Genomic DNA, 57,098 nt, shown 5'->3' with positions numbered 1-57,098 from the left:
AGCGACCAACACCGACACGATCATCCTGATCCGGATCCCCAACAACGGGAAGTCGGCGACGGCCATCTCGATCCCCCGCGACTCCTACGTCGCGGCCCCCGGCCTGGGCAAGACGAAGATCAACGGCGTCTACGGCCAGACCCGCGAGGCCAAGCGCACCAGCCTGGTCAAGGCCGGCGATTCGGCCGAGGACGCCGCGGCGCAGGGCACCGAGGCCGGGCGCGAGGCCCTGATCAAGACCGTCGCCGACCTCACCGGCGTCACCGTCGACCACTACGCCGAGATCGGGCTGCTCGGCTTCTCGTTGATCACCGACGCGCTCGGTGGCGTGGACGTCTGCCTCAAAGAGCCGGTTTTCGAACCGCTTTCGGGCGCCGACTTCCCGGCCGGCCCGCAACGCCTGGACGGGCCGGAGGCGCTCAGCTTCGTCCGTCAGCGCCACGAGTTGCCGCGCGGCGACCTGGACCGGGTGGTGCGTCAGCAGGTGGTGATGGCCTCACTGGCCCACCGGGTCATCTCCGGCAAGACGCTGTCGAGCCCCACCACCGTGCGACGCCTCGAGGCCGCGGTGCAACGCTCGGTGGTGATCTCTCAGGGTTGGGACGTAATGGATTTCGTCCAGCAGATGCAGAAGCTCGCGGGCGGCAACGTCGCGTTCGCCACCATCCCGGTGCTGGACGGGGCCGGCTGGAGTGACGACGGCATGCAGAGTGTGGTGCGGGTGGACCCGCATCAGGTACAGGACTGGGTCAATGGGCTACTGCACGAGCAGGAGCAGGGCAAGACCGAGGAGATCGCCTACACCCCGGCGAAGACCACCGCCAGCGTGATCAACGACACCGACATCAACGGCCTGGCATCGGCGGTCTCACAGGTGTTGACCGCCAAGGGATTTGGCGCAGGTACCGTCGGCAACAACGACGCCGGCCATGTCAAGGGCAGCCAGGTCCGGGCCGCCAAGACCGACGACCTGGGGGCCCAGGAGGTGGCCAAGGAGCTCGGCGGGCTGCCGGTGGTCGCCGATGCATCCGTCGCGGCGGGCTCGGTCAAGGTGGTGCTGGGCAACGACTACACCGGCCCCGGCTCCGGACTTTCCGGCACCGCGTCGGTGCTGCCCGCCCGGGTGTCCAACGTCGGTGCGGTGGCGGCCGACCCGAACGTCCCGCCGCCCTCGCCGATCCTGACCGCCGGTTCCGACAAGCCCGAGTGCATCAACTGAGCACGCTCGCCGGCGCCATCCTCGACCCGATGCTGCGGACCGACCCGGTCGGCCCGCGCATCACCTACTACGACGACGCGACCGGCGAGCGCATCGAGCTGTCGGCGGCGACGCTGGCCAACTGGGCGGCCAAGACCGGCAACCTGTTACGCGACGAGCTCGGCGCCGGACCGGGCAGCCGGGTCGCGATCCTGCTGCCCGCGCACTGGCAGACCGCGGCCGTGCTGTTCGGGGTGTGGTGGATCGGCGCCGAGGCCGTGCTCGCATCGGGCCCGGCCGACATCGCCATGTGCACCGCCGAGCGGCTGGACGAGGCGGACGAGACCGGGGCCGGCGAGGTGGCGGTGCTGTCGCTGGACCCGTTCGGCCGCTCGGCGCCCGACCTGCCGATCGGAGTCACCGACTACGCGACCGCCGTACGGGTGCACGGCGACCAGATCGTCGCCGAACCCCATCCCGGTCCGGCGCTGACCGGCCGATCGGTCGACGAGGTCCTGGCCGACTGCCAAAGGGCCGCCGCCGCAAAGGAATTGACGGCCGCCGACCGGGTGCTGTCCACCGCCGCGTGGTCGAAACCCGGCGAGCTGGTAACCGGCCTGCTGGCGGTCCTGGCCGTCGGCGGCTCGCTGGTGCAGGTGGCCAATCCCGACCCGTCGGCGTTGCAGCGCAGGATCGAGACCGAAAAGGTCACCCGGGTGCTCTAGACGCGGCGGATACATATTGATATCGCAATATTTCAATGTTAACGTCGAGCGAGCATCAGCTGACGCCACGACGACAGGGAGGTCCGGGCAATGGCGGGGTACGCGCTCTTGGCAAAGGCGGCATCGACGGTGGTCACCGGCCTGGTCGGCGTGACGGCCTACGAGGTGGTGCGCAAGGCCGTGGCCAAGGCGCCGCTGCACGAGACCGCGGTGTCGGCTGCCGAGCTGGGGCTGCGCGGGACGCGCAAGGCCGAGGAAGCCGCCGAGTCCGCCCGCCTGAAGATCGCCGACGTCATGGCCGAAGCCCGCGAACGCATCGGCGAGGAAGCGCCCACGCCGGCCGTCGCCGACGTCCACCAGCACGACCACTGATCCCCGCGCAGATGGCGCTCGCCACCGCCCTGGACCCGGTCCGCTCGAAAGACCCCGCGCTGCAAATCGTTTCGGATGCGGCCGGGCGCATGCGGGTTTCCGTCGACTGGCTGCGGTGCGACTCCCGGCGCGCGGTGGCGATCGAGGAGGCCGTCGCCAACGAGGATGGCGTGCGCGTGGTGCACGCCTACCCGCGCACCGGATCCGTCGTCGTCTGGTATTCGCCCCGGCGTTGTGACCGCGCCGCGGTGCTGGGCGCGATCAGCTCCGCCGCACACGTCGCCGCCGAGCTGATTCCCGCACGCGCGCCGCATTCGGAGGAGATCCGCAACACCGACGTGTTGCGGATGGTCGTCGGCGGTGCCGCGCTGGCCCTGCTCGGCGTGCGCCGCTACGTGTTCGCCCGGCCGCCGCTGCTCGGCCCGAACGGCCGGGTTCTGGCCACCGGCGTCACCATCCTCACCGGCTACCCGTTCCTGCGCGGCGCGCTGCGCTCGTTGCGCTCCGGCCGGGCCGGCACCGACGCCCTGGTGTCGGCGGCGACGGTGGCGAGCCTGGTGCTGCGCGAGAACGTGGTGGCGCTGACGGTGCTGTGGCTGCTCAACATCGGCGAGTACCTGCAAGACCTCACCCTGCGCCGGACCCGCCGGGCGATTTCCGAACTGCTGCGCGGCAGCCAGGACACGGCGTGGATCCGGCTGACCGATGGGGCCGAAGTCCAGGTCCCCATCGACGGCGTCCAGATCGGCGACGAGGTGATCATCCACGACCACGTCGCGATACCGGTGGACGGTGAGGTGGCCGACGGCGAGGCGATCGTCAACCAGTCCGCGATCACCGGCGAGAACCTGCCCGTCTCGGTCCTGGTCGGCGCGCACGTGCACGCCGGGTCGGTCGTGGTGCGCGGGCGCCTGGTGGTGCGCGCGCAGGCCGTCGGCAACCAGACGGCGATCGGGCGCATCATTACCCGGGTCGAGGAGGCCCAACACGACCGCGCGCCCATCCAGACCGTGGGCGAAAACTTCTCCCGCCGTTTCGTTCCCACCTCGTTCATCGTGTCGGCCCTCACCCTGGCGGTCACCGGTGATGTGCGCCGCGCGATGACCATGCTGTTGATCGCGTGCCCCTGCGCGGTGGGCCTGTCCACCCCGACCGCGATCAGTGCCGCGATCGGCAACGGCGCCCGCCGCGGCATCCTGATCAAGGGCGGCTCCCACCTCGAGCAGGCCGGCCGGGTCGACGCGATCGTGTTCGACAAGACCGGGACGCTCACCGTCGGCCGCCCCGTCGTCACCAATATCATTGCCCTGCACAAGGATTGGGAACCCGAGCAGGTATTGGCCTACGCGGCCAGCTCGGAGATCCACTCCCGCCATCCGCTGGCCGAGGCGGTGATCCGCTCCACCGAGGAACGCCACATCACCATCCCGCCGCACGAGGAGTGCGAGGTCCTGGTGGGTTTGGGCATGCGCACCTGGGCCGACGGCCGCACCCTGCTGCTGGGCAGCCCCGGGCTGCTGCGCGCCGAAAAGGTGCGGGTCTCGAAGAAGGCGTCGGAGTGGGTGGACCGGCTGCGCCGCCAGGCCGAGACCCCGCTGCTGCTCGCGGTCGACGGCAAGCTGGTGGGACTGATCAGCCTGCGCGACGAGGTGCGCACCGAGGCGGTCGAGGTGCTGAAGCAGCTGCGGGACAACGGTATCCGCCGCATCGTCATGCTCACCGGCGACCATCCCGACATCGCCCGGGTGGTCGCCGAGGAGCTGGGCCTCGACGAGTGGCGCGCCGAGGTGATGCCGGAGGACAAGCTCGAGGTGGTGCGCGGGCTGCAGAACGACGGCTACGTGGTTGGCATGGTCGGCGACGGCATCAACGACGCCCCGGCGCTGGCGGCCGCCGACATCGGGATCGCCATGGGCCTGGCCGGAACCGACGTCGCCGTCGAGACCGCCGACGTGGCACTGGCCAACGACGACCTGCACCGGCTGCTCGACGTGCGCGACCTGGGCGCCCGGGCCGTCGACGTCATCCGGGAGAACTACGGCATGTCCATCGCCGTGAACGCCGCCGGGCTGATCATCGGCGCGGGCGGTGCGCTATCCCCCGTGCTGGCCGCGATCCTGCACAACGCGTCGTCAGTCGCGGTGGTGGCCAACAGCTCCCGGCTGATCCGCTACCGGCTGGACTAGCACCCGCTTGAGCACCTTGCCGCCCGCGTTGCGCGGCAGCTCGTCGACGAACAGCACGTCACGCGGGATCTTGAAGCGCGCCAGCCGGTTTCGCACATATTCCCGGACCTCGTGCTCGGTCAGCATCGCGCCCGGCCGGAGCACGAGGTAGGCGCGCAACCGCTGCCCGAACTCCTCGTCGTCGACGCCGACGACGGCGGCGTCGAGGATGCCGGGATGCTGCGTGAGCGCCTCTTCGACCTCGCCGGGGTAGACGTTCTCACCGCCAGAGACGATCATCTCGTCGTCGCGCCCGTCGATGAATAGCCTGCCGTCGGAATCGAAATGGCCCATGTCGCCGGTGGACATCAGGCCCTGAACCGACTCCTTGGTGCCGCCATCGGTATATCCCTCGAAGGTCAGCACGTTGCCGACGAAGATCCGCCCCGGCGTCCCCGGCGGCACCTCGCGGCCGTCGTCGCCGAAGATCTTGACGACCGAGCCCGGGACCACCGCACCCACGCAGCCGGGCGCGGCGGTCAGGTCGGCCGGCGTGGCGATGGTGGCGTAGGCGACCTCGGTGGATCCATACATGTTGTAGACCACGGGGCCGAGCGCCTCGAGCGCCCGGGTGGCCAGCGCGCCACCGAGCTGGGAACCGCCGATGAACACGATGCGCAGCGACGACAGGTCGTGCTCGGCTAGGGCGGCCGGCCCCAGATCAAGGATGCGCCGCAACATGATCGGCACGACGATCATGGCGCTGGCCCGATGCGCGGCCACGCTGGCCAGCGTCTCTCGGGCATCGAAGTGGCGGCGCAGCACCAGGGTCGAGCCCAGCACCATCGCATACATCGCGTGGCTGAAACCCATCGAATGAAGAAGCGGCACACAGCATTCCGTGACTTCCCGGCCGCGGAACGGCACCTTGCCGAGCAGACCGCCCACCGGTATCAGCGAGTGGGGCTCGGAGCGCGCGGCGCCCTTCGGCGTTCCCGTCGTCCCACTGGTCGAGATGACAATCTTGGGCCGCCCACCCGACGAGGGCGGCGGGCGGGGATCCCCGCGTTCGATCAGCGCGTCCAGGGAGTCGGGAGCGGGCGTATCCGTCCAGGCCCGGATCCGGCCCAGCCTCGGGCGGACGTCCCCGACGACGGCGCTGTACTCCTCGTCGTAGACCAGCAGGTCCGCGCCTTCGCGGGCCAGCGTTTCGGCGAACTGCGTGCGCCCGAAGCCGGTGTTGAGCAGCAGGACGAATGCGCCGCACTTGCCGGCGGCGAAGACGGCCTCCAGGAACCCCCGGTGGTTGCCGGCCAGGATGGCCACACCGGCGCCCGGGCCGAGCCCGCGCCGCCGCCACTCGTTGGCCAACGCGTTGGTCCGCTCGTCCAGCTCACCGAACGTCAGGGGCCCGCGCTCGTCGATCAGCGCCACCCCGTCACGGTCTCGCCCGGCGGCGATCGCCGGCGCCGCCCCCAGCAGGCCGTAGCGTTTGAGGGCGCGCAGCGCCGGCACGATCCGCCCGGGCGGTAGCCACCCCAATCCCCCGGACCGAACATAGAGAAAGAGCGACCGGGCTTCCAAGCCCGCGCGCCGAAGAGGTTCCACACGTCGATGCTGCCGCCGGGCCCCGCCCGGGAATAAGGGCGCAACGCCACTGCGACAGGGGTCTTTCGTCACCATCGTTACTCTGGTTAACGACTAGACGGAAAGGGCATTGCCGATGACGCGCACCGACAACGACAGCTGGGACCTGGCCACGAGCGTGGGGGCCACCGCCACCATGGTGGCAGCCGGACGGGCCCGGGCCACCCGCGACGGCCTGATCGACGACTCGTTCGCCGAGCCCCTGGTGCGCGCCGTCGGCGTCGATTTCATGACGCGGTGGGCCGCCGGCGAATTGAGCTCGGCCGACGTCGACGAGCCCGGCGCCCCGTGGGGCATGCAACGCATGACCGACATGCTGGCCGCCCGCACGCGCTACATCGACGCGTTCTTCGCCGAGGCGGGTGCGACGGGCATCCGCCAGGTCGTCATCCTGGCCTCGGGCCTGGACGCGCGCGCCTACCGGCTGCCGTGGGCGGCGGGCACCACGGTGTTCGAGATCGACCAACCGCAAGTCATCGAATTCAAGACGGCGACCATCGCCGAGCTGGGCGCCCGGCCCACCGCCGAGGTTCGGGCCGTGCCCATCGACCTGCGCCACGATTGGCCGTCGGCGCTGCGCGAGGCCGGCTTCGACACCGGGCGGCCGGCCGCCTGGGCCGCCGAGGGCCTGCTCGGCTTCCTGCCGCCCGAGGCACAGGACCGGTTGCTCGACGACATCACCGCGCTCAGCGCCGACGGGAGCCGGCTGGTGGCCGAGATCTTCAGCAACTCCGGCGACAACGGGGACGCCCTGAACGCCGCCAGCGAGAAGTGGCGGGAGAACGGCCTGGACATTGCGCTCGGCGACCTGGGGTTCCCCGGCGAGCGCAACGACGCGGCGACGTATCTGGAGCGGCGGGGCTGGCGCCCGGTTCGCACACCCCTGAATCAGTTGTTGGCCGACAACGGGTTACCTTTGCAGCGCACCGAAGCCGGTGCGCCGTTCGCCGAGAACTACTACTGCATCGCGGAGTTGCACACGGCCCGTTGACGGAAGGCCACCCATGGCAGACAGCACGCCCGCCAAGCCGCTTGACGGGTTCCGGGTACTCGATTTCACCCAGAACATCGCCGGGCCGCTGGCCGGCCAGGTGCTGGCCGACCTGGGCGCCGAGGTGATCAAGGTCGAGGCGCCCCTGGGTGAGGCGGCCCGGCAGATCACCGCGGTCCTGCCCGGGCGTCCGCCGCTGCCCACGCTGTTTCTGCCGCACAACCGGGGCAAGAAGTCGGTGGCCGTCGACCTCACGAACGACGAAGCCAAGCAACAGATCCTGCGGCTGGTCGATGACGCCGACGTCGTGCTGGAAGGGTTCCGCCCCGGCGTGATGGAACGGATGGGCCTGGGCCCCGACGAGTTGCGCGCCCGCAACCCCCGGCTGGTCTACGCGCGGCTGTCGGCCTATGGCGGCAACGGCCCGCACGGCAGCAGGCCGGGCGTCGATCTGATGGTCGCAGCCGAGTCGGGCATGACCACCGGGATGCCGACACCGACCGGCAAACCGCAGATCATCCCCTTCCAGCTCGTCGACGCCGCCAGCGGTCACGTGCTGGCCCAGGCGGTGCTGGCCGCGCTGCTCAACCGGGAGCGCCACGGCGTGGCCGACGTGGTGAGCGTCGCCATGTACGACGTGGCGGTCAACTTGCAGGCCAGTCAGCTCACGATTCATCTGAACAAACCCAGCGAGGCTGCCAAGCCCGACGCCACACCGAAGCCGAAGAAGCGCAAGGGAGTTGGCTTCGCGACCCAACCCTCCGACGCGTTCAAGGCCGCCGACGGGTACCTGGTGATCAGCGCGTATGTGCCAAAGCATTGGGCGAAGCTGTGCCAGATCATCGGGCGGCCGGACCTGCTGACCGACGAGCGGTTCATCGATCAGCGTTCGCGGGCAATGAATTACCACGAGTTGACCGAAGAACTCGAGTCGGCGCTGGCCGCCAAGACGGCGGCCGAATGGGTTGAGCTGCTTCAGGAAGGTGGCCTGATGGCCTGCCTGGCCTACACCTGGAAGCAGGTGGTGGACACCCCGCTGTTCGGGGAGAACGAGCTCGCCTTGCGGGTGGGCACCGGCGGCGACGCGGTCACGGTGGTCCGCATGCCGGCGCGCTACGCGGGCTTCGACGCGGTGGTCACCGATCCCCCGCCCGCGCCCGGGCAGCACAATGACGAGTTCCTCACGGCGCCATAGCCTTACAGGCTGGGCAGGCGCACCACCTGGACGAAGAACTCGTCGATCTGCCGGACCGCCTTCATGAACTGGTCCAGGTCGACCGGCTTGGTGACGTAGGCGTTGGCGTGCAGCTTGTAGCTGCGCAGGACGTCCTCCTCGGCCGAGGAGGTGGTGAGCACGACGACCGGGATGCGGGCCAGGTCCGGGTCGGACTTGACCTTCTCCAGCAGCTGGCGGCCGTCGTACTTGGGCAGGTTCAGGTCCAGCAGGATGAGGTCGGGCCGCGGCGCATCCTCGAACTTGCCGCGGCGGTAGAGGTAGTCGAGGCCTTCCTCTCCGTCGTGCGCCACGTGGAGCCGGTTCTTGAGTTTGTTGTGCTCGAAGGCTTCTCGCGTGATGAGCTCGTCCCCCGGGTCGTCCTCGACGAGCAGAATGTCGATCGCTCTGCCTTCTGATGTCATTGATGCGCTCCTTCCAAAGCGTCTGAGTCTGCTTCACCGGCGGGCTGGGGCATGGGCAGCGTGAACTCGAACCGCGTCCCGTCGGTGCGGGTCGGGTCGATCCGGATGGTGCCGCCATGATGCTCGACGATCTTCTTGACCAACGCGAGGCCGACGCCGGTCCCGGCGTACACGTCGCGGCCGTGCAGGCGTTGGAAAATGACGAAGACCTTGTCGGCGAACTCGACCGGGATACCGATGCCGTTGTCCGACACGGTGATCACCCATTCGCCGTCGTGGACGCCGGTGCCCGGCGCGCACTCGATGACGACGCGGGGCCGGCGGTCTTTGTGCCGGAACTTCACCGCGTTGCCGATCAGGTTCTGCCATAGCATCGTCAGCAGCATGGGGTCGCCCTTGATCCGCGGGAGCGCGTCGGGGCGCACGATTTCGGCGTCCGACTCTTCGACCGCGGTGGACAGGTTGGCCAGGCCGGAGTCCAGCGCCGTGTCGAGGTCGACGTCGGTCTCGGTGGCGCCCAGCCGGCCGACGCGCGAGAAGGTGAGCAGGTCGTTGATCAGGGCCTGCATCCGTTTGGCGCCGTCGACCGCGAATCCGATGTATTCGATCCCGCGCTCGTCGAGCTTGTCGCCGTATCGCCGCTCCAGTAGCTGGCAGAACGAGGCGACCTTGCGCAGCGGCTCCTGCAGGTCGTGCGATGCGACGTAGGCGAACTGCTCGAGTTCGGTGTTGGACCGGCGCAATTCGGCGGCCTGCTCGTCCAGCTGCGCCTGGGCCGCACGCGTTGTCTCGAGCTCGTCGACCATGCGCTTGCGCATGTTCTCCATGTTGATCGCCATGTCGCGGATGTCTTTGGGCCGCTTCGGCGGTGAGATGCTTTCCTCGAAGTTGCCCTCGGTGATCCGCCGGCACGCGGTGGCCAGCGCGGCGAGCGGGCGCGCGACCGTATCTCGGATCAGGAACCCCAGCAGCCCGGCCGTGACGAAGAACAGCAACACCATGGCACCGAACGCCCTGTCGCGCCAGGCATCGACGCGTTTGAGTTCGTCCGCGGCGGCCGTCCGCGCGGCGGACAGGTTCGCGTTCTGGCTATCGAAAAGCGTTCGCAAATGGTCGAATTCGGCTTTGCCGCGCTCCGCCGACGGTTTGCTCGTGACGTTCTTGCCGTTCGGCATGACGGTGCCGATGACCGGTTCGGCATAGCTCGCCCGCCACTTGGCCGCGGCGTTCTCGATCGCGTCCAGGTCGCCGATGAGGTCCGGGCGCTCGCTCAGGCGGCGCCGGATCTCTTCCACCGCAGCGTGTTCGGCGTGCTGCCCGTCGTAGTACGGCGTGAGGAATTGCCGGTCCCCGGCGATCAGGTAGCCCCGCATGCCCGTCTCCTGGTCGCGCAGCGCGGCCTGCAGCTGGAAGGCCGCCACGCGCGCCGGCTGGATGTTGTCGAGGAGGTCGCGCGTCATCTGATCGGTGCGGTCCAGCAACAGCGCGCCGACGAGTGCGCCGGCGAGCACCATCACGCCCATGCTGACCAGGACGAGGGCCTGCCAGCCACGCACGGTGAGCTGCGACAGGGGCAGGCGGCGCGACCTCGGGGTCACGGGGTGGTCCGTTCGACCCGCAGCACGGCGATGTCGTCGGTGAGCCCGCCGTGCGACTGGGCGAGTTCCTGGGCGCCGTCGATGAGCGCATCGACGAACTCCGGGCCCGGCCGGTTCGCGTGCGACCGGGCCAGCTCGAGCAGACCGTCCTCGCCGAGGCGCTGGGTGCCTTGTCCCGAATATCCCTCGAACAGACCGTCGGTCAGCAGCAGCAGGCCGTGGCCCGCGGGAAACTCCATCTCATAGCGGGGCCAGTCGTCGTCGGCGCGCAGGCCCAGTGCCGGACCTCCCGGCGGCTCCACCCACTCGACCGTTCCGCCGCGCTGCAACAGCATCCCGGGGTGACCGGCGCGGATGACGGTGATGCGCGAGCTATCGGCCGGGATCTCCAGGCTGAGCACGGTCGCGAAAACGCCTGTGCCCGTTCGCTCGGAGTGCAGCACCCGCTCGAGCTGCCGCATCAGCTCGACTCCGTGCACGCCGGCGAACGTGAGCGCGCGGAAGGCGATGCGCAGCGCCGCGCCCAGGGCGGCCTCGTGCGGCCCGTGCCCCGCGACGTCGCCGATCAGGACGTGAACGACCCGGTCGGGCGTCTGGACCACGTCGTAGAAGTCGCCGCACAGCAGCGCGTCCTCGCGGCTCGGCCGGTACCGCGCGACGATGTCGACGCCCGGGTTGTCCAGCAGCAGCGGGGAGGGCAGCAGGCCGCGCTCCAGCAGGGCGTTCTCCCGGGCCCGCAGCTGGGTCGCGTGCAGGTCGGCGGCGATCAGCTCGGCGCGCTTGCGCTCGATCGCGTACAGCAGCGCGCGCCGCAGCATCTCGGGCTCGACCCGGCCCTTCACCAGGTAGTCCTGGGCACCGGCGGCGACCGCCGAGGCGCCGAAGTACTCGTCGTTCAGCCCGGTCAGCACGACGATGGGAACGGTGGCGTCGTGCTTGGCGATGCGGTCCAGCGCGTCCATGCCGTTGGCGTCGGGCAGGTGTAGGTCCAGCAGCACGCAGTCGGGCCGGGCGGAGGCGAGTTCGCGCTCGGCGTGGGCCATCGACTGCGCCCACACCACCCGGATATCGGCGACCGCATCGGCGATCAGGTCTTCCACCAGCACCGCATCGGCGCGGTCGTCCTCGACCAATAGCAACGAGAACGACTGCCAGTTCGCCGGCGGGGTCACTGGAGCGCGCACGGGCATCATTTCCCGGTCATCCGGGCGCGCGCAGACGGCGCCAGGCCGTTCACTGAGACCCCCACGGTCAGACCCATTCGCACGACTCTACGTGTGGCCCCACCACCCCGAATGGCTGCCCTGAGTGATGCTAGTGTCGCGTTCAGCGCAGCAGCGCCCGCGACATGACAACGCGCTGAATCTGATTCGTGCCCTCGTAGATCTGGGTGATCTTGGCGTCGCGCATCATCCGCTCGACCGGGAAGTCGACGGTGTAGCCGGCGCCGCCGAAGAGTTGCACCGCGTCGGTGGTCACCTCCATCGCGACGTCCGACGCCCAGCACTTGGACGCCGCGGAGATGAAGCCCAGGTTGGATTCACCGCGTTCTGCGCGGGCGGCCGCGTGGTAGACCATCAGCCGGGCCGACTCCAGCTTCATGGCCATGTCGGCGAGCATGAACTGCACACCCTGGTTGTCGCTGACCGGGTTGCCGAACTGCTTGCGGTCCTTGGTGTAAGCGATGGCGGCGTCCAGCGCGCCCTGCGCGATGCCGACCGCCTGGGCGCCGATGGTGGGGCGGGTGTGGTCCAGCGTCGCCAGCGCGGTCTTGAAGCCGGTGCCCGGCTCACCGATGATCCGGTCGCCGGGGATGCGGCAGTTCTCGAAGTACAGCTCGGTGGTCGGGGAGCCCTTGATGCCGAGCTTCTTCTCTTTGGGCCCGACGGTGAACCCCTCGTCGTCGGCGTGCACCATGAACGAGGAGATGCCATTGGCGCCCTTGTTCGGGTCGGTGACCGCCATGACGGTGTACCAGCTCGACTTGCCGCCGTTGGTGATCCAGCACTTGGCGCCGTTGAGAATCCAGTCGTCGCCGTCGGCCTTGGCCCGCGTGCGCATCGAGGCCGCATCGCTGCCGGCTTCCCGCTCGGAAAGTGCGTAGGACGCCATCGCGGTGCCGTCGGCGATGGACGGCAGCACCTGCTTCTTCAGCTCGTCGGAGCCCCGCAGGATCAGCCCCATGGTGCCCAGCTTGTTCACCGCGGGGATCAGCGAGGCCGAGGCGTCGACGCGGGCGACCTCCTCGATCACGATGCACGCCGCGACGGAATCCGCACCCTGGCCGCCGTACTCCTCGGGGACGTGGACCGCGTTGAAGCCGGACGCGTTGAGCGCCTGAAGCGCCTCGTCCGGGAAGCGCGAATTCTCGTCCACGTCGGCGGCGTGCGGCGCGATCTCCTTCTCCGCCAGCGCGCGGATCGCCGCCCTCAGCTCCTGGTGCTCCTCGGGCAACTGGAACAAATCGAACGACGGGTCTCCGGCCCAACCAGCCATCTCAAGCCTCCTTGCTACTCGCCGGTAACTTTACCGTGCAGCTGCTGCAGCGCCTCATCCTTGGCGCGCACGCTGTCGGCCAGCTGGCCTTGGAACTCGACGAGGCGGGCCCGCAGCGCCGGGTCGGACGAGCCGAGGATGCGCACCGCGAGCAGGCCCGCGTTGCGCGCGCCGCCGATCGAGACCGTGGCCACCGGGACGCCGGCAGGCATCTGCACGATCGACAGCAACGAGTCGAGGCCGTCCAGGCGCGCCAGCGGAACCGGCACCCCGATCACCGGCAGCGGCGTCGCGGACGCGACCATCCCGGGCAGGTGGGCGGCGCCGCCGGCGCCCGCGATGATCACCTCGATGCCGCGGTCGGCCGCGCCGCGCGCGTAGTCGAACATCGCCTGGGGCGTGCGATGCGCCGAGACCACCCGAACCTCGGCCGGCACGTCGAACTCGGCCAGCGCCGCCGCGGCGTCGGACATCACCGACCAGTCGCTGTCGCTGCCCATGATCACGCCAACGCGAGGCTCACTCATGCGGATCCCATCCGTCCGTCCACTGCCCGTGCGACAACCAGTGTGCCGCCAACTCGGCGCGCGTCCGCAGCGCGGCCACCTCCGCCATGTCGGTACCCAGAAAATTGACGTGGCCGACCTTGCGACCGGGCCGTTCCTCCTTGCCGTAGAGGTGCACCCGGGCGTCGGGCATCCGCGCGAACAGGTGGTGCAACCGCTCGTCGATCGTCATCGCGGGCCGCTCCGCGGCGCCGAGCACGTTGGCCATCACCGTCACCGGCGCGATGGCGTCGGTGTCGCCCAGCGGATAGTCCAGCACCGCGCGGACGTGCTGTTCGAATTGACTGGTGCGCGCCCCGTCCATGGTCCAGTGCCCGGAGTTGTGCGGTCGCATCGCCAGCTCGTTGACGAGCAGCTCCCCGTCGGTGGTCTCGAACAGCTCGACCGCGAACACCCCGACCACACCCAGCTCGGCGGCCAGGCGCAACGCCAGCTGCTGGGCGGCGGCCGCGACGCTATCGGGCAGCCCGGGGGCGGGCGCGATCACCTGCACGCAGATCCCGTCCTGTTGCACCGTCTCGACGACCGGCCACGCCGCGCCCTGGCCGAACGGTGAGCGCGCCACCAGCGCCGAAAGCTCGCGGCGCAGACTCACCTGCTCCTCGGCCATCACCGGCACCTCAGCCGCCAGGAAGTCGGCCGCGATCTCTCGGGCGTGCAGCGGGTCGCGTGCCATCCGCACCCCGCGCCCGTCGTAGCCACCGCGCACCGCTTTCACGACCACGGGGCCGGCGATGCGCCGCGCGAAGGCATCGAGTTCGTCGACGCTCCGGATTTCGGCGTAGCTGGGCACGGGAACGCCCAGCGACTCCAGCTTCCGGCGCATGACCAGCTTGTCCTGGGCGTGCACCAGCGCCTGCGGCGGCGGGGCGACGTTGACGCCCTCGGCGACCAGCTTGTCCAGCAGCTCGCCCGGCACATGCTCGTGATCGAACGTCAGGACGTGGGCCCCGGCGGCGACCCGGCGCAGGTCTTCCAGCTCGGTGTGCGAACCGATCACGACGTCGGGGGTGACCTGCGCGGCCGGCTCGTCGGCGGCGGTCGCCAGCACCCGCAGCGTCTGCCCCAGGGCGATCGCGGCCTGATGGGTCATCCGGGCAAGCTGGCCGCCGCCGACCATGGCGACCAACGGCGCTACTGCGGGGGCGACCCTGGGCGGGCGTGTACTCGGCACGGCCATCATGGTGTCACGGCGCGGGCGGCGTGTTGACCGGCGGTGACACCGAATCGTTATGTACGATTTTGCGTCGATTTTGTGTCCGTCCGTACACTGACCACTTGTGCCCTTCGCCGACGCCGCAATCGAGCGCATGCCCGGGTTTATTCAGCCCTATTTGCTGCGCCACCACGAGCTGATCAAATTCGCCATCGTCGGCGGCACCACGTTCGTGATCGACTCGGCGATTTTCTACACCCTGAAGCTGACAATTCTGGACTCCAAGCCGGTCACCGCGAAGGTCATCGCCGGCATCGTCGCGGTGATCGCCTCCTACGTGTTGAACCGCGAGTGGAGCTTCCGCGATCGCGGCGGCCGGGAACGGCACCACGAGGCGCTGCTGTTCTTCGCCTTCAGCGGCGTGGGGGTGCTGCTGTCCATGGCGCCGCTGTGGTTCTCCAGCTACGTCCTGCAGCTGCGGGAGCCGATGGTCTCGCTGACCGTGGAAAACATCGCCGACTTCATCTCGGCCTACATCATCGGCAACCTGCTGCAGATGGCCTTCCGCTTCTGGGCGTTCCGGCGCTGGGTGTTTCCCGACGAGTTCGCGCGCAATCCCGACAAGGCACTGGAATCCGCCCTCACCGCCGGCGGCATCGCCGAGATGCTCGAGGACGAGATCGAGGGCGGGAACGTCACTCCGCTGCGCACCTGGCGCAACCGGGCCGGCCGGTGGGGTCAGCTGGGCGATTCCTCCGAACCCAAAGTGTCGAAGACTTCGTGATACAGCAGCGCGTGCACCTCGCGCAGGCGCGGAATGTCATAGAACTCCAACGGATCCTGTGACGCCGATTCGATAATCAGCGTCCCGGTGCGAAACATTCGCTCGGTGATCCGATCGCGGAATTCCACGCTGTTGATCCGTGCCAGGGGGATATCGATTCCGGTGCGGGTGAGCACCCCGTGCCGAAACATCACCCGCCGGTTCGTCACGACGAAATGAGTGGTCAGCCAGCTCAGGAACGGCCACAGCGTCAGCCAGCCGACGATCACCAGCCAGATGCCCCAGATGACGCCATAGATGATGTTCTTGGCCAGCTGACCCCAATGCGTCGAGTTCAGGTATCCCGATCCGAACGCCGCCAGGGCGGTCGCCAACAGCAGGGCCACGACGGGCCAGATCAACCGCTTCCAGTGCGGGTGGCGGTGGACGATAACCTGCTCGCCCGCGGCCAGGACGTTATCCGGGTAGCTCATGCCCGCCGACATTAGCCGCGCGGGGCCGGACAACTAGCGCAAATGCACCACGTCGCCCGCCGAGACGACGACGGTCTCTCCCCCGGTGTCGATGCACAGCCTGCCCTGGTCGTCGACGGCGGTCGCGTCCCCGACCACTTCCTTGCCGCCGGGCAGGTGGGCCCGCACCCGGTGGCCGATGGTCAGGCTGCGCGCCCGGTAGTCGGCCGCCAGCGCCCAGTCCGCCCCGCGCGCGGCGCGCCACGCCACGATCCGCCGGCCGAGCTCGGACAACAGCCCGCACACCAGCAGGGTGCGGTCGGGAGCCTGCACACCGAGGTCGAGCATCGAGGTGGCCCCCTCGATGCCGTCGGGCGCCTGAAACACGTTGAGTCCCAGACCGATCACCACCACCGGACGGGCCACCTCGGCGAGGATGCCGGCGAGCTTGCCCGGGGATTCGGGGGCGCCCGCCAGCACGTCGTTGGGCCACTTGAGCCCCACCGGAACCCCGCCGAGCAGCGGGGCCACCGTGTCGACCACCGCCACCCCGGTGGCCAGGGGCAACCAGCCCCAGCCGGCGGTCGGCACGTCGACGATGCTGACGCCGACCGACATCGTGATCTGGGTCCGCGGGGTGGCCGACCAGCTGCGGCCGTGTCGCCCGCGGCCCGCCGTCTGGTGCTCGGCGATCAGCACCGCCCCGGCCACGTCGGTCCCTGACGCCGCTCGCTCGAGCAGGTCGGCGTTCGTGGAGCCGGTCTGTTCGACGACGTCGAGTCGCCGCCAGCCCAGTCCGGTGCCGATCAGTTCGGCGCGCAGCGCGGCCTGGTCCAGCGGTGCCCTGAGCTGGTCTCGGTCTGTCACCGGACCCAGCGTAGAACTCAGCGGCGCCGGTGGCTCATGTCCAGGACAGCCAGGTGGCTGAACAGCATGCTGGTTCCGATCGGGTTGCCGCCGCCGGGATAGGCGGTGCCGCTGGGCGCGGCCATCGTGTTGCCGGCGGCGTACAAGCCGGGGATGGGCTTGCCGGAAGTGTCGAGCACGCGGGCGGCGGTGTCGGTGCGCAGGCCGCCCTTGGTGCCCAGATCCGAAATGCCGAAAGCCGCGGCGTGATATGGCGGGCGATCGATGGGCACCAGGGGCGAGGCGCCCCCCGAGAACGCACGGTCGAAAGCCTCGTCGCCCCTGCCGAAGTCCTCGTCGACGCCGGACGCGGCAAAACCGTTGAACCGGGCCACAGTTGCCGCCAGCTGCCGGCCCGGAACACCGATCTTGTCGGCCAGTTCCTCCAGGGTGTCCGCGGAGTGCCACAGGCCGGCGGCGACGTAGCGCTCCGTCTCGACGATGGAGACGTTGGCCGCCTTCACCGGCGGCACCTCGCCGTCGGCGTCGTCGTAGATCATCCAGTACGGCAACGTGATTGACCCGTCCTGCAGCTGCGCGATGATCTCGCGGCCGGCCCGGTCGTATGCGCGGGACTCGTTGACGAACCGGTTGCCGTCCTGGTTCACGAAGATGCCACCGGTGAACCACAGCGCGAAGGCGGACCGGCCGTCCGGGTGGGTCATGCCCGGCGACCACCACGCCTGATCCAGCAGGTCGGTGTCAGCGCCCGCGGCGATGCCGGCCTGCAGCGCCAGCCCCCGGCTCCCCGGGCCGCCCATGGTGTCTCGGGCCGCGCCCGGTACCCCGTATCTGCGCCGCAGCTCCTCGCTGTTCTCGAAGCCGCCGGCGGCCAGCAGCACCCCCAGCCGGCTCCGGATCGCGCGGCGCTCACCGTCGCTCTCGACGATCGCGCCCGTCACCGCCCCTCCGGACATCACCAACTCGACCAGTGCGGTGTCACGCCGCAGCGAGGCCGTCGGATACTGCTCGATCGCCTTGAGGAACCGCGCGATCAGCGCGCGACCCCCGAGGTAGTAGTCGGCGGGCGGTTCCGCCCCGAGCCGGTCGGTGTCCAGCGGCCCGCGGATGACCTCCCGCAGTTCGGGGGCGGCGGCCACCTTCCAGGGCTTCGCGGCGATGTGGCGCTGGCCGTCCAGCCGCGCCTTCGGCGCTTTGCCGTAGTAGTCCGGCCAGGGCAACGGCACGAACTTCAGCAGGGGGTCGGCTTCCAGGTACTCGATCAGCCGGGCGCCGCCGCGGACATAGGTTTCCTGCAGTTCACGGGGGGTGCGGTCACCGACGACGGCGTGGTAGTAGGTGAGCGCGTCCTCGATGGTGTCGTCAACTCCGGCTCGCACCAGCACCGGGTTGCACGGGAACCAGACGCCGCCCCCACCGGAGTAGGCGGTGGTCCCGCCGAATTTCGACGTCGCCTCCACCAGCAACACGTCCAGGCCTTCGCGCGCCGCGGTGTAGGCACCGGTGACCCCGCCACCGCCCGATCCCGCGACCAGCAGATCGCATTCGGTCGCCCAGTCCATCAGCGGAGACTAGCCCGCCGCTAAGCTCGGATCCCATGACAAGCGTTACCGACCACACCGCGGAGCCGGCCGCTGAGCACACCATCGACATCCACACCACCGCAGGCAAGCTGGCCGAACTGCATAAGCGCCGGGAAGAGTCGCTGCACCCGGTGGGCGAAGAGGCCGTCGAGAAGGTGCACGCCAAGGGCAAGCTGACCGCCCGCGAGCGCATCCTCGCCCTGCTTGACGAGGACTCGTTCGTCGAACTCGACGCGCTGGCGCGCCACCGCAGCAAGAACTTCGGCCTGGACAACAACCGCCCGCTCGGCGACGGCGTGATCACCGGCTACGGCACCATCGACGGTCGCGAAGTGTGCATCTTCAGCCAGGACGCCACGGTGTTCGGCGGCAGCCTCGGCGAGGTGTACGGCGAGAAGATCGTCAAGGTCCAGGAACTGGCGATCAAGACCGGCCGCCCGCTGATCGGCATCAACGACGGCGCCGGCGCGCGCATCCAGGAGGGCGTCGTCTCCCTCGGCCTGTACAGCAAGATCTTCCGGAACAACATCCTGGCCTCCGGCGTGATCCCGCAGATCTCGCTGATCATGGGCGCCGCCGCCGGTGGGCACGTGTACTCCCCCGCCCTGACCGACTTCGTGGTGATGGTCGACCAGACCAGCCAGATGTTCATCACCGGGCCGGACGTCATCAAGACAGTCACGGGCGAGGACGTCACGATGGAGGAGCTCGGCGGCGCCCACACCCACATGGCCAAGTCGGGCACCCTGCACTACGTCGCCTCGGGCGAGCAGGACGCCTTCGACTGGGTGCGCGACCTGCTGAGCTACCTGCCGCCCAACAACGCCACCGACGCGCCGCGCTACGCCGAGCCCGTCCCCGAGGGCGCCATCGAGGACAACCTCACCGAGGAGGACCTCGAGCTGGACACGCTGATCCCGGACTCGGCCAACCAGCCGTACGACATGCACGAGGTGATCACCCGCATCCTCGACGACGACGAGTTCCTGGAAATCCAGAACGGCTACGCCACCAACATCGTCGTCGGCTTCGGCCGCATCGAGGGCCGGCCGGTCGGGATCGTGGCCAACCAGCCCACCCAGTTCGCCGGCTGCCTGGACATCAACGCCTCGGAGAAGGCGGCCCGGTTCGTCCGGACCTGCGACTGCTTCAACATCCCGATCATCATGCTGGTGGACGTCCCGGGCTTCCTGCCGGGCACCGGCCAGGAATACAACGGCATCATCCGGCGTGGCGCCAAGCTGCTGTTCGCCTACGGTGAGGCCACCGTCCCGAAGATCACCGTCATCACCCGCAAGGCCTACGGCGGCGCGTACTGCGTCATGGGCTCCAAGGACATGGGCTGCGACGTCAACATTGCCTGGCCGACCGCGCAGATCGCGGTGATGGGCGCCTCCGGGGCGGTCGGCTTCGTCTACCGCAAGCAGCTGGCCGAGGCGGCCAAGGAGGGCAAGGACGTCGACGCCCTGCGGCTGGAGCTGCAGCAGGAGTACGAGGACACGTTGGTCAACCCGTACGTCGCCGCCGAGCGGGGCTACGTCGACGCGGTGATCCCGCCGTCGCACACCCGCGGCTACATCGGCACGGCGCTGCGGCTGCTGGAACGCAAGATCGCGCACCTGCCCCCCAAGAAGCACGGGAACATTCCGCTGTGAGCCGGACGAACGGTGCGAACGCAGTGAGCGACGGGAGTGGGGCGAACGATTCGGCCATGAGCGACGAAAACGGTTCCGAGACAACCGAAGCCGCGCACCAGCCGCACGAGCCGCACATCCACGTCCTCAAGGGTCGCCCCACCGACGAGGAGGTGGCCGCGCTGGTCACCGCGCTCGGTGTCGTCGGTGGCGGCGTCCCCGAGCCCACCGAACCCGAGCCCACCCGCTGGGGCCTGCCGGTGGACCGGCTGCGATTCGCGATGTCCAACTACCAGCGGCTCACCATGCAGCAAATGACGCACATGAAGCATTGACCCGGCTGGTCCTCGGGTCGGCCTCGTCGGGCCGCCTGCAGGTGCTGCGCCAGGCCGGCATCGATCCGCTGGTCGTGGTCTCCGGCGTGGACGAAGACGCCGTCGTCGCGGAGCTGGGGCCCGAAGCCGCGCCCGCTGAGGTGGTGTGCGCGCTGGCGGAGGCCAAGGCCGAGCGCGTCGCGGGCGAGCTGGCCGGCACCGTCACCGCCGATTGCGTTGTCGTCGGCTGTGATTCGATGCTCTACCTCGACGGCGAACTGTGCGGCAAGCCGGGGTCGGCCGACGAAGCGATGACCCAGTGGCGCCGCATGGCTGGCCGGTCGGGCCGGCTGCACACCGGGCACTGCCTGCTGCGGCTGGAGGGCGGCGCGATCATCCATCGCGAAGTCGAATCCGCTTGCACCACGGTGCGTTTCGCCGCACCCACGGAGGCGGACCTGCGGGCCTACGTCGCCAGCGGCGAGCCACTGCACGTGGCCGGCGGGTTCACCCTCGACGGGCTGGGCGGCTGGTTCGTCGACGGGATCGACGGGGACCCGTCGAACGTGATCGGTGTGAGCCTGCCGCTGCTGCGGTCCATGTTGCAGCGGGCCGGGTTGTCGATAGCCGAGCTGTGGGCGGCAACGCCGAGCAACCCAAGGGTCAAGCCATGACCACGTGGACCGAGTTCACCGCCCAAGCGCCGCGCATCGCCGGCATCTTCACCCGTCGACATAGCGCCAACGGCAACCTGTGCATGTTGGCCACCCTGCGCTCCGACGGGTTCCCCCGGATCAGCCCGATGGAGCCGCGGATCTTCGAGGAAGAGTTATGGCTGCCCGGGATGCCGGCCACCACCAAGTTCCTCGATCTGGCGCGCGACCCGAGGTTCTGTCTGCACACCGCGACGGTCGACACCGAGGTGATCGACGGCGACGCGAAGCTGTGGGGCCTGGCCCGCGTCGTTCCCTACGGCGCGGTGCACCGGCGCTTGGCCGAGACGCTGTTCTCCGAGACCGGATTGGACCTGCGCGAGCAGCGATTCGACCTGCTCGGCGCCGAGATCACCGGGGCATCGGCGGTCGAGGTCCGCGACGGCCACCTTGACGTCACCATCTGGAACCCCGGCGTGCCCGAGCGGGTGGTCCGCAAGCACTGACCCGATGGCCAATTGAGCCCTGACGGTAGGCTCGAAGGCGTGGCATTACCCCCGGATCCAAGCCCGACTCTGACGGCCTACGCCCACCCCGAACGGCTGGTCACCGCCGACTGGCTATCCGCCCACCAGGGCACCCCCGGCCTGGTGATCGTCGAATCCGACGAGGACGTCTTGCTCTACGACGTCGGCCATATCCCCGGCGCGGTCAAGATCGACTGGCACACCGACCTCAACGACCCGAGGGTCCGCGACTACATCAACGGCGAGCAGTTCGCCGAATTGATGGACCGCAAAGGCATCTCGCGCGACGACACCGTGGTGATCTACGGCGACAAGAGCAACTGGTGGGCCGCCTACGCGCTGTGGGTCTTCACCTTGTTCGGCCACCCCGATGTGCGCCTGCTCAACGGCGGGCGCGACCTGTGGCTGGCCGAGCGCCGGGAGACCACCCTGGACGTCCCCACCAAGACCTCCACCGGCTATCCCGACGTCGCGCGCAACGACGAACCCATCCGGGCCTTCAAGGACGACGTCCTGGCCATCCTGGGCAGCCAGCCGCTGATCGACGTGCGCTCGCCCGACGAGTACACCGGCAAGCGCACGCACATGCCCGACTACCCGGAGGAGGGCGTGCTGCGCGGCGGCCACATCCCCACGGCCCGGTCCATCCCGTGGGCCCAGGCGGTCGATGAGAGCGGGCGATTCCGCAGCCGCGAGGAGCTCGAGGAGCTCTACGCCTTCATCGATCCCGAGGACAAGACCGTCGTGTACTGCCGCATCGGCGAGCGGTCCAGCCACACCTGGTTCGTGCTCACGTACCTGCTGGGCAAGCCCGGGGTGCGCAACTACGACGGATCCTGGACGGAGTGGGGCAACACCGTGCGCACGCCGATCGTCGCCGGCGAAGAGCCGGGGGCCGTTCCGGTCCGATGACGCTGCCCGCCCCGTTAGCCGAGGTGGTCTCCGACTTCGCCGAAGTCCAGGGCCAGGACAAGCTGACGCTGCTGCTGGAATTCGCCAACGACCTCCCGGCACTGCCCCCCGAGCTGGAAGAGCAGGCCATGGAGCCGGTGCCCGAATGCCAGACCCCGCTCTTCCTCCACGTCGATGCCAGCGACCCGAACCGGGTGCGGTTGCACTTCAGCGCGCCCGCCGAGGCGCCGACCACCCGGGGGTTCGCGTCGATCCTGGCCGCCGGTCTTGACGAGCAGCCCGCGGCCGACATTCTGGCGGTGCCCGAGGATTTTTACACCGACCTGGGCTTGGCCGCGCTGATCAGCCCGCTGCGGCTGCGCGGCATGTCGGCGATGCTCGCTCGCATCAAGCGGCGGGTGCGCGAGTCGGCTCCGAATTCCGGCACCGCCTGATCGGCCTCACGGCGCGGCGCTTAGACTTCCCGGGAGTTGTAAGAAACTCTCTTAAAGAAGCCCACGGCGGAAACACGTCCGCTTCAGATCTGCCAAACAGGAGGCGCAGTGGCTAGTCACGCCAGCTCGAGGATCTCCAAAGTGCTTGTCGCCAACCGCGGCGAGATCGCTGTCCGGGTGATCCGCGCGGCCCGCGATGCGGGGCTGCCCAGCGTGGCGGTGTACGCCGAGCCCGACGCCGACGCCCCGCACGTGCGCCTCGCCGACGAGGCGTTCGCCTTGGGTGGCCAGACCTCCGCGGAGTCCTACCTGGACTTCGGCAAGCTCCTCGACGCGGCGGCCAAGTCGGGCGCCAACGCCGTCCACCCCGGCTACGGCTTCCTCTCGGAGAACGCCGATTTCGCGCAGGCCGTCCTCGACGCCGGCCTGATCTGGATCGGCCCGAGCCCCCAGTCGATCCGCGACCTCGGTGACAAGGTCACCGCCCGCCACATCGCCGCACGCGCCCAGGCCCCCCTGGTGCCCGGCACGCCCGACCCCGTCAAGGACGCCGACGAGGTGGTGGCCTTCGCCGAGGAGTACGGCGTCCCGATCGCCATCAAGGCGGCCTTCGGTGGCGGCGGCCGCGGCATGAAGGTCGCGCGCACCATCGAAGAGATCCCGCACCTGTACGAGTCGGCGGTACGCGAAGCCGTCGCCGCCTTCGGCCGCGGCGAGTGCTTCGTCGAGCGCTACCTGGACAAGCCCCGCCACGTCGAGGCGCAGGTGATCGCCGACCAGCACGGCAACGTCATCGTCGCGGGCACCCGCGACTGCTCCCTGCAGCGCCGCTTCCAGAAGCTGGTGGAGGAGGCGCCCGCGCCGTTCCTGACCGACGCGCAGCGCAAGGAGATCCACGAGTCGGCGAAGCGCATCTGCAAGGAGGCGCACTACTACGGCGCCGGCACCGTGGAATACCTGGTCGGCCAGGACGGCCTGATCTCGTTCCTGGAGGTCAACACCCGGCTGCAGGTCGAGCACCCGGTCACCGAGGAGACCGCGGGCATCGACCTGGTGCTGCAGCAGTTCAAGATCGCCAACGGCGAAAAGCTGGATCTCACCGAGGATCCGACGCCACGCGGCCACGCCATCGAATTCCGGATCAACGGCGAGGACGCCGGACGTGGGTTCCTGCCGGCGCCCGGCCCGGTCACCCGCTACGACACTCCCAGCGGGCCCGGCGTTCGCCTGGACTCCGGCGTCGAGGCCGGTTCGGTGATCGGCGGCCAGTTCGACTCGATGCTGGCCAAGCTGATCGTGTACGGCGCGACCCGGGAAGAAGCCCTCGCCCGCTCCCGCCGTGCTCTTTCTGAATTCCACGTGGAGGGGCTGGCCACCGTCATCCCGTTCCACCGCGCCGTGGTGTCCGATCCCGCCTTCATCGGTGACGGCGACAGCTTCTCGGTGCACACCCGCTGGATCGAGACCGAGTGGAACAACACCATCGAGCCCTTCACCGCCGGCGAGCCCCTCGACGAGGAGGACGCCCGGCCCCGCCAGACGGTGGTCGTTGAGGTCGGTGGCCGGCGGCTCGAGGTGTCGCTGCCCGGCGATCTGGCGCTTTCCAACGGTGCCGCGGACCCGGCCGGCGTCATCCGCAAGAAGCCCAAGCCGCGCAAGCGCGGGGCGCACGCCGGGGGCGCCGCCTCTGGCGACGCGGTGACCGCGCCCATGCAGGGCACCGTAGTCAAGGTCGCGGTCGAGGAGGGACAGGAGGTTGCCACCGGCGACCTGGTCGTGGTCCTCGAGGCGATGAAGATGGAGAACCCGGTCACCGCGCACAAGGACGGTGTCATCACCGGACTTGCGGTCGAGGCCGGCGCCGCCATCACCCAGGGCACGGTGCTCGCCGAGATCAAATAGCCCGTCGGACGATAATCCTGGGAAACAGTTGTCGACTAGGTCTGACGCGGGTAGCGTTCGGGTCAGGTTGAGTTCACAGCCGTCCGGATTACGTCAAAGGGCGTGGGGAAGACGAACTCCCTGTTTTTTCGCTTCAATTCACGCTTGACGTTTTCCGCAGCACAACTGCTCTACGGATGGAGTCAGTAATGTCTGTGGCCCAATCTTGGCAGCACAGCCGGGCGGCGCAGTTCACCGCGCGCTGGGACCCAGCGGGAACCCTGGTCACCGTGGACGGTGAGCTCGACGCCGCCAACGCCGATCAGCTCGCCGCCTACGTCCGACACGTCGTCGCTCGTTCCCGGCGTGTGATCCTGGACCTGCGCGGCCTGAAATTCATTGGCACAGCAGGCTTTTCAGCGCTACACCGCATCAACGTCGTCTGCTCGGGCGCCCAGTTGGATTGGGCGATGGCGCCGAGCCCGGCGGTGGCGAGGTTGCTGCGCATCTGCGACCCCGACGGCACCCTCCCGGTGACGACGCACGCGGCCGAGCCGCTGCTGGAACCGCTGCGAGCCGAGGGCGAAGAGCCGCCGTTCCTATTGCAATTGGTCGCGCAGCCGCGTTAGCGACTTCGCCAGCAACCGGGACACGTGCATCTGAGAGATGCCGACCCGCTCGGCGATCTGGGTCTGCGTCATCGACTCGAAGAATCTGAGCACCAACACCGTCCGCTCCCGCTCGGGCAGGGCCTCCAGCAGTGGGCGAAGCGACTCCTGATCCTCGATCCGGTCCAGGCCGGTATCCACGTCGCCCAGGGTGTCGGCGATCGCGCGGGCTTCGTCCTCCTCGCTGCCGCCGCCGCTGTCGATGGACAAAGTGTTGTACGAGCTGCCCGCCACCAGGCCCTCGACGACCTCCTCGCGGTCCATGTCGAGTTCGGCGGCCAGTTCGGTCGCGGTGGGCGCCCGGCCGAGTCGTTGCGAGAGATCCGCGGTGGCGGTGCCGAGGCGCAGGTGCAGCTCCTTCAGGCGCCGCGGCACCTTGACCGACCAGCTGTTGTCGCGAAAGTGCCTGCGGACCTCGCCCATGATCGTGGGCACCGCGAAGGACACGAAGTCGGAGCCGGTCTCGACGTCGAACCGCACCACCGCGTTGACCAGCCCCACGCGCGCCACCTGGACGAGATCGTCGCGGGGCTCGCCGCGGCCCTCGAACCGGCGGGCGATGTGATCGGCCAGGGGCAGGCAGCGCTCGACGATCTTGTCCCGTTGACGCTGGAATTCCATCGAGTCGCCGTCCACAGTGGCCAACTCTCGGAACATCTCCGGGACATCGGCGTACTCGTTCGGGCGCGAGACCGAACCGCCGGCAGCTGGTGGTGTCACCTGCTGGAGGCCGCCCGTCGCGCCGTCAGCGTGATACCGAAAACGCTGCCGGTTTGGTTGGGCTCGCGACCATCGTGGAATGTCTGGACGTCATCGGCCAAGGACGTCAGCACGTGCCAGCTGAAGCTGCCGGGAGCGACCACGTCGTGGGTGTCACACGCCGCCGACGCCTCGACCACCAACTGGTCGTCCTGCGGGTCCACCACCACGACGAGGGTTGCGTCGGGCGTCGCGCAGCGGATCAGCCGGGTGCACACTTCGTCGACCGCAAGCCGCAGATCCGCTACGGCGTCGAAGTCCAGGTCCTCGAAGGTGCCGATCGCACCAACCAGCGTCCGCAGCATCGCCAAGTTCTCCAGACGTGCCGCGACGTGCAATTCGACGGCACGATGGCCACGCTGACGTTTGTTAGTGCGCAATCCCGCATCGTTCATCTGGTCTCCCGGCAATGTTTGACTGACACTACTACCGCCCCGCAGCCCGCCGTGGACCGTGCGTTCGAGCCGGTTAGTCATGGTTTCCGCCGGGTGTGCGGCCCGATATGGACGGGCCGGAAACCACCGAAACGGCTCGGACACGGCGGCTCAAGCGCATGGCGACGATCGCCGGGATCGCGCTGGTCGTATTGGTATTTCTCGCTGTAGGCATCTATGTCGGTGTCTTCGTGTTCCTGCCCCCCATGGGGTGACCACGCTGACGCAACCCTTCCGGCACTCATCATGGTGCACACCTGATACCCACTCGACGAGGCGGGTAACCACCCGCGTTTACTTCCCGGCAAAAATGGGTTCGGCGCTCAGCGGCGCCGCGGCGCAAGCGCTCCTAGCTGGCCGGCCACTGCCTGTGGACCTCGGGGTGCTCGGCGTACCAGCGATCCGCGATCCGCCGGATCCGCCGGTGCTCGAGCGTCACCCACACCAACCCGAGAACCGTGGCGATGATCGCCACCACCCCGGCGGTCATGCCCTCGTGCTGATGTCCGGAGCCGAACGCCGACAGGCTTCCGGATCCGCCGATCACACCCGCCACCACCAACAGGTAGCCGGGCCAGTGCAGTACGTCGATCAGCGACTCCCCGGCGAGTGGCCGCGTTGTCCTGAGATGGTCGACGGGGTCGTGAAATGTGTCTCCCATGGCTGCTCCTAGGGGAGGTTGGTAAAACCATTCGCAGCTCAATACGGGTTGCACCATCAACGGTAGATCGCCCGGGAGGCCTTTGGCGAGACCCCAGTCAGAGGACCAGCGCCGGGCCTGCGATGGGGGCCACGCCCATGGCGACCATCAACACCATCAGCGTGAACAGGAACCAGCCCGCGCCGTGCCATCCCCACCAGGTGCCCTGCGCCTTCCATATCTGATAGGTCCGCAGGAATGCCCAGAGGCCGGCCGCCAGCAGGATCAGCGGTCCGCCCAGCGCCAGCAATGTCCGCTGTGGCGCGCCGCACGCCGCGGTGTCCACACCGGTACCAGGACAAGTGCTCACCCAGAGCGCGGCCATCACCAGGAAGCCGACCGCCACGGCCGCGGCCAATGCTGCGAACCGGATGGCGGCACGCACCTCGCCGTCTTCCTGTCCCAAGCGATCACCACCCGATCGCTCATCCGCCTTGTGCATCCGTGCCCCTCATATCCCGGGTAATCAATGTTTTGTTCATCGTTTGCTGCGCCGCAATGGTTACCGCGCGATGACAAGCGGAAATCGCATGGGGACAAATACCCGTCGGCAAACCCCGTAAAACGGCTCAGTCCCGGGTATTGCCGGCCAAATTCCCGCCGGCGCGCGAATAGCCCGCACCGTCAATTATTCGGAGGGATTACCGCTGGCCCGGGGCGTGGAGCCGGGAAAGACGCAATGTGGTCGGCGACTCAGGACCGGTGAGTACTATCTCTCACATGCCGACAGGCCGAAGGCGGTTATCCCCCGAGGATCGACGCGCTGAGCTGCTCGCTTTGGGGGCCGATGTCTTCGGAAAGCGACCCTACGACGAGGTGCGGATCGACGAGATCGCCGAACGCGCCGGCGTGTCCCGGGCGCTGATGTATCACTACTTCCCCGACAAGCGCGCCTTCTTCGCCGCCGTGGTCAAGGACGAGGCCGACCGGCTGTACGAGACCACCAATATGGACGACGCCACCGGCCTCACCATGTACGAAGAGGTGCGGATGGGGGTCATGGCGTACATGGCCTACCACGAGCAGAATCCGGAGGCCGCCTGGGCCGCCTACGTCGGGCTGGGCCGGTCCGACCCGGTTCTGCTGGGCGTTGACGACGAAGCCAAGAACCGCCAGCTCGAACACATCATGAGTCGCATCCACGACCTGGTGGCCAACATCTCCGGGGCGAAGCTGGAAGGCGACGTCGAGCGCGACCTGCGGGTGATCTGTCACGGCTGGCTGGCGTTCACGTTCGAGCTGTGTCGCCAGCGCATCATCGATCCCACGATCAACGCCGACCGCCTCGCCGACGCCTGCGCGCACTCACTGTTCGACGCCATCGCCCGGGTGCCCGAGATACCCGAGGAGTTGTCCCACGCGATGGCGACGGCCCGAATCCAGCCGCGCTAGCCCGCGCTCTTGTCGGTACGCCTTGGCACCATGGTGAGGTGACCACCCGTGACCCGTTAGGCCGGTTCAGCGCGACCACGCGCGAATGGTTCACCAGCACATTCGCCGGTCCCACCACCGCGCAGGCCGAAGCCTGGGACGCCATCGCCGACGGCGACAACACGCTGGTGATCGCGCCGACCGGATCCGGCAAGACGCTCGCGGCGTTCCTGTGGGCCTTAGACTCCCTCGCCACGCGCGGCGGTCTTGACGGCTCGGCCGCGAGGCCGGCCGGCACCCGCGTGCTCTACGTGTCCCCGCTCAAGGCGCTGGCGGTCGACATCGAGCGCAACCTGCGCACCCCGCTGGCGGGCCTCACCCGCATCGCCGAGCGCCACGGACTCCCCCCGCCCGACATCAGCGTCGGCGTCCGCTCCGGGGACACCCCGCCCGCCGAACGCCGGCAGCTCATCGCCCGTCCCCCCGACGTGCTGATCACCACGCCGGAGTCGCTGTTCCTGATGCTCACCTCGGCCGCGCGCGAAACGCTGGCCGGCGTGCAGACGGTGATCGTCGACGAAATCCACGCGATCGCCGCCGGCAAGCGCGGCGCGCACCTGGCGCTGTCGCTGGAGCGGCTCCAGGACTTGTCACAAGAGCTGCGGGAGGGGCTGCCCGCACAGCGCATCGGGTTGTCCGCGACGGTGCGCCCACCCGAAGAGCTCGCCCGGTTCCTGTCCGGTCAGCAACCGACCACCATCGTCGCGCCCCGGGCGGCCAAGACCGTCGAGCTGGCGGTGCAGGTGCCGGTGCCAGACATGGCCAACCTGGCCAACAACAGCATCTGGCCCGACGTCGAGGAGCGGCTGGTCGACCTGATCGAGGCGCACAACTCGACCATCGTGTTCGCCAACTCGCGGCGCCTGGCCGAGCGGCTCACCGCCCGGCTCAACGAGATCCACGCCGAACGCTGTGGTGTGGGGCTGTCGGGCGAGACCAACCCGAAGGTGGCGGGCGGGGCGCCCGCGCACATCATGGGCAGCGGCCAGACCTACGGCGCCGAGCCGCTGTTGGCCCGCGCCCACCACGGCTCGGTCAGCAAGGAGCAGCGCGCCCTGGTCGAGGAGGACCTCAAGCGCGGGATCCTCAAGGCGGTGGTGGCGACGTCGAGCCTGGAGCTGGGCATCGACATGGGCGCGGTCGACCTGGTGATCCAGGTGGAGGCGCCGCCGTCGGTGGCCAGCGGCCTGCAACGCATCGGGCGGGCCGGCCACCAGGTCGGCGAGGTATCCCAGGGCGTGCTGTTCCCGAAGCACCGCACCGACCTGATCGGCTGCGCGGTGACCGTGCAGCGGATGCTCGCCGGCGAAATCGAGACGATGCGGGTGCCCGCCAACCCGCTGGACATCCTGGCGCAGCAGACCGTGGCGGCCGCCGCGCTGGAGCCGCTGGACGCCGACCGGTGGTTCGACACGGTGCGCCGCAGCGCCCCCTTCGCGACGCTGCCGCGCAGCGTGTACGAGGCCACCCTCGACCTGTTGTCGGGCAAGTACCCCTCCACCGAGTTCGCCGAGCTGCGTCCCCGCTTGGTCTACGACCGCGACACCGGCACGCTGACGGCGCGGCCCGGCGCGCAGCGGCTGGCCGTCACCTCCGGCGGCGCCATCCCGGACCGCGGCATGTTCACCGTCTACCTCGCCAGCGAGTCGGAAAAGCCGTCGCGCGTGGGCGAACTGGACGAGGAGATGGTGTACGAGTCCCGGCCCGGTGACGTCATCTCGCTGGGCGCCACCAGCTGGCGAATCACCGAGATCACCCACGACCGCGTTTTGGTGATCCCCGCGCCCGGCCAGCCGGCCCGGCTGCCATTCTGGCGCGGCGACGACGCGGGCCGGCCCGCCGAGCTTGGCGCCGCGCTGGGCGCGTTCACCGGCGAGCTGGCCGGACTCGACCGCGCCGCCTTCGACGCCCGGTGCGCGGGCCTGGGTTTCGACGCCTACGCCACCGACAACCTGTGGGCGCTGCTGGACGAGCAGCGGACCGCCGCCGGCGTGGTCCCCACCGACACCACCCTGCTGGTCGAGCGGTTCCGCGATGAACTGGGCGACTGGCGGGTGATCCTGCACTCGCCTTACGGGCTGCGGGTGAACGGGCCGCTGGCGCTGGCGGTGGGCCGGCGGCTGCGCGAACGCTACGGCCTCGACGAAAAACCGACCGCCTCTGATGACGGCATCGTGGTGCGCTTGCCGGACATGCTGTCCGACAACGGCGAGACCCCGCCCGGCGCCGAGTTGTTCGTCTTCGACGCCGACGAGATCGATCCGATCGTCACCGACGAGGTGGGCGGTTCGGCGCTGTTCGCGTCGCGGTTCCGGGAGTGCGCCGCCCGCGCGCTGCTGCTGCCCCGCCGGCACCCGGGTAAGCGATCGCCGCTGTGGCACCAGCGCCAGCGGGCCGCCCAGCTGCTGGACGTGGCCCGCAAATACCCCGACTTCCCGGTGGTGCTGGAAACCATCCGCGAATGCCTGCAGGACGTGTACGACGTGCCCGCCCTGGTCGCCCTGATGGCCGGCATCGCCCAGCGCAAGGTGCGGGTGCTCGAAACGGAGACGGCGCGGCCGTCGCCCTTCGCGGCGTCCCTGCTGTTCGGCTACGTCGGCGCCTTCATGTACGAGGGCGACACCCCGCTGGCCGAGCGCCGGGCCGCGGCACTGTCGCTGGACAGCACGCTGCTGGCCGAGCTGCTCGGCCGGGTCGAGCTGCGCGAGCTGCTCGACCCGGACGTCATCGCCGCGACCGCCCGCCAGCTGCAGCACCTGTCGGCGGACCGGGCCGCGCGCGACGCCGACGGCGTCGCGGACCTGCTGCGGCTGCTGGGGCCGATGACCGAGGACGAGGTCGCCGCCCGGGCCGGCGGCGCCGAGGTGGGCGGCTGGCTCGAAGGCCTGCTCGCGGCGCGGCGGGTGCTGCCCGTGTCGTTCGCCGGCCGCAGCTGGTGGGTGGCCATCGAGGACATCGGCCGGCTGCGCGACGGCGTCGGGGCGCCGGTTCCGCTGGGCGTGCCGGCGGCCTTCACCGAGGCGGTGGCCGACCCGCTGGGCGAGCTGCTGGGCCGCTACGCGCGCACCCACACCCCGTTCACCACCGCCGCGGCCGCGGGCCGGTTCGGGCTGGGGCTGCGGGTGACGGCCGACGTGCTGGGCCGGCTGGCCGCCGACGGCCGGCTGGTGCGCGGCGACTTCGTCGCCGCCACGGAAACCTCCGCGGCGCCCGGCGGCGAACAGTGGTGCGACGCCGAGGTGTTGCGAGTGTTGCGGCGGCGTTCGCTGGCCGCGCTGCGCGCGCAGGTCGAACCGGTGAGCACCGCCGCGTACGGAAGGTTCCTGCCGGCCTGGCACCGGGTGGCCTCCCCCGGTTCGTCGGGCCACTCGGGGCTGGACGGGCTGATGTCCGTGGTCGACCAGCTGGCCGGGGTCCGGATGCCGGCCTCGGCGATCGAGCCCCTGGTGCTGGGCCCGCGGGTCCGGGGCTACTCCCCCGCCATGCTCGACGAGCTGCTCGCCACCGGGGAGGTGACCTGGTCGGGCGCAGGGTCGATCTCGGCCAGCGACGGCTGGGTCGCCTTGCACGTGGGCGACTCCGCGCCCTTGACGCTGGCCGGGCCCGCCGAAATCGACTTCACCGAGGCCCACCGGGCGATCCTGGACACGCTGGCCGGCGGCGGCGCGTACTTCTTCCGTCATCTGACCCAGAGCGGCATCACCGACGCCGAGCTCAAAGCCGCGCTGTGGGAGCTGATCTGGGCCGGGTGGGTCACGGGTGACACCTTCGCGCCGGTGCGCGCGATGCTCGGCGGCGTGGGCAACCGCAAACGCTCGGCCCCGGCGCACCGCTCACATCGGCCACCGCGGCTGAGCCGGTACAGCGTGGCGCACGCGCAGTCCCGCCCCGCCGACCCGACGGTGGCGGGCCGGTGGTCGGCCCTGCCGCCGCCCGAGCCCGATTCCACGGTGCGCGCCCACTACCAGGCGGAGTTGCTGCTGGGCCGCCACGGCGTGCTGACCCGGGGCGCGGTCGCGGCCGAGGGCGTCACCGGCGGGTTCGCGACGCTCTACAAGGTGCTGAGCACCTTCGAGGAAGCCGGCCGGTGCCAGCGCGGCTATTTCGTCGAGTCGCTGGGCGGTGCCCAGTTCGCCGTCGCCTCGACCGTCGACCGGCTGCGCAGCTACAGCGATGGGATCGACCCCGAGCGGCCGGAATACCGCGCTGTCGTGCTGGCCGCCGCCGACCCGGCCAATCCCTACGGCGCCGCGCTGCCGTGGCCGGCGTCCGGCGCGGAGAGCGCGCGGCCGGGCCGCAAGGCCGGCGCGCTCGTCGTGCTGGTCGACGGCCACCTGGCCTGGTTCCTGGAGCGCGGCGGGCGCTCACTGCTCACCTTCACCGACGACCCGGCGGCCCACCATGCGGCGGCCACGGCGCTGGCCGAGCTGGTCGCCTCCCGGCGCGTCGCGTCGATCCTGGTCGAACGCATCGACGGCGCACCGGCGCTGCAGCCCCAAAACGGGCCCAGCCGCGTGGCGGACGGCTTGCAGGAGGCGGGGTTCGCCCGCACACCGCGCGGACTTCGGCTCCGGTAAGGCCCCGATAGCGATGCCCGAAGGAGACACCGTCTGGCACACCGCGGCCGTCCTGCGCGAGCACCTGGTCGGGCGCACCCTCACGCGCTGCGACGTCCGCGTCCCCCGGTACGCGACGGTCGACCTCACCGGGCAGACGGTCGACGAGGTGCTCAGCCGGGGCAAGCACCTGTTCATCCGGGTGGGCCGGGCGAGCATCCACTCGCACCTGAAGATGGACGGCAGCTGGCGGGTCGCCGACCGGCCGGTGCGGGTCGACCACCGGGCGCGGATCGTCCTGGAAGCCGGCGCCGTCCGCGCCGTCGGCGTGGACCTCGGCGTCCTGGAGATCCTGGAGCGCGACCGCGATGGGGACGCCGTCGCGCACCTGGGGCCAGATCTGCTGGGCGAGGACTGGGACGCCACCACCGCCGCCGCCAACCTGGCGGCCCAACCGGACCGGCCGCTCGCCCAGGCGCTGCTCGACCAGCGGGTGCTGGCGGGCATCGGCAACGTCTACTGCAACGAGCTGTGTTTCGTCAGCGGACACCTGCCCACCGCACCGGTGAGCGCGGTCGCCGACCCGCGCCGGCTGGTCCTCCGTGCCCGGGACATGTTGTGGCTGAACCGGTCCCGCTGGAACCGCTGCACCACCGGCGATACCAGGGCCGGGCGGCAGCTGTGGGTCTACGGGCGCGCGGGGCAGGGTTGCCGTCGCTGCGGCACCCCCATCAACTACGACGACTCCGGGGAGCGGGTCACGTACTGGTGCCCGTCCTGCCAGCGCTGACGCTCCTAGCCCTCCGCGCTCGCGATCGCCACTAGTCCTGCGGTGGCGACCCGCAGCGCCCGGCTACGCCGCGCTTGCGATCGCCACTGGTCCTGCGGTGGCAACCCGCAGCGCCCGGCTACGCCGCGCTTGCGATCGCCACTAGTCCTGCGGTGGCGACCCGCAGCGCCCGGCTACGCCGCGCTTGCGATCGCCACTAGTCCCGGGCGTGCGCCAGGAAGAACTCCGCGATGGCCTCCGACCCGTCGAGCGCGCGGGTGGTGGGCCCGATGATCGCCTTGGGCAGGTATTGCCTGCCGCCCGGCCAGGTGTGCCCGCCGCTGTCGATCTGGTAGAAGGTCACCTCGGTGGATGCCGCACACCCGGCGGAGTCGAAGCGATGCACGACGGTGCCGTCCCCGACGCTGGGCAGCGCCTGCACCGAGGGGTCGCCCTGGCATCCGTCGGCCGAACGCCACTTGTTCACCATGGTGGTGGCGGAGATGGAGTGGCTCAGCCCGCCTCGGCCGCGCACGGCCCCACCGTTGAACGGCACCAGCGGGTCGGCGGTGCCGTGGGCCTCCCAGACCGACACCGGCCGCGACGGATTGCACGCCACGCCGACGCCCAAAGTGCCCGCCACGGGCGCGACCGCGGCGAACACATCGGCGCGGTCACAGGCCAGCCGGTTGGACATGAAGGCCCCGTTCGACATCCCGGTGACGAAAACGTGCCCGGGGGCGATGCCGTAGTCGTTTTGCACCTTGTTCACCAGGCCCACCAGGAAGCCGACGTCGTCGATATGCCGGCGATCCGCCGGCGACGCCCCGCGCCCGTCGGCCCAGCTCTTGTCGTAACCGTCGGGATAGACCACGAGCAGGTTATGGGCGTCGGCAACGGCATCGAAGCCGGTCAGCCCCCGCTGACCGTTCCCGGTGCCACCGCCGCCGTGCAGGCTCAACACCAGACCGACCGGGCTACCCGGCGGCACGTGCAGCAGGTAAGTTCGATCCATGCCGCCGGAACGGAACGTCCCGGAAGCATCCCGAGCGGTGGCCGCCGAGACATTCCGCACACCACATCCCACCAAGCACACGGCTACGACGGCCACTGACAACCAACGCACGTACGGCATACCGTCAATACACCGACGGAGCCGATGCCGGAGCAAACCTGGGTGTGGCGATGATCGCAATATCAGTGATCCTGCACCGTGCGACGCAACAACGTGCGAATAATATTCGGGCAGCCCCCGCGGTCAACGAGCAACGGCACTTCGATGTCACGGGAGTATCAGAAATGACGAGGACCCAGATTCGCAACCCCAGCCTGCTGCTGTTGCTGTTGGCTGCTGGGGTTGTCCCGGCGACCGGACTGCTGGGCGCCCTGGGAGCGGCCCCGGCTGCCCACGCCAGCGCGGCCGACGACGCTTTCCTCGCGGCGCTGACGGCCAAGGGCATCAACTACGAGTCGCCCGAAACCGCCATCCGGTCCGGCCATTTGGTGTGCCAGGAACTCGAATCCGGCGAATCGGCGCAACAGGTGGCCAACGACGTCATGACCAACAGCCACCTCGATGGCTACCACGCCGGCTACTTCGTGGGCGTGAGCATCCGGGCGTATTGCCCCAAGTATCAGGCCTGAAATTAACAGGCAGTTGACAGGCTCGTGACAAGCGCGCCGGTAAAATTGGCGCTGAACCTATCTCGAGAACTCGAAGGCCAAATGATTCCTAAACTTTTGGTCGGCGTTGCACTCATCCTCGGCGCTGCAGGTTGGACGGCAGCATCGGCAAACGCCGACCCAAGCCCGTTTAGCACGCTGAGCTGCAGTTGCCAGGAGACTGCTCCGGCGGGCAGCACCACCCTCACGGACAAGGTCGATCGCGGAATCCAGCAAGGCCTTTCGGATCTGCCGGCCATCGCCGTCGAGCACTGACGATCACTTCCGCCTCCGCCGCTCGATGTAGTGATAGCGCGCGGCCCGTCGCCGGATGCGATACGCGCTTCCGCGGGTGCGGTGCGGCTGCCCGACGATGTGCATCGGCTCGCTGTAGAAGAGCAGCTTGCCCAGCTCCACCAACACCAGGTAACAGACGACAAAGGTGCCCAGCGCGGCGAAGAACTGCCACGGCAGCGGCGTAAAGCCCAGGGTGCGGGCCAGCGGTGAAATCGTCAGGCCGGCACCGACGGCGACCACGGTGAGGCTGGTGACGGTCAGCAGCGCGCTGGGTCGGCTGCGAAAGAACGGCACCATGCGGGTGCGAATGACGAAGATGATCAGCGTCTGCGTCGCGAGGGATTCCACGAACCAGCCCGTCCGGAACTCGATGGCACCGGCGTGCAGCACGCCCAGCATCAACCCGAACGTCAGGAAGTCGAACAGCGAACTGATCGGGCCGAAGATCAGCATGAAGCGCCGGATGAACGCGACGTTCCAGTGCGACGGCGCGTGCAGCTGCGCCGCGTCGACCCGGTCGGTCGGGATCGCCAGCTGCGAGGTGTCGTAAAGCAGGTTGTTGAGCAGGATTTGGCTGGGCAGCATCGGCAGGAACGGCAACAGAGCCGACGCGGCCGCGGCGCTGAACATGTTCCCGAAATTGCTCGACGTGCCCATCAGCACGTACTTGATGGTGTTGGCGAAGATGCGCCGGCCCTCGGCCACCCCGGTGGCCAGCACACTGAGGTCCTTTTCCAGCAGCACGACGTCGGCCGCATCCTTGGCCACGTCGGTGGCGCTGTCGACCGAGATCCCCACATCGGCGGCGTGCAAGGCCAGCGCGTCGTTGACACCGTCGCCCAGGAAGCCCACCGATCGCCCCTCGCTCCGCAGCGCGACGATCAACTTCGCCTTCTGCTCGGGGGAGATGCGCGCGAAGATCGTGTTCTTCTGCGCGATGCGTATGAACGCGTGGTCGTCCAAACCGTCGAGCTCCCCGCCGGTGACGGTGCCCTTCGACGCCAAACCCAGTTCGGCGCATACCTTTTCGGCGACCCGTGGGTTGTCCCCGGTGGCGATCTTCAGCTCGATGCCCAGCTCGGCCAGCTCGGAGAGCGATTGCCGCGCAGCGGATTTGGGCTCGTCGGCAAACACCAGGAACCCAGCGAGCGTCAGATCGCTTTCGTCCGCCCGGGTGAGCGTCGTCATCGCGGGCGCCGGTTTGGTGGCCACGGCCACCACCCGTCGCCCGGCGGCGAACAACTCCGCGAGAGTCTCCTCCGCCGCCGGCGGGACGGCTCGGCACTGGGCCAGCACCTGCTCGGGCGCCCCCTTGACCACCAGCACGCGGGCTCCGTCGTCGTCGACCAGCGCCGACGTTGCCCGGCGTTGGTGGTCGAACGGCAGCATCGCGACCCGGTGCGCCGCACCGGCCACCAACTGGTGCGCCTGCGGGGACTCCCAGAGCGCGGCATCGAGCGAATTGGCACTCGCACCACCGGTTTCCGGGTCCACATCGGTGGATAGCAGCCCCAGCCGGCAGACCGCGTCGCTGTGCGCACCGGCGTGATCGACCGAGCCCACCAGACGGATCCGCCCTTCCGTCAGGGTGCCGGTCTTGTCGGTGATCAGGATGTCGATGTCGCCGAGGTCTTCGATGCACACCAACCGCTTGACGAGCACCTTCGCTTTGGCCAGCTGCCGTGATCCGGTCGCCAGGCCGGTGCTGACGACAGCGGGCAGCAGCTGCGGCGTGATCCCGACCGCGATCGCGAGCGAGAACAGCACCGAGTCGATGATGGGCTTCTGCAGCAGCAGGTTGCTGATCAAAATGACCACCATCAGCGCGACGGCGACCTGTAGCAACAGGTAGGAGAACCGGCGCAGCCCGACCTGGAAGGCGGTCTCGGGCTGGCGATCGTCCAAACCCGATGCGATTTGCCCGAATTCGGCGTCTCGACCGGTGGCGTACACCACCCCGGTCCCCTCCCCGGCACTGACGATGGTGCCCATGAAGGCCAGGTCGGTCGCGTCAGCCAGACCGGTTCCGGCAGGCACCGGTTCCGTCGATTTCTCCGATCCCGTCGATTCCCCGGTCAGGATGCTTTCGTTGCATTCCAGGCCGCTGACCTCGATCAGCCGAACATCGGCCGGTATCGCCTCCCCCAGCGACAGCCGAATCACGTCGCCCGGGACGAGCGCGGTCACGGCGAGCGAGACGAACTTCCCGTCACGGCGCACCACGGCGTTGTGGCGCACGCTGTCATGCAGGTCGGCGGCGGCCCGCTCGGCGCGGTATTCGTTGATGAAGCCCAGCCCGATGCTGGCCGCCAGGATGATGCCGATGATGACGGCCTGCATGCTGTCGCCCAGGAAATACGAGGCGACTGCGGTGCCGGCCAGCAGGATGAGCACCGCGTTGCGCAGCTGACGGCCCAGCACCGCAAGGACATTCACGCGATGGGTGCGCACCGCGTTGGGCCCGTAGCGCGTGAGCCGGGCGGCGGCCTCCGCGCCGGACAACCCGGCCGGCGAGCTGTCCAACCGGCGCAGCACCTCGTCGACCGTGGCGGCCGCGACCAGCGTCGTGGTCGAGCCGGCGGTCTCCTGTCGGGGGTCGGCGATCATAGCCAGTCGCGACGTTTGAACATCACGTAGATGACCACCATCAGGACGAAGATCAGGCCGGTGCTGGCCAGAAAGCCGGCGAGGTGGCCGAAGCCCGGGTAGGGCACGTTCTGACCGTAAAAGCCGGTGATCGCGGTGGGAACGGCGATGATGGCCGCCCACCCGGTCAGCTTCTTCATGATGGTGTTCAGCCGGGCGTCTTGCAGCGACAGGTTGGTTTCGAAAATCGTTGTGACCATGTCGCGCAACGACTCCGTCCATTCCGACACGCGAAGCACGTGGTCGTACAGGTCGGCGTACAGCGGGTCCAGTTCCGGGGCAGTGCCCAGCTCGTGGCGGTGGTGCTGAATCGAGTTGACGACCTCCCGCATCGGGAGCGCCACCCGCCGCAGGGCGACCAGGTCGCGTCTCATCTGAAACGTTCTGCGCTGAAAGCTCGCCTGGCGCGGCTTGCCGTCGAACAGCTCGTCTTCGATGTCTTCGATGCAGTCGTCCAGGGCCTCGACCGCCGCGAAGTGACTGTCCACCACGACGTCGAGCAACCCGTGCACCAGCGCGCCCACCCCGTACTGCTGGGCGCCGATCTCCTCCCAGCGCCGGGTGACCGCGGCGATGTCGAAGTCGGGCGTCAAGCGCACGGTGATCAAACCGCGGGGAAGCACGAACGCCGAGATCCGCTGCGTGGACAGCATCCGCCGCGGCTCGTCGGTGCCTTCGCCCGCGACGTGGACGGCATAGACGGTGAAGAACGTGTGGGTTTCGTACGCGGTGGCCTTGACACGCTCGGCCGCCGCCACAGCGTCCTCGACGGCCCACGTGTTGAGGCCGAGTTCGGCAGCCAGGTCGCACAGCGCATCGTGGTCCGGCTCGCACAAATCCACCCAGACCAGGGCGTCGGGTTCGCGAAGGTACTCGGAGATGTCATCGAATGCGAACTCGTCCTGCGGCTTACCGTGGCGCCACAGGCGTCCGTGGATGTTGGGCGCGACCTGCACGAGGCCATCCTCTCAGCCCAGCCCCTCCAGCGCCTGTCAGTAGGTGGAGATTTCGTCCGGCGCGGGCAGGTCGCCGCTGACCATGAAGACGACCCGGCGGCCGACTTCCACGGCATGGTCGGCGAAGCGCTCGTAGAAACGGCCGAGCAACGCCGCGTCCACGGCGACGGGAATGTTGTCGGTCCAGTCGTCATCCAACAGCACGCTGAACAACTGCCGGTAGAGCTCGTCCATCGCGTCGTCCTGTTCGCGAAGCCGGGCGGCCTGCTGCGGATCGTGGGAAATCAGCACCTGTGTTGCGCTGTCCCCCAACGCGATTGCCACCTTGGCCATCTCGGCGAAACACGCGCGGACATTTTCTGGAAGTACCTGATTCGGGTGCTCCCGCCGGGCGATCTTGGCGACGTGCACGGCCAGTGCGCCCATGCGTTCGATGTCGGCGATGAGCTGTATGGCGCTGAAAACCGCCCGTAACTCCCCGGCAACCGGTTGTTGCAGCGCCAGCAACGCGAAGGCTTCCCGCTCCGCGCCCGCCCGCATCACCACCATTCGGTCGTGCTCCCGGATGACCTGTTCCGCGGCGTCGAGGTCGGCCTCCAGCAGGGCCTCGGTCGCTCGCCGCATGGCGTCGTTGGCCAGGCCGCACATCTGGCTGAGTTCAACGGTCAACTCGGCCAGCTGGTGGTGATACGCGGTTCGCATAGCGCAACGGTGGCGCAAGGCGAGCCGATTTCACAAGGGACGAAAGCCACCCGAAAAGGTCCTGAACGACTCCTCCCCCGCGCGCCACCGCCCGTTAATCTGCCGCTATTACCATGCCGAGAACACTCGAACGATCGACGTGAGCCGGGAGAGCACGGTGACCACACGACGCGGCCTGCCCGGCTTGGGCATGCTGTTGGCGCCGCTGCGCGTCGCGGCCGTGGGAACCGAAATCGCCGCCGGCACCGCCCTGTTGGGCGGCAATGTCGCGATGAGCGTGGGCAGGTCCCTGGTGCGCGCCACGCCGGACGTTCCGGCGCTGACCCGCGCGGCGGCGGGCGCGGTGCTCGAGGCGGCGGGCGGACCACCGGCGCGGCGCACCAGCAGCAACGGCGCGCGGCACTGGGTCGAGGTGCGGGGGCTCGAAAGCCAGCACGCCGCGGCGATCACGACCGATGTTTTGGCGGCCGTCCGCGCGACCCCCGGCGTGCGGCAGGCCTACGTCAACCGCACCCTCGCGCGGGTGGTGGTAACCGTGGCCGACGGCGGACCGTCGGCCTCAGCGCTGAGCCGCGCCGTCGCCGGCGCCGAACGACGGCGCGCGGGCAGGCAGCTGCCGGCCAGCCTGCCGGGCGACGACGCGCTGCTGATGGGCCGGATGGTCGCGGCCACGGCCGCCTCTGTGGGCCTTGGCCTCTCACTGACCGGCAGTCTGCTGCGGCTGCCCCGGTTGCCGGACTTGGTGGCCGTACCGCCGACGATCGCCGACCACCTGCCGCGGCTGCGCAGGGAGCTGGAGCGGCGTCTCGGGCCCGACGGCACCGACGTGTTGTTCGGCATCGTGAACGCCACCACCGCCGCCCTGACGGTGTCGCCGACGGCGGCGGCCGCCGAGGCCGCCACCCGCACCATGCTGGCGGCCGAGGCGTGGAACGGCAGGCTGGCGTGGTCCCGGCATGAGCCCGGGTTGGCCGGCCGGCCGGTGGCCGACGACGCCGGCGCGGCGCCGATCGCCAACCCAGCGCCCCCCGACGGGCCCGCGGAACGCTACGCCAACCGCATCGGCATGGCGGGCCTCGGAGCCGCCGCCGCGGTCGGCTTGCTCACTCGCAACCCCGACGCGGCCGGCGCCGCCGCGCTGGCAGCCATGCCCAAGCCGTTGCGCACCGTGCGGGAGGCGTTCGGTTGCACGATGAACCGCGGCCTTTCCACCCGCCACGACGCGCTGGTGCTGCGCCCCCGGGTGTTGCGGACACTCGACCGGATCGACGCGATCATGGTCGACCCGCGCGCGCTGTACACCGACGAATTGACGGTCAGTCGGGTACTCGGAGTGGACAATTCGGCCCGCGCCCACGCTTGGGAGGCGGTTCGGGCCGCGCTCGACAACGACGGCCTGAAACCGGGATGGCACCCGCTGACCGACATACCCGGGGCCGGCAGCGTCGGCGAGGCACTCATCAGCCCCGTCCGCAATCCGTTCGCCGCCGCGGTGCTGACCGAGGCGCGGCGGTCACAGCCACGCGTCTATTCCCTCGACGACGACGGATTACGTTCCCTGGCACAAGGTTTCGACCAGCTCTACCCCGCGGACGGGTCGATCGACCACGCGGTGGCGGCGGCCGTCGCGGAACTGAAGGCCGCCGGGAACACCGTGGCGCTGTTGACCACGTCGGACATGCATGCCGCGCACCGCTCCGACGTGACGATCGGCCTGCTGCGGCCCGGGCATTCCCCGCCCTGGGGCGCCGACGTGATCGCGCAAGATCTGACCGGCGCCTGGCGGCTGTTGCACGCGCTGCCCGCCGCGCGCGCCGCCACCGACAACGCCGTCCGGTTGTCCGCGTCGGCTTCGGCGATCGGCGCGTTGATGCTGATTCCCGGTGTGCCCGGGCGAAGTTCGGCATCGGTCAACGTCGGCATGTTCGCCAGCCTGTGGTTCGGCTACCGGGCGGCCGTGAAGACGCTGCGCGATCCGCTGCCGGAGCCCGAAACCAGCCACGACTGGCACGCGTTGCCGGTTGCCGAGGTGCAGCGGCTGCTGCCCCGCCCGACGGAGGAGGACCGCGAGGAGACGGCCGCCTGGTGGCAGCAGGTGCCACCGGTTCGCGCGCTGCACGACGCCAGCGTGGCGTCGTGGGGAGTCGTCCGCGATTTTGCCGAGGAGATGCGCGGTGACCTGGCGGACCCCATCACCCCGCTGCTGGCCACCGGCGCAGCGGCCAGCGCGCTGCTCGGCTCGCCGCTGGATGCGGTGCTGGTGGGCAGCGTGCTGTTGGTCAACGCCGCCTTGTCGGCCGAGCAGCAGCTGCACGCGGAGAGCACCCTGAATCGCCTGCTGGCGGTGCAGGATCCGCCGGCGAGGCGGCGGGTGGGTCCGCTGGACGCGCAACGCCGCGAGAAGGTGCCGACGAAGCGGCTGCGGCTGGGCGACATCATCGAGGTCCATGCCGACGAGGTGGTGCCCGCGGACGCGCGGCTGCTGCACGCCTCGAACGTGGAAGTCGACGAGTCGACGCTGACCGGCGAATCGCTGCCGGTGGCCAAGCACACCGATCCCACGCCGGGGGCCCCGCTGGCCGAACGGACCTGCATGCTCTACGCCGGCACCACGGTGGTTGCGGGCACCGCGGTCGCCGTGGTCACCGCCGTCGGGTCGCGGTCGGAGATGCGCAGGGCGCTGGCGATGGCTCCGAGGAAGATGCAGGAGATCGGGCTGCAGCGGCAGTTGCGGCACATCACCCGCCGGGCGCTGCCGTTCAGCGTGGCCAGCGGCGGCCTGGTCGGGCTGCTCAGCGTGGCGCGGGGCACCGGGTTGCGCGAGGCGGTGTCCAGCGCGGTCACGCTGATCGTCGCCGCCATACCGGAGGGTCTGCCGCTGGTGGCGACGCTGGCCCAGCTGGCCGCCGCACGCCGGCTCACCGGTGAATCGGTGCTGATCCGCAACCCGCACTCGGTGGAGGCCTTGGCCCGGCTGGACGTGGTGTGCTTCGACAAGACCGGGACGCTGAGCGAGAACCGGCTGAAGGTCAAGGCGGTGCGGCCGATGGCGGGCTACACCCCCGGTGCGCTGCTGGATGCGGCTTTGAGCACCAGCTACGCCAGACACACCCACCGCGTCGACCACGCCACCGACGATGCGATCCACCGCGCCGCCGACGATCCCGGCCTACGCGGCGACGGCTCCGGGCCGCAGCGGCTGACCCGGGACGCCTTCCTGCCCTTCCAGTCCGGCCGCCCGTTCGCGGCCGCGCTCGTCGGCACCCGGTTGACCATCAAGGGCTCGCCCGAGGTGCTCGCGTCGGCGTTGCTGCACGACGGCCACCCGTTGACCCGACAGGTCGACGAGATGGCCGCCAACGGATTGCGGGTCCTCGCGGTGGCCGAGCGTCAACTCAGCGCGAGTGAAGCCGCCTCCGCGGCAAAGGATCCGGACCACCTCGAGGCCCTGTGCGGCTCCGGGCTCACCCCGATCGGGTTGCTCGGCCTGGCCGACACCCCGCGGCCCGCGGCCCCCGGGCTGCTGAAGGAACTCGCCGCGCGCGGCATCGGCGTCCGGCTGATCACCGGCGATCACCCGGCGACCGCGGCCGTGATCGCCCAGGAGATGGGCCTCGACGTCACGGCCGACCAGGTGATGACCGGCAGCGACTGGGAGGCGCTTTCCGCCGACCAACGCGCCGCCGCGGCGGCGTCGCGGGTGGTCTTCGCGCGGATGACGCCGGAAAACAAGATCGACGTGGTGCAGACCCTCGAGCGGTCCGGGCTGGTGACGGCGATGGTCGGCGACGGCGTCAACGACGCCGCCGCGATCCGGGCGGCCAGCGTGGGCATCGGCGTGGCGGCGCGCGGCAGCGATGCGGCCCGCACCGCGGCGGACGTGGTGCTGCTCGATGAACGGATCGAGGCGCTGCTCGACGCGCTGGACGAGGGCGAGCAGCTGTGGCGGCGGGTGCAGTCGGCGGTGTCGATGCTGTTGGGCGGCAACCTCGGTGAGGTGTGCTTCGCCCTGCTCACCACCGTCCTGACCGGGCGTTCGGTGCTCAACGCCCGCCAGATGCTCCTGGTCAACATGCTGACCGACGCGCTGCCCGCCGCCGCCCTGGCCGTCAGCCCCCAGACGGGCACCGCCGACGTCGACCGCGACGAGGCGGCGATGTGGCGGGCGATCGGAATCCGCGGTGCGGCCACCACGATCGGAGCCACGGCGGGCTGGGCGATGGCCAGCGTGACCGGTCCGCCGCGCCGCGCGGCGACGGTCGCCCTGATCGCGTTGGTCGGTGCGCAACTCACCCAGACGCTGGTCGATTCTCGCGCCCCGCTGGTGGTGTTGACGTCGGTCGGCTCGCTGGGCGCGCTCGCGGTGGTGGTCAGCACCCCGGGGCTCAGCCAGGTATTCGGCTGCACGCCCGTGGACCCGCTCGCCTGGGGTCAGGGATTGCTGGCCGCGGCTGCCGCCAGTGGCCTGTCGGCGGTCGCCCCCGACTTGCTATGGCGGGCGTCACAGGGCGCGCGGCGGCGGTGGCTCGGCGCCGAGCCGGCGAGCGATCCCGAAAGGGCACAAAGTCCCACCCCTTCGGTGCGGCCGACCCTGCCGGGTCCCGGGCGCGCCGACCACGATTGAGGCGTGCATATGCAAAATCGATTACAGCTCAAGCCCTATCGGTCCGTATCGGAGCACATCGACGGTGCCTGGTGGCCGCGAACGTCAAACCTGGTCGACGAGTTGCCGGGCCTGCTGACCGCGGTGTCCGGGCGGCTGGGCGCGGTCGTGATGGTGGGCTACCGCCGCAACGGCTGGCAGGACACCCCCGCGCTGGTGCAGATCGGCGGCCACACGGTCGAACTGCTGGCCTTCACCAGCGACGAGCCGTCCAGCGTCATCCTGATCGGGGAGAACGGCCACCACCTCACACTGCACGTCATCCGCCCGGACGCCGGCGAAGAGGTGGCCCGTCAGGCGCTGGAGCAGGCCCGGGTGCCCGCCGACGACGGGGCGCCGTCGCGCAGCCGGTCAACCGTGGCGCGATCGGTGGCCGACGTCGCCGACAAGCTGGCCCGCCATGAGGGGCTGGGCGACGAGCAACGGACCGCGCAGATCAAACGCTGGTCCGAGGAGGCCGCCGAGCAGTTCGTCGACGCACCCGTCCAGACCTTCGTGCCGATCCTCGTCGAACACATCGTTCGCAACCGCATGGTGGAGTCCCGCAGAGAAGCCCCGTCGGTGCTGCCGGCGAGCCACCCCTGAGCGGCTGAGCGCGTTCGGTGGACGCCGCGCTGATCGACCCCGACCCCGCGCTCCTCGATGCCGCCGCCGTCGTCGAAAAGCTGCGCACCGACGCCGAACTCGGCCTGACCGCCGAGGAGGCCGCCCGCCGGCTCGCCGTCGTCGGCGCGAACGATATCGCGAGCGTTCCGCCGCCGCCGGCCTACCGGAAGCTGCTGGCGCAGTTTCGCAGCCCCCTGATCTACCTGCTGTTCGCCGCGCTGGTCGCCTCGCTCGCCGTCTGGGTTGTCGAGGGGGCCGGCGGCTGGCCGGTCGACGCGGTGGTGATCGCGGTGATCGTCATCCTGAACGCGCTCCTCGGTTACGCGCAGGAAACCCGCGCGGAGCGCGCGGTCAGCGCGTTGGCGCGGATGGCCGCTACCTCGGCGACCGTCCTCCGCGGCGGCGCGCGGCGCACCGTTCCCGCGAGCGAGGTGGTGCCCGGCGACGTGCTGCTGCTCGCCGAGGGCGATGCCGTGGCCGCCGACGCGCGGCTGCTCTCGACCGCGGGGCTGGAGGTGTCGGAGGCCGCGTTGACCGGCTTGAGTGAGCCGGTGCTCAAGGACGCCCGGACGCTGGCGGAGCCTTCGGCGCTCGGGGACAGAGCGGACATGGTGTTCAAGGGCACCGCGGTCAGCACGGGCGTCGGGCGGGCGGTGGTGACCGCCACGGGCATGGCGACCCAGACCGGTCAGATCGCCGGCCTGGTACGCCTCGCCGACCATGAGCCGACACCGTTGCAACGTGAGGTCGCCCGGGCCAGCCGGCTGCTGGGGATCGCGGTGCTGGTGATCGCCGTCGTGGTGATCGCGACCATTCTCCTGGTCTTCGGCATTCACAGCGCCCACGACGTGGTGACGGCGGCGCTCCTGGGCGTATCGCTGGCCGTGGCGGCCGTGCCGGAAGGCTTGCCCGCCATCATGTCGGTCGTACTCGCGCTGGGCATGCGGCGAATGGCGGGCCAGAACGCCGTCGTCAAGGAGCTGGCGTCCGCCGAAACCCTGGGGTCGGCGTCGGTGGTGTGCTCGGGCAAGACGGGCACGCTCACCACCGGGGAGATGACGATCGTGCGGGTCGTCACCCCACTCGGCGAGGTGAAAGTCACCGGCGCCGGGTACCTGCCCGAGGGTCGCCTCGAGCGGGGCGGGTCGGCGCTGCCCGAGGGCGACGACCTGCGGCGCCAGGCCGCCCTGGTGCTCGACGGGGGCGCCGCCGCCGCCTGTAATGCCACCCTCGACGCGCACGACGGTCGGTGGACGATCCGCGGCGATCCCCTCGCCGCGGCCTTCCTGGTGGCCCGACGGAAGCTCGGCGACGGACCCCGCCCGACTCCGGCCGACGTGACGACGGGCGAGCCCGACGAGGTGCTCGGCCACTGCACGCACCTAAAGGCCGGCGATCGGCTGGCTCGGCTCGACGACGCGACAAGGGCCGCGATCCGAAGCGATGCCGAGCGGCTGGCGCTCGACGCCCTGCACACCGTCGCGGTCGCCTGCCGGTCCGGAGGGCACCTGGTGTACCTGGGCATGGTGGGGATCACGGATCCACCCCGACCGGAGGCGGCGGCGGCGATCGCCGAGGCGCGCCGCGCCGGGGTGAGGGTCGTGATGATCACCGGCGACCATCCCCGGGTGGCGGCGCGCATCGCCCGGAAGCTGGGTATCGAAGACGGCGAGTCGGCTGTGTCCGGCGCTGAACTCGCCACGCTGGATGACGAGCAGCTGCGGGAAACGGTGCGCCTGCACTCGCAGTACACCCAGGTCGATCCGGCGGACAAACAGCGCATCATCGACGCGCTGCAGGCCGACCACGAGATCGTCGCCGTGACCGGGGAGGGTATCAACGACGCGCCCGCGCTGAAGGCGGCCGACATCGGTATCGCCATGGGCCGCACCGGTACCGAGGTTGCCAGAGAAGCAGCGAACATGATCCTCGCCGACGACAACTTCGCGACCATCGTCCAGGCCATTCGCGAGGGCCGGGGCATCTTCTCGAACATCAAGAAGACCCTGCGCTACCTGCTGTCCTCCAACATGGGTGAAATCTTCACGGTCTTCTTCGGCGTCGTGCTGGCCGGGGCGATCGGCCTGTCGCAGGGCCACACCGTCGCGCTGCCGCTACTGGCCACGCAGATCCTGTGGATCAACCTGCTGACCGACGGCGCGCCTGCCCTGGCGCTGGGCGTGGACCCGCACACCGAAGACGTCATGAGCCGGCCGCCGCGCACGGCCTCGGATCGGGTCATCGACGCCCGGATGTGGAACAACATCGTCGTGATCGGCGCGGCGGTGGCGGCCGCGACGCTCGTCACGATCCACCTCTACGCGCCCGGCGGACCCCTGCCGTCGTCCCTGGACACCGCCCGCACCGCGGGCTTCACCGTGCTGGTGATCGCCCAGCTGATCAACACCATCAACGCCCGTTCCGAGACCCGGACCGCCTTCCACCGGTTTTTCGCCAACGGCTGGTTGTGGGCGGCGATCGGGTTATCGGCGCTGCTGCAGGTGGCCGTTGTTCAGCTGCCGGTTCTCAACACCGCCTTCACCACCACGCCGCTGTCCCCGAGCCAGTGGCTGGTGTGCGGGGCCATGGCCAGCACGGTCCTGTGGGTCAGCGAGATCCGCAAGCTCATCTTGCGCCACCGGGCATCACGGCCGTGATCGCCTCGATGTCCGCCCGGCTCGGCAGTCCCCAGTCGGGCTGGTAGCCCAACAATTCGTTGACCCGCACCGTCTTCATGTCGATGTCGAGAAGTTCGATGGCTTCCAGCGGCACCAGCGCCGGGTGGACGTAGCCGCAGGTGCGGGCCAGCTGCAGCAACTCGAAGCGCAGGGTGGCGAGGTAGTTGGCGCAGCGCACCGACTTCAGGTCCGGGTCGAGGCCGTGCTGCAGCCACGGCGACTGCGTGGCCACGCCCGACGGGCAGCGGCCGGTGTGGCAGCGCTGGGCCTGAATGCAGCCGATGGAGAACATGGCCGTTCGGCCGACGTTGATCATGTCGCAGCCGGTGGCCAGCGCCAGCAGCGCGTTCTCCGGGATGCCCAGCTTGCCCGACCCGACGAACACCACATCGTGGTGCAGCCCGTGCTCGGCGAAGGCCCGGTAGACCCGGGGCTGCGCCCATTTGAAGGGCAGGGCGACGTGGTCGCTGAAGACCAGCGGGGCGGCGCCGGTGCCGCCCTCCCCGCCGTCGACGGTCACGAAGTCGACGCCCGTCCCGGTGCGGGCCATGCGCGCGGCCAGGTCACACCAGAACCGTTCCTCCCCGACCGCCGATTTGATGCCGACCGGCAGGCCCGTCTCGGCGGCGATGGTCTCCACCAGCTCCAACAGCCCGTCGACGTCACGGAACGCGGAATGGCCGGCCGGGCTCCTGCAGTCCACCCCGACCGGAACGCCGCGGATGGCGGCGATCTCGGGGGTGACCTTGGCGCCCGGCAACACGCCGCCCAGGCCCGGCTTGGCGCCTTGGCTGAGCTTGATCTCGATGGCGCGGATCGCCGGCGTGGCCGCCACCCGATCGATCAGCCGGGGCAGGCTGAAGCGGCCGTCGTCGTCGCGGCAACCGAAGTAGCCGGTGCCGATCTGCCAGACCAGGTCGCCGCCACCCAGGTGATACGGCGACACCCCGCCCTCGCCGGTGGTGTGCAGGGCGCCGGCGAGGGCCGCGCCCTTGTTCAGGGCGGTGATGGCCGCGCCGCCGAGCGCGCCGAAGCTCATCCCGGAGATGTTGACCACCGACGACGGGCGGAAGGCTTTGGCGCGCCCCCGCGCGCCGCCGAGCACCTTTGCCGCCGGCAACGGCACCGCCGGGTCGGGGTGCTCGGGTTCGCCCGCCGGCGCCGCGACGGGGAACGCCGCGTGCTTGATGATCGGATAGTTGTGCACCCGTTCCAGATCGTTGTCGGTGCCGAAGCCGAAGTACCGGTTGGCCAGCTTCGAGGACGTGTACACCCAGCGGCGCTGGTCGCGGCTGAACGGCCGCTCCGCGTCGTTGTCCGTCACGATGTACTGGCGCAGTTCCGGGCCGACGGCTTCCAGCAGGAACCGCAGGTGCCCGATGATCGGGAAGTTGCGCAGGATGGTGTGCCGGCGCTGCAGCAGATCCCACCCCGTCAGTCCGGCCAGGCTCCCGCCGACCAACGCGGCCACCGCCCGGTATTTCAAGAATCGAAATCCGTGTAGACGCCCAGCAGGTCGCGCGCCGACACGATGCCGACCAGCGCACCGTCGCGCTCCACCAGCACGTGGCGGATGTAGCGGTCCATCATCCGGGCGGCGACCTGGTCGACCGACACTTCGGCGTCACACCACACCAGTTTGGTGCTGGCCACGTCGGAGACCGGTGCGGTGGCGAGGTTTCGCCCGGCGGCTACGGCCCGCACGATGTCGCGCTCGCTCACCAGCGCGACCGGCCGTGCCTCGTCGCCGATCACGACGGCTCCCACGTCGCAGGTCACCATGGCCCTGGCGGCGTCGGCGATCGTGGCGTCGGCGGGGACGCGGGCCACGGGGTCACCGGTGATGGTGGAGATCGGGATGGATCCCGGCGTTGATATCTCAGTCACGCCTCCATGCTCGCCAGCGGGCGGCCGGCCTTCTAGTGACCTGAGTCCTCAATCCGCGTCCATCCGGCCCTAGCCCATTCGGGAATGCGGGACCACGCTGGCAGGCATGGGCGCTATGGGACGCCGGGGCTGGTTGCGGCCCGCTCAGTGGGTCGAGCCGATCCTTGCCGTGGTCACCGTCGTCGCGTTGGCGGCCGGGGGGATCGCCTGGCTTGCCGGGGCGCCGCGGGTGGCCGACGGCTGCTGGATCGCGGGCACGGTGGTGGCGTTGCTCCCCGCGGTGGTGTGGGTGCTGGCCGCACTGCGCCGGGGTCGATTCGGGGTCGATCTGATCGCCGTTTTGTCGCTGGTAGGCACGCTGCTGGTGGGTGAGTATCTCGCGGGCGCGCTGATCGCGGTCATGCTGTCCGGTGGGCGGGCGCTGGAGGCGGCGGCCGAGCGCCGCGCGTCCCACGATCTGCGGGCGCTGCTGGAACACGCGCCGCGATTCGCGCGCCGTCGCGTCGGGTCGGCGGTGGACGTGATCGCGCTGGACGAGGTGGCGGTCGACGATCTGCTCGTGGTGGGCCCGGGTGAAGTGGTGCCCGTCGACGGGCACATTTCCGGCCCTGTCGCGGTGCTGGACGAATCGGTCCTGACCGGCGAACCCCTGCAGGTGGAGCGCGGCGTGGGCGAGCCGGTGCGCAGCGGGGTTGTCAACGCGGGCAGCGCCTTTGAGATTCACGCCACCGCCACCGCCGCCGCCAGCACCTACGCGCAGATCGTCCGCCTGGCCGCGGAGGCCGGGGCGGAGAACGCGCCGGTGGTACGGCTGGCCGACCGGTACGCGGCGTGGTTCTTGCCGTTGACGCTGTTGGTGGCCGGGGCGGCCTGGTTCGCCAGCGGGTCACCGGTGCGGGCGGTGGCGGTGCTGGTGGTGGCGACGCCATGCCCGCTGTTGCTCGCGGCGCCGGTCGCGATCGTGTCCGGGCTGTCGCGGGCGTCGCGGCGCGGCGTGGTCATCCGCAGCGGTGGCGCTCTGGAAAACCTGGGCCACGCAACGACTTTGGTGATGGACAAAACCGGCACCCTGACCATGGGGCAGCCCGTCGTCATCGACGTCGCGGCCGCGCCCGGCCGCGATGCGCTCGAGATCCTGCGCCTGGCCGCCTCGGTCGATCAGATGTCTCCGCACGTGCTGGCCGAGGCGATCGTCACCGCGGCGCGGGCCCGCGGTCTGCGGCTGTCGCTGCCCACCGAGGTGGTCGAGGAACCGGGCCGGGGTGTCACCGCAACCCTGGACGGCCGGCGGGTCCACGTCGGCAAACTCTCGCACGACACCGCGACCGCGGAATGGGCCCGCGCGGTGGTCAATCGCGCCCTGCTCGACGGCGCCGCGATCGCCTGGGTCTGCGCCGACGGGCGGCCCACGGGCGCGGTGTTGCTGCGCGACCCGCTGCGTCGCCATGCGCCGCGAACGCTGCGCCGGTTACGCGAAGCCGGGCTGAACCGATTGGTCATGCTGACCGGAGACCGCGCCGAACCCGCCCGCGAGGTCGCCGCCGTCCTGGGTTTGGACGAGGTGTACGCGGAACAAAGCCCGGCCGACAAGGTGGCGGCCGTGCGCGCGGAACGGGACCGTGCGGTGACCGTGATGGTCGGCGACGGGGTCAACGACGCACCGGCGTTGGCTGCGGCCACGGTCGGCGTCGCGATGGGCGCCCGCGGTGCCACCGCGTCCTCGGAGGCCGCCGGCATCGTGTTGACCACCGATCGGCTGGAGCGGCTCGCCGACGCGATGGACATCGCCCGCTGGTCGCGACGCATCGCCGTGCAGAGCGCGGTCACCGGCATGGTCCTGTCGCTGGCGGCGATGGCCGTCGCCGCCATCGGTTGGCTCCCACCGGCCGTCGGCGCGCTGGTGCAGGAGGGCATCGACGTCGCCGTGATTCTCAACGCGCTGCGCGCCCTGCGCGGCGACCCGGACATCGAGGTCGATCTCCCCGCGTCGACCGAGCAGCTGTTGCGGCGCTTCGACGCCGAGCATGACGAGCTGCGCGACGCCGTGGATCTGTTGCGCGACGCCGCCGACCGGTTGGCCGCCGCGCCCGACCAGTCGGCGCTGGAGGCGATCGGCCGCGCGCACGCCGTGCTCACCGAGCGCATCATCCCGCACGAGCAAGCCGAGGAGACGCAGCTTTATCCCGCGCTGGCCCACCCGCTGGGCACCAGCGAAGCGACCGCCCCGATGAGCCGCACCCACGCGGAGATCCAGCGGCTCTCCGACCGGATCGGCGCCCATCTGGCCTTGGCCCAGAGCAGGGGGGCGATCGGCCCCGACCAGCTCGACGACCTGCTCGCCTGCCTCTACGGGTTGCATGCCCTGCTACGCCTGCATTTCCTTCAGGAGGAGGAAAGCTATTTCACCCTCGCCGAGGACGAACCCGGCCCGCGAAAACCGGATGGCCGGGATGCCTTGGCGGACAAGCTATCCCGCTGACGGCGGTCGTTTCATAACGGTGCCGGGCAGCTCCGCGCCGATTTCGATGTCCTCGTAGTCGCGCCCGTCGCCCCGGCCACCCTTGCCGCCCACCGGCGGCCGCATCGGCGCCACCGGCATGGCGGGGGTCTGCCCCGCCCCCGGCGGAAGCGCGGACACCGCCGAGGCGAGCTGCACCGGCGGCTGCGCGCCGGGCAGCATCCCCACCGTCGCCGGCGGCATGCTCAGCTTGCCCACCAGCACGGAAACGCCCAGCGCGCCCCGGGGCGCCAGCGCCCCCGAACCCAGGGCGTTCACCAGGCTTGCATCCGCCGACGCCAGGGCGGCCCCGCCCTCCGCCAGGCCCTGTCCGATGTCGGCGCTGACACCTGAAAGCGCTTGGGCCGCATTGAGCTGCGCCAGGTAGCTGAGCAGGTTGACGGGGAATCCGCCGGCGATGAACTGCCAACCCCAGATGCTGGTGTACCCGAACCAGCCCTTGTTGGGGTCGAAGGGGGTGACGCCGAGCGCGTCGATGATCGACCCCGTGGACGTCTGAGAGCTTGCCAGCGCGTTGGCGGCCGGCACCAGCGAGGCCTGGGTGGAGACGCCCGAGGGGTTGGCGACGGGCGGCGGGGACGAGAGTGGGGAGAGCTTGACGGCGTTCAGCGAGGTTGCGCCGTAGCGATACATCGCCGCCGAGTTGTTGACCCACATGGCGTTGTACTCGGCTTCGGTCTCGGCGATGGCCGGAGCGTTGATGCCGAAGAAGTTGGTGGCCAGCAACAACGCCAGCCGCGCCCGGTTGGCTGCGACGACGGAGGGATGCACCACCGTCCAATGCGTCAATTCGAATGCGGCCGTGACGGTCTCCACCGATGCGGCGATTTCCTGGCATTGCGCCGCGGTGGTCCGCAACCAGGCCAGGTAGGGCTCGAAGGCCTGGGCCATCGCCACCGAGGACGGGCCCTGCCACGTCCCCGCCAGCGACGCCAGCTCTTCGGTATAGCTGCTTGCGGCCGCCTCCAGTTCGGCGCTGAGCTCCTGCCAGGCGCCGGCCGCTTCGATCATTGACCAGGCGCCGGGTCCGGAGTGGATCAGCGCCGAAGTGATCTCGGGCGGCAGCAGCCCGAAATCAATCATGTCTCGTCCAACGCAATAGGGTGCGCGGGACTACTTTGCTTGCGCAACAGGGATTTTGGGCCGCGATTAACCTATCCGGCGGCGAGAATCGACTTCCGGAGTGGGGAGGCGTCATTGGCTCTCATCCCCCGCTTGGCGGTCGGTGAATCACCTTCTTCGGGAGTTCCGCCCCGTATTCAAGGTCCTCAAACTTCTGTTGCTTGCGCTTGCGCCAACCACTGCCCGCGGAGTTGGTTGCCGGCGCCATCATGGGCATGAGCGGCATGCCGGTGAGCCCGGCGTCGGCCGACAGTGGCGACACCGACGATGCGAGTTGCACCGGCGTCTGCGTCGCCGGTAGCAGGCCCACCACCGCGGGCGGCGCGGTCAGCTTGCCCAGCGAAACACCGACCCCCATCGCACCCGCGGCCGCGCCCCCGGGTGCGGCTTGCAACGCACTGGCCAGCCTGGTCACCGACGACGCCAGCGCCCCCTCGCCCTCCGAGAGCCCCAGGCCGATGTCGCTGCCCACACCCTGCAGCGCCTGGGCCGAGGTGTTCTGCGCCAGGTAGCTGAGCAGGTTGATCGGGAACCCGGACGAGATGAACTGGTTGCCCCAGGTGCTGAAGTAGCTGAACCAACCGGCGTTGGGGTCGAAGGGGGTGACGCCGAGCGAGTCGATGATGTTCCCCGTGCTGGAGGCCGAGCTGAGCAAGGAAGCATTAGACACCGCGGCGTTTTGGTTGAGCGTGCCCGTCGGGTTCGTGATGGCGAGCGGCGAATTGAATTGCGACAACGACGTGGTCGCTTGCGACGACGCCGCCTGGTATCGGGTCATCGCCGCGGAATTGTTCGCCCACATGGTCTGGTATTCGTCCTGGGTCGCGGCGATCGCGGCGGTGTTCTGCCCGAACCGGTTGGTGGCCAGCAACTGCGCCAGCCGGGTCCGGTTGGCGGCGACGACCGAGGGGTGCACCACCGCCGAGCGCACGGTGGTGAATGCCACCGCGGCGGACTCTGCCGAGGTGGCCATTTGCTGGGCTTGTTGCGCGGTGGTGCGCAGCCAGATGAGATAGGGCTGTACGGCCTGCAGCATCGCCATCGAGGACGGGCCGTCCCACGAATCGATCAACGACGACAATGCGGACGCGTACACGGCAACCGAGTTTTCCAACTCGACGCCCAAATTCTGCCACGCGCCAGCGGCCTCGATCAGCGAACCCGCCCCGGGACCGGAATGGATTAGCGTCGAGGTGACCTCGGGTGGCGCGAATAAGTCCATCACATCTCACATTGTCTATGCCGGGTACGCGGCCGGAAAATTTCGATTACCAAGTTGCAAAGAGACCGGAAACATTAGGCATTCACCCCCCCAAGGTGCTGCGCGCATCCTTCCCGTCGAGTTCCGGACCGTGAGAACGATATACCGGCGACCTTAGGGTAGCCAAAGTATTAGTCGGCTTCGGCACCTCGAAAACCGGCGCCGACGGACCCTCTAGACGGTCACCGACGCGCCGCGGGGCACCTCGATGATCCGATCGGCCATGTCGCGGCGCTGCATCTCCCGCGTGAATTCGGCCAGCGGCGAAGCGAAGACGCCGTAGTCGTCGAAATGCACCGGAATGGCCTTCGGCAGGTCCAGCATCGACACCAATCCCGCGCCCTGGCGGCCGTCCATGGTTACGGTCAGCCCGAAGGGAAGCCGCGGGCCGGCCGGCAGCCGGGTGCCGCCGAGGTGCAACACGCCGACCTCGATGGAGTCGAACCGCGCCGGGATCTCTTTGAGGTCCTCGATGAGCAGGGTGTCGCCGGAGATGTAGAGCCGGCGCCGGAGTGATCCGTCGGCGGCGGCGAATTCCAGCATGGTGCCCATCACCGGCGGCAACAGCCGCTGGCTCCACCCCGGGGCGTGTCGGCCCGGCAGCGACGTCATGGTGACGGTGGTGGCGCCCTTGGTGATCTTGTGCTGTTCCCACGTCGACAGCCCACTCGCGTTCGCGAAGCCCCGGTGCTGCAGCCGTTTGGCGGCGTGCGGGGTGGTGACCACCGGGAGGTCGTGGTCGAGGCCTTTCTGCGACACGCGGTCCCAGTGATCGCCGTGCATGTGGGAGAGCACGACGGCGTCGATCGGCGGTAGTTCGTCGATACGCAACGCCGGTTCCCTGAGTCGCTTGGATACCAGCCCGTGACCGAGGTAGGCGAGTTGCCCCCGGTGCAGGAAGTTGGGATCGGTCAGCAGCGTCAGCCCGCCCGCCGCGATCAAGGTGGTCGCGTTGCCCACGAACGTCACGGTGATGTCCATAGCCGCGGGCTACCCGATCGCGGGCTGCTCACGCGGCCCGGAAGTTTCCGCTACAGGCCGGGCAAGCAGATGGGTGCTCCGTAGCAAGGTGGCGGACCCAGCGGCCGGCGGGGAGCGTCGCCCTCCCACACGAACTGGCCGACGTTGCCCATCCCCCCGACGGGGACCCAGTACCAGTGATGGCAGACGCCCATATCCCATCGGACATCGGGCATCGGCAACGGCTGCCCCGGGCACCAGTCGTGCGGGACCGTGAAGTTGTCCAGGGGCAGGGGGCCGATCACTTGCGGCGCAATACCGCGCTCCGCCTGGGCCGTACCGGCGGACAGGCCCAGACCCGCCAGCGCCACGCCGCCGGACAGCAGCGTCCCGGTAATGACCTTCCTGAGCTTTTGATTGTTCGACATTGCCTCGCGCCTTTCCTCGACGCTCTGCGATCAGTATCCGCTCGCGCCGACCCCGTCACGGGGGAAGTGGACTACGCGAATCAGCAGATACCGGCCTGTTCGCTACCGATCCCAGAAAAGGGCGTCGCGGAGCAAAGCCGCCCGTGTGGCGCAGGGGTGTTCTACAGTGACGCCCTACCGGGGGATTCGTCGAGGCATCGAGGAGGCCCCGTAATGACAGCGGTCGACGACATCACCAGCCTTCGCCAGCGCCGCGAGGCAATCGTCAATCAGCATGCCGAGGCGGAAAACCGCCACGACGTCGAGGCGACAATCGCCACCTTCGCGCAGCCACGCTACGAGGTGAACGGCGTTCCGAGCGACGGTGAGGATGCCGTCCGGGAGCTGCTGCAAGGCCTCATGGTTGGCCTCCCAGACCTGCACGCCGAGTTCGGCAGGATGCGCCATACCGACGACGCGATATTCGGCGAAGGGCTGATCACGGGAACCCATGACGGCGAATGGGCGGGCATCCCACCAACCGGTCGCCGCATCGAGATTCCGATAGTCGGCATCTTCGAATTCGACGGCGATCGACTGCTATGCGAGAAGGTCTATTTCGACATGGCGAACGTGCTGATTCAGATGGGTGTGCTTCCTCCTATCAGCTAGAAGGGTGGCGGATCGTCATCGCTGGCGGGTGGGGCCGGCCCGCTGGAGCTCACCGATTCGGCTCGCCGGGCCATGCGGGCTTGGTGGTTGTTGCGGCGTTCGGTGGCTACCCGGGAGGCGCGGTCTTGGGCGCGGGTGCGGCGGCGTTTGG

At 69.7% G+C, this 57,098-nt stretch carries 50 protein-coding genes (1 of these 50 running past the window's edge); 26 read left to right on the top strand and 24 right to left on the bottom strand.

Features of this window, described 5'->3' with window-relative positions:
- From A5750_RS00255 to ctpC, 4 genes are all read left to right on the top strand, one after another.
- A protein-coding gene (locus tag A5750_RS00255) for an LCP family protein (protein ID WP_067260502.1) crosses the window boundary here: on the top strand, positions 1–1,219 show its 3' portion. It extends 254 nt beyond the left edge of the window; 1,219 of the gene's 1,473 nt are visible here — the last part of the coding sequence; its start codon lies beyond the left edge, outside the window; the stop codon is at positions 1,217–1,219.
- Entirely contained in the window at positions 1,207–1,923 is a 717-nt protein-coding gene (locus A5750_RS00250) for a TIGR03089 family protein (RefSeq protein ID WP_197505309.1), read from the top strand. Before A5750_RS00255 ends, A5750_RS00250 begins: the two co-directional genes overlap by 13 nt.
- Positions 1,924–2,013: 90 nt before the next feature.
- Positions 2,014–2,295, top strand: coding sequence for a DUF1490 family protein (locus A5750_RS00245; RefSeq protein ID WP_066949897.1), 282 nt, complete (start codon positions 2,014–2,016; stop codon positions 2,293–2,295).
- 11 nt (positions 2,296–2,306) lie between these two features.
- Positions 2,307–4,481, top strand: coding sequence for a manganese-exporting P-type ATPase CtpC (ctpC, locus tag A5750_RS00240; RefSeq protein WP_067260499.1), 2,175 nt, complete (start codon positions 2,307–2,309; stop codon positions 4,479–4,481).
- On the opposite strand, the gene A5750_RS00235 is transcribed toward ctpC, so the two are convergent.
- Positions 4,428–6,068 (bottom strand): AMP-binding protein, encoded by a 1,641-nt coding sequence (locus A5750_RS00235; RefSeq protein ID WP_067260497.1) that lies wholly within the window; start codon positions 6,066–6,068, stop codon positions 4,428–4,430. The genes ctpC and A5750_RS00235 overlap by 54 nt on opposite strands.
- 115 nt (positions 6,069–6,183) lie before the next feature.
- On the opposite strand from A5750_RS00235, the gene A5750_RS00230 reads away from it, so the two are divergent.
- Both A5750_RS00230 and A5750_RS00225 read left to right on the top strand, forming a co-directional pair.
- Positions 6,184–7,098 (top strand): class I SAM-dependent methyltransferase, encoded by a 915-nt coding sequence (locus tag A5750_RS00230; protein ID WP_067260495.1) that lies wholly within the window; start codon positions 6,184–6,186, stop codon positions 7,096–7,098.
- A gap of 13 nt (positions 7,099–7,111) precedes the next feature.
- Positions 7,112–8,293, top strand: coding sequence for a CoA transferase (locus tag A5750_RS00225; protein ID WP_067260494.1), 1,182 nt, complete (start codon positions 7,112–7,114; stop codon positions 8,291–8,293).
- 2 nt (positions 8,294–8,295) lie between these two features.
- Here the strand turns inward: A5750_RS00225 and A5750_RS00220 are convergent, their stop codons facing one another.
- The 6 genes from A5750_RS00220 to A5750_RS00195 form a co-directional block, all read right to left on the bottom strand.
- The gene (locus A5750_RS00220; protein ID WP_067260491.1) at positions 8,296–8,736 is read right to left on the bottom strand and encodes a response regulator; all 441 of its coding nucleotides are present in this window, start codon (positions 8,734–8,736) and stop codon (positions 8,296–8,298) included.
- Entirely contained in the window at positions 8,733–10,259 is a 1,527-nt protein-coding gene (locus tag A5750_RS00215; protein ID WP_082959012.1) for a CHASE3 domain-containing protein, read from the bottom strand. Before A5750_RS00215 ends, A5750_RS00220 begins: the two co-directional genes overlap by 4 nt.
- Before the next feature lie 71 nt (positions 10,260–10,330).
- Positions 10,331–11,527 carry a PP2C family protein-serine/threonine phosphatase gene (locus A5750_RS00210; protein WP_067260487.1) on the bottom strand — a complete coding sequence of 399 codons (1,197 nt, stop codon included), beginning with the start codon at positions 11,525–11,527 and terminating at the stop codon, positions 10,331–10,333.
- 133 nt (positions 11,528–11,660) lie between these two features.
- Entirely contained in the window at positions 11,661–12,830 is a 1,170-nt protein-coding gene (locus tag A5750_RS00205) for an acyl-CoA dehydrogenase (RefSeq protein WP_067260485.1), read from the bottom strand.
- Between the two features lie 14 nt (positions 12,831–12,844).
- Positions 12,845–13,357 (bottom strand): 5-(carboxyamino)imidazole ribonucleotide mutase, encoded by a 513-nt coding sequence (gene purE, locus A5750_RS00200; RefSeq protein ID WP_156659307.1) that lies wholly within the window; start codon positions 13,355–13,357, stop codon positions 12,845–12,847.
- Entirely contained in the window at positions 13,350–14,579 is a 1,230-nt protein-coding gene (locus tag A5750_RS00195) for a 5-(carboxyamino)imidazole ribonucleotide synthase (protein ID WP_197505308.1), read from the bottom strand. The genes purE and A5750_RS00195 overlap by 8 nt, the downstream gene beginning before the upstream one ends.
- 97 nt (positions 14,580–14,676) lie before the next feature.
- On the opposite strand from A5750_RS00195, the gene A5750_RS00190 reads away from it, so the two are divergent.
- A complete protein-coding gene (locus A5750_RS00190; protein ID WP_067260483.1) occupies positions 14,677–15,336 on the top strand; it encodes a GtrA family protein in 660 nt (219 codons plus the stop codon).
- Here the strand turns inward: A5750_RS00190 and A5750_RS00185 are convergent.
- Genes A5750_RS00185 through A5750_RS00175 form a run of 3 tightly spaced genes read right to left on the bottom strand, consistent with a single transcriptional unit; the run spans position 15,291 to position 18,217 of the window.
- Positions 15,291–15,809, bottom strand: coding sequence for a PH domain-containing protein (locus A5750_RS00185; protein WP_066949936.1), 519 nt, complete (start codon positions 15,807–15,809; stop codon positions 15,291–15,293). The genes A5750_RS00190 and A5750_RS00185 overlap by 46 nt on opposite strands.
- A 33-nt stretch (positions 15,810–15,842) precedes the next feature.
- Complete coding sequence (locus A5750_RS00180; protein WP_066949840.1) at positions 15,843–16,655, bottom strand: biotin--[acetyl-CoA-carboxylase] ligase; 813 nt, start codon at positions 16,653–16,655, stop codon at positions 15,843–15,845.
- A 17-nt stretch (positions 16,656–16,672) separates the two neighbouring features.
- Positions 16,673–18,217 carry an FAD-binding protein gene (locus A5750_RS00175; RefSeq protein WP_066949837.1) on the bottom strand — a complete coding sequence of 515 codons (1,545 nt, stop codon included), beginning with the start codon at positions 18,215–18,217 and terminating at the stop codon, positions 16,673–16,675.
- 35 nt (positions 18,218–18,252) lie between these two features.
- On the opposite strand from A5750_RS00175, the gene A5750_RS00170 reads away from it, so the two are divergent.
- The 8 genes from A5750_RS00170 to A5750_RS00135 all read left to right on the top strand — a co-directional run bounded on the left by A5750_RS00170 (position 18,253) and on the right by A5750_RS00135 (position 25,222).
- Positions 18,253–19,893 carry an acyl-CoA carboxylase subunit beta gene (locus tag A5750_RS00170; RefSeq protein ID WP_066949834.1) on the top strand — a complete coding sequence of 547 codons (1,641 nt, stop codon included), beginning with the start codon at positions 18,253–18,255 and terminating at the stop codon, positions 19,891–19,893.
- Positions 19,894–19,949: 56 nt separating this feature from the next.
- Complete coding sequence (locus A5750_RS00165; protein WP_066949831.1) at positions 19,950–20,207, top strand: acyl-CoA carboxylase subunit epsilon; 258 nt, start codon at positions 19,950–19,952, stop codon at positions 20,205–20,207.
- A complete protein-coding gene (locus A5750_RS00160; protein WP_066949828.1) occupies positions 20,204–20,860 on the top strand; it encodes a nucleoside triphosphate pyrophosphatase in 657 nt (218 codons plus the stop codon). Before A5750_RS00165 ends, A5750_RS00160 begins: the two co-directional genes overlap by 4 nt.
- Positions 20,857–21,345 (top strand): pyridoxamine 5'-phosphate oxidase family protein, encoded by a 489-nt coding sequence (locus tag A5750_RS00155; protein WP_066949933.1) that lies wholly within the window; start codon positions 20,857–20,859, stop codon positions 21,343–21,345. Before A5750_RS00160 ends, A5750_RS00155 begins: the two co-directional genes overlap by 4 nt.
- Before the next feature lie 39 nt (positions 21,346–21,384).
- Positions 21,385–22,278 (top strand): sulfurtransferase, encoded by an 894-nt coding sequence (locus A5750_RS00150; RefSeq protein ID WP_067260481.1) that lies wholly within the window; start codon positions 21,385–21,387, stop codon positions 22,276–22,278.
- Complete coding sequence (locus A5750_RS00145; protein WP_066949821.1) at positions 22,275–22,712, top strand: SufE family protein; 438 nt, start codon at positions 22,275–22,277, stop codon at positions 22,710–22,712. The genes A5750_RS00150 and A5750_RS00145 overlap by 4 nt, the downstream gene beginning before the upstream one ends.
- A 108-nt stretch (positions 22,713–22,820) precedes the next feature.
- Entirely contained in the window at positions 22,821–24,614 is a 1,794-nt protein-coding gene (locus tag A5750_RS00140) for an acetyl/propionyl/methylcrotonyl-CoA carboxylase subunit alpha (protein WP_066949818.1), read from the top strand.
- Positions 24,615–24,790: 176 nt separating this feature from the next.
- Entirely contained in the window at positions 24,791–25,222 is a 432-nt protein-coding gene (locus tag A5750_RS00135; RefSeq protein ID WP_066949815.1) for an STAS domain-containing protein, read from the top strand.
- Here the strand turns inward: A5750_RS00135 and A5750_RS00130 are convergent.
- Both A5750_RS00130 and A5750_RS00125 read right to left on the bottom strand, forming a co-directional pair.
- Positions 25,193–25,981, bottom strand: coding sequence for an RNA polymerase sigma factor SigF (locus A5750_RS00130; RefSeq protein WP_066949812.1), 789 nt, complete (start codon positions 25,979–25,981; stop codon positions 25,193–25,195). The genes A5750_RS00135 and A5750_RS00130 overlap by 30 nt on opposite strands.
- Positions 25,978–26,415 (bottom strand): ATP-binding protein, encoded by a 438-nt coding sequence (locus A5750_RS00125; RefSeq protein WP_055405180.1) that lies wholly within the window; start codon positions 26,413–26,415, stop codon positions 25,978–25,980. Before A5750_RS00125 ends, A5750_RS00130 begins: the two co-directional genes overlap by 4 nt.
- A 107-nt stretch (positions 26,416–26,522) precedes the next feature.
- On the opposite strand from A5750_RS00125, the gene A5750_RS26025 reads away from it, so the two are divergent.
- A complete protein-coding gene (locus A5750_RS26025; RefSeq protein WP_197505307.1) occupies positions 26,523–26,669 on the top strand; it encodes a hypothetical protein in 147 nt (48 codons plus the stop codon).
- 134 nt (positions 26,670–26,803) lie between these two features.
- Here the strand turns inward: A5750_RS26025 and usfY are convergent, their stop codons facing one another.
- Both usfY and A5750_RS00115 read right to left on the bottom strand, forming a co-directional pair.
- Positions 26,804–27,115, bottom strand: coding sequence for a protein UsfY (gene usfY, locus A5750_RS00120; protein ID WP_066949809.1), 312 nt, complete (start codon positions 27,113–27,115; stop codon positions 26,804–26,806).
- A gap of 97 nt (positions 27,116–27,212) precedes the next feature.
- Complete coding sequence (locus A5750_RS00115) at positions 27,213–27,596, bottom strand: hypothetical protein (protein WP_066949806.1); 384 nt, start codon at positions 27,594–27,596, stop codon at positions 27,213–27,215.
- Between the two features lie 278 nt (positions 27,597–27,874).
- Between A5750_RS00115 and A5750_RS00110 the strand changes: the two genes are divergently transcribed.
- From A5750_RS00110 to nei2, 3 genes are read left to right on the top strand one after another with little or no spacing between them, the layout of a single operon-like run.
- Positions 27,875–28,546: a TetR/AcrR family transcriptional regulator gene (locus tag A5750_RS00110; protein ID WP_066949803.1), complete on the top strand. Its 672-nt coding sequence runs from the start codon at positions 27,875–27,877 to the stop codon at positions 28,544–28,546.
- A gap of 38 nt (positions 28,547–28,584) precedes the next feature.
- Positions 28,585–33,162 carry an ATP-dependent helicase gene (locus tag A5750_RS00105; RefSeq protein ID WP_067260479.1) on the top strand — a complete coding sequence of 1,526 codons (4,578 nt, stop codon included), beginning with the start codon at positions 28,585–28,587 and terminating at the stop codon, positions 33,160–33,162.
- Positions 33,163–33,175: 13 nt separating this feature from the next.
- A complete protein-coding gene (gene nei2 / locus A5750_RS00100; protein WP_066949797.1) occupies positions 33,176–33,931 on the top strand; it encodes an endonuclease VIII Nei2 in 756 nt (251 codons plus the stop codon).
- A 196-nt stretch (positions 33,932–34,127) separates the two neighbouring features.
- On the opposite strand, the gene A5750_RS00095 is transcribed toward nei2, so the two are convergent.
- Positions 34,128–35,045, bottom strand: coding sequence for a PHB depolymerase family esterase (locus A5750_RS00095; RefSeq protein WP_066949792.1), 918 nt, complete (start codon positions 35,043–35,045; stop codon positions 34,128–34,130).
- A gap of 164 nt (positions 35,046–35,209) precedes the next feature.
- Between A5750_RS00095 and A5750_RS00090 the strand changes: the two genes are divergently transcribed.
- Both A5750_RS00090 and A5750_RS25065 read left to right on the top strand, forming a co-directional pair.
- Positions 35,210–35,554: a DUF732 domain-containing protein gene (locus tag A5750_RS00090; protein WP_066949788.1), complete on the top strand. Its 345-nt coding sequence runs from the start codon at positions 35,210–35,212 to the stop codon at positions 35,552–35,554.
- A gap of 24 nt (positions 35,555–35,578) precedes the next feature.
- On the top strand, positions 35,579–35,848 hold the full coding sequence (locus A5750_RS25065; protein ID WP_231989076.1) for a hypothetical protein: 270 nt from the start codon (positions 35,579–35,581) through the stop codon (positions 35,846–35,848).
- A 3-nt stretch (positions 35,849–35,851) separates the two neighbouring features.
- Here A5750_RS25065 and mgtA read toward each other — a convergent pair whose 3' ends face one another.
- The 3 genes from mgtA to phoU are packed head-to-tail and all read right to left on the bottom strand — an operon-like array spanning position 35,852 to position 40,173.
- Positions 35,852–38,476 carry a magnesium-translocating P-type ATPase gene (mgtA, locus tag A5750_RS00085; RefSeq protein ID WP_067260477.1) on the bottom strand — a complete coding sequence of 875 codons (2,625 nt, stop codon included), beginning with the start codon at positions 38,474–38,476 and terminating at the stop codon, positions 35,852–35,854.
- Positions 38,473–39,471 (bottom strand): magnesium transporter CorA family protein, encoded by a 999-nt coding sequence (locus A5750_RS00080; RefSeq protein ID WP_066949782.1) that lies wholly within the window; start codon positions 39,469–39,471, stop codon positions 38,473–38,475. The genes mgtA and A5750_RS00080 overlap by 4 nt, the downstream gene beginning before the upstream one ends.
- Before the next feature lie 36 nt (positions 39,472–39,507).
- Positions 39,508–40,173 carry a phosphate signaling complex protein PhoU gene (phoU, locus tag A5750_RS00075; protein WP_066949778.1) on the bottom strand — a complete coding sequence of 222 codons (666 nt, stop codon included), beginning with the start codon at positions 40,171–40,173 and terminating at the stop codon, positions 39,508–39,510.
- 190 nt (positions 40,174–40,363) lie between these two features.
- Between phoU and A5750_RS00070 the strand changes: the two genes are divergently transcribed.
- From A5750_RS00070 to A5750_RS00060, 3 genes are read left to right on the top strand one after another with little or no spacing between them, the layout of a single operon-like run.
- Positions 40,364–44,797, top strand: coding sequence for a cation-translocating P-type ATPase (locus tag A5750_RS00070; protein ID WP_067260514.1), 4,434 nt, complete (start codon positions 40,364–40,366; stop codon positions 44,795–44,797).
- Positions 44,798–44,806: 9 nt separating this feature from the next.
- Entirely contained in the window at positions 44,807–45,421 is a 615-nt protein-coding gene (locus tag A5750_RS00065) for a DUF5994 family protein (RefSeq protein WP_067260475.1), read from the top strand.
- A gap of 17 nt (positions 45,422–45,438) precedes the next feature.
- Positions 45,439–48,099, top strand: coding sequence for a cation-translocating P-type ATPase (locus A5750_RS00060; protein WP_067260473.1), 2,661 nt, complete (start codon positions 45,439–45,441; stop codon positions 48,097–48,099).
- Here the strand turns inward: A5750_RS00060 and A5750_RS00055 are convergent.
- Both A5750_RS00055 and A5750_RS00050 read right to left on the bottom strand, forming a co-directional pair.
- Positions 48,068–49,606 (bottom strand): FMN-binding glutamate synthase family protein, encoded by a 1,539-nt coding sequence (locus A5750_RS00055; protein ID WP_067260470.1) that lies wholly within the window; start codon positions 49,604–49,606, stop codon positions 48,068–48,070. The genes A5750_RS00060 and A5750_RS00055 overlap by 32 nt on opposite strands.
- Complete coding sequence (locus tag A5750_RS00050; RefSeq protein ID WP_066949762.1) at positions 49,603–50,007, bottom strand: CBS domain-containing protein; 405 nt, start codon at positions 50,005–50,007, stop codon at positions 49,603–49,605. The genes A5750_RS00055 and A5750_RS00050 overlap by 4 nt, the downstream gene beginning before the upstream one ends.
- A 115-nt stretch (positions 50,008–50,122) precedes the next feature.
- Between A5750_RS00050 and A5750_RS00045 the strand changes: the two genes are divergently transcribed.
- On the top strand, positions 50,123–52,486 hold the full coding sequence (locus tag A5750_RS00045; protein WP_156659310.1) for a heavy metal translocating P-type ATPase: 2,364 nt from the start codon (positions 50,123–50,125) through the stop codon (positions 52,484–52,486).
- On the opposite strand, the gene A5750_RS00040 is transcribed toward A5750_RS00045, so the two are convergent.
- The 4 genes from A5750_RS00040 to A5750_RS00025 all read right to left on the bottom strand — a co-directional run bounded on the left by A5750_RS00040 (position 52,475) and on the right by A5750_RS00025 (position 56,296).
- Positions 52,475–53,605 (bottom strand): PPE family protein, encoded by a 1,131-nt coding sequence (locus A5750_RS00040; protein WP_067260511.1) that lies wholly within the window; start codon positions 53,603–53,605, stop codon positions 52,475–52,477. The genes A5750_RS00045 and A5750_RS00040 overlap by 12 nt on opposite strands.
- Before the next feature lie 124 nt (positions 53,606–53,729).
- Positions 53,730–54,869 carry a PPE family protein gene (locus A5750_RS00035; protein WP_067260468.1) on the bottom strand — a complete coding sequence of 380 codons (1,140 nt, stop codon included), beginning with the start codon at positions 54,867–54,869 and terminating at the stop codon, positions 53,730–53,732.
- Positions 54,870–55,082: 213 nt separating this feature from the next.
- On the bottom strand, positions 55,083–55,889 hold the full coding sequence (locus tag A5750_RS00030) for an MBL fold metallo-hydrolase (RefSeq protein WP_066949750.1): 807 nt from the start codon (positions 55,887–55,889) through the stop codon (positions 55,083–55,085).
- A gap of 50 nt (positions 55,890–55,939) precedes the next feature.
- The gene (locus A5750_RS00025) at positions 55,940–56,296 is read right to left on the bottom strand and encodes a hypothetical protein (protein WP_066949747.1); all 357 of its coding nucleotides are present in this window, start codon (positions 56,294–56,296) and stop codon (positions 55,940–55,942) included.
- 213 nt (positions 56,297–56,509) lie between these two features.
- On the opposite strand from A5750_RS00025, the gene A5750_RS00020 reads away from it, so the two are divergent.
- On the top strand, positions 56,510–56,947 hold the full coding sequence (locus A5750_RS00020; RefSeq protein ID WP_066949743.1) for an ester cyclase: 438 nt from the start codon (positions 56,510–56,512) through the stop codon (positions 56,945–56,947).
- The last annotated feature ends 151 nt before the right edge of the window (positions 56,948–57,098 follow it).

The sequence above is a fragment of the Mycobacterium sp. 852002-51613_SCH5001154 genome, from assembly GCF_001667425.1.
Lineage (GTDB): Bacteria > Actinomycetota > Actinomycetes > Mycobacteriales > Mycobacteriaceae > Mycobacterium.
This window is presented reverse-complemented; position numbering and strand designations above follow the sequence as displayed.

What these genes read in the sequence shown, in the direction of transcription:
- A5750_RS00245 (WP_066949897.1), top strand. Translation starts at nt 2,014, where the DNA reads ATGGCGGGGTACGCGCTCTTGGCAAAGGCGGCATCGACGGTGGTCACC.
- ctpC (WP_067260499.1), top strand. Translation starts at nt 2,307, where the DNA reads ATGGCGCTCGCCACCGCCCTGGACCCGGTCCGCTCGAAAGACCCCGCG.
- A5750_RS00230 (WP_067260495.1), top strand. Translation starts at nt 6,184, where the DNA reads ATGACGCGCACCGACAACGACAGCTGGGACCTGGCCACGAGCGTGGGG.
- A5750_RS00225 (WP_067260494.1), top strand. Translation starts at nt 7,112, where the DNA reads ATGGCAGACAGCACGCCCGCCAAGCCGCTTGACGGGTTCCGGGTACTC.
- A5750_RS00220 (WP_067260491.1), bottom strand. Translation starts at nt 8,736, where the DNA reads ATGACATCAGAAGGCAGAGCGATCGACATTCTGCTCGTCGAGGACGAC.
- A5750_RS00215 (WP_082959012.1), bottom strand. Translation starts at nt 10,259, where the DNA reads ATGGGCGTGATGGTGCTCGCCGGCGCACTCGTCGGCGCGCTGTTGCTG.
- A5750_RS00210 (WP_067260487.1), bottom strand. Translation starts at nt 11,527, where the DNA reads ATGATGCCCGTGCGCGCTCCAGTGACCCCGCCGGCGAACTGGCAGTCG.
- A5750_RS00205 (WP_067260485.1), bottom strand. Translation starts at nt 12,830, where the DNA reads ATGGCTGGTTGGGCCGGAGACCCGTCGTTCGATTTGTTCCAGTTGCCC.
- purE (WP_156659307.1), bottom strand. Translation starts at nt 13,357, where the DNA reads ATGAGTGAGCCTCGCGTTGGCGTGATCATGGGCAGCGACAGCGACTGG.
- A5750_RS00195 (WP_197505308.1), bottom strand. Translation starts at nt 14,579, where the DNA reads ATGATGGCCGTGCCGAGTACACGCCCGCCCAGGGTCGCCCCCGCAGTA.
- A5750_RS00185 (WP_066949936.1), bottom strand. Translation starts at nt 15,809, where the DNA reads ATGAGCTACCCGGATAACGTCCTGGCCGCGGGCGAGCAGGTTATCGTC.
- A5750_RS00175 (WP_066949837.1), bottom strand. Translation starts at nt 18,217, where the DNA reads ATGGACTGGGCGACCGAATGCGATCTGCTGGTCGCGGGATCGGGCGGT.
- A5750_RS00170 (WP_066949834.1), top strand. Translation starts at nt 18,253, where the DNA reads ATGACAAGCGTTACCGACCACACCGCGGAGCCGGCCGCTGAGCACACC.
- A5750_RS00165 (WP_066949831.1), top strand. Translation starts at nt 19,950, where the DNA reads ATGAGCGACGAAAACGGTTCCGAGACAACCGAAGCCGCGCACCAGCCG.
- A5750_RS00155 (WP_066949933.1), top strand. Translation starts at nt 20,857, where the DNA reads ATGACCACGTGGACCGAGTTCACCGCCCAAGCGCCGCGCATCGCCGGC.
- A5750_RS00145 (WP_066949821.1), top strand. Translation starts at nt 22,275, where the DNA reads ATGACGCTGCCCGCCCCGTTAGCCGAGGTGGTCTCCGACTTCGCCGAA.
- A5750_RS00135 (WP_066949815.1), top strand. Translation starts at nt 24,791, where the DNA reads ATGGAGTCAGTAATGTCTGTGGCCCAATCTTGGCAGCACAGCCGGGCG.
- A5750_RS00125 (WP_055405180.1), bottom strand. Translation starts at nt 26,415, where the DNA reads ATGAACGATGCGGGATTGCGCACTAACAAACGTCAGCGTGGCCATCGT.
- A5750_RS26025 (WP_197505307.1), top strand. Translation starts at nt 26,523, where the DNA reads ATGGACGGGCCGGAAACCACCGAAACGGCTCGGACACGGCGGCTCAAG.
- usfY (WP_066949809.1), bottom strand. Translation starts at nt 27,115, where the DNA reads ATGGGAGACACATTTCACGACCCCGTCGACCATCTCAGGACAACGCGG.
- A5750_RS00115 (WP_066949806.1), bottom strand. Translation starts at nt 27,596, where the DNA reads ATGCACAAGGCGGATGAGCGATCGGGTGGTGATCGCTTGGGACAGGAA.
- A5750_RS00110 (WP_066949803.1), top strand. Translation starts at nt 27,875, where the DNA reads ATGCCGACAGGCCGAAGGCGGTTATCCCCCGAGGATCGACGCGCTGAG.
- nei2 (WP_066949797.1), top strand. Translation starts at nt 33,176, where the DNA reads ATGCCCGAAGGAGACACCGTCTGGCACACCGCGGCCGTCCTGCGCGAG.
- A5750_RS00095 (WP_066949792.1), bottom strand. Translation starts at nt 35,045, where the DNA reads ATGCCGTACGTGCGTTGGTTGTCAGTGGCCGTCGTAGCCGTGTGCTTG.
- A5750_RS00090 (WP_066949788.1), top strand. Translation starts at nt 35,210, where the DNA reads ATGACGAGGACCCAGATTCGCAACCCCAGCCTGCTGCTGTTGCTGTTG.
- mgtA (WP_067260477.1), bottom strand. Translation starts at nt 38,476, where the DNA reads ATGATCGCCGACCCCCGACAGGAGACCGCCGGCTCGACCACGACGCTG.
- phoU (WP_066949778.1), bottom strand. Translation starts at nt 40,173, where the DNA reads ATGCGAACCGCGTATCACCACCAGCTGGCCGAGTTGACCGTTGAACTC.
- A5750_RS00070 (WP_067260514.1), top strand. Translation starts at nt 40,364, where the DNA reads ATGCTGTTGGCGCCGCTGCGCGTCGCGGCCGTGGGAACCGAAATCGCC.
- A5750_RS00065 (WP_067260475.1), top strand. Translation starts at nt 44,807, where the DNA reads ATGCAAAATCGATTACAGCTCAAGCCCTATCGGTCCGTATCGGAGCAC.
- A5750_RS00045 (WP_156659310.1), top strand. Translation starts at nt 50,123, where the DNA reads ATGGGACGCCGGGGCTGGTTGCGGCCCGCTCAGTGGGTCGAGCCGATC.
- A5750_RS00035 (WP_067260468.1), bottom strand. Translation starts at nt 54,869, where the DNA reads ATGGACTTATTCGCGCCACCCGAGGTCACCTCGACGCTAATCCATTCC.
- A5750_RS00030 (WP_066949750.1), bottom strand. Translation starts at nt 55,889, where the DNA reads ATGGACATCACCGTGACGTTCGTGGGCAACGCGACCACCTTGATCGCG.
- A5750_RS00025 (WP_066949747.1), bottom strand. Translation starts at nt 56,296, where the DNA reads ATGTCGAACAATCAAAAGCTCAGGAAGGTCATTACCGGGACGCTGCTG.
- A5750_RS00020 (WP_066949743.1), top strand. Translation starts at nt 56,510, where the DNA reads ATGACAGCGGTCGACGACATCACCAGCCTTCGCCAGCGCCGCGAGGCA.